This is a genomic window from Streptomyces sp. NPDC046308, assembly GCF_055588065.1.
The window spans coordinates 789,147-843,977 of the sequence record NZ_JBVJFB010000002.1 but is presented as its reverse complement, the minus strand read 5'-3'; the positions used below and the strand labels follow the sequence as shown (position 1 = coordinate 843,977).

Below are 54,831 nucleotides of genomic sequence, written 5' to 3'. Positions count from 1 at the left end.
CCATCAGGACGGCCTCCGGGACCACCGGATTGACCTTCCCGGGCATGATCGAGGAGCCGGGCTGGAGATCGGGCAGATTGATTTCGGCCAAACCGGTGCGCGGCCCGGAGGCCATCCAGCGCAGGTCGTTGGAGATCTTGGTGAGCGAGACGGCGACCGTACGGAGCATCCCGGAGGTCTCCACCAGCGCGTCCCGCGCCCCCTGCGCCTCGAAGTGGTCACGGGCCTCGGTCAGCGGCAGCCCGGTGGCGGCGGCCACCTCGGCGATCACGGCGGCGGAGAACCCGGGCGGGGTGTTGATGCCGGTACCCACCGCGGTACCGCCCAGCGGCAGCTCGGCGAGGCGGGGGAGGCAGGCGCGCAGCCGCTCGACGCCGTAGCGGACCTGCGCCGCGTACCCGCCGAACTCCTGGCCCAGGGTGACCGGGGTGGCGTCCATCAGGTGGGTCCGTCCGGCCTTGACCACCTGCGCGAACTCGGCCGCCTTGCGCTCCAGTGCGGCGGCCAGGTGCTCCAGGGCGGGGATCAGCTCGCCGGTGACGGCGGCGGTGGCGGCGATGTGGATGGACGAGGGGAAGACGTCGTTGGAGCTCTGCGAGGCGTTGACGTGGTCGTTGGGGTGCACCTCCCGGCCGAGACGCTCGGTGGCGAGGGTGGCGATCACCTCGTTGGCGTTCATGTTGGACGAGGTTCCGGAGCCGGTCTGGAAGACGTCCACGGGGAAGTGGTCGTCCCAGCGGCCGTCCGCGACCTCGGCGGCGGCGGACCGGATCGCGTCGGCGACGTCCTGGTCCACCACGCCCAGCTTCGCGTTCACCGCGGCGGCGGCGGCCTTGACGCGGGCGAGCGCCTCGATGTGGGCGCGTTCCAGCCGCTGCCCGGACACGGGGAAGTTCTCCACCGCGCGCTGCGTCTGCGCGCGCCACTTGGCGTGCCGGGGCACCCGTACGTCGCCCATGGAGTCGTGCTCGATCCGGAACGCATCGGCCTGCTGATCTTCGGTCATTTTCCTGGCCTCCTCAAAAACTTGAGCAATTGTCTTGTTCGAAGTGTTCCCAACTCCCCTACCCACCAGTAAATACCGGGGGTAACACTGACATCCGGGGAGGCGTTCATGGCACGTGCACGTACGAAACCCATGCTCAGATCTACCTTCGCCGCCGTCGCGGCGATCGCGGCCGCCCTGGGGGGCGTCACCGCCGTCACCCCCATGGCCCAGGCGGCGCCCGCCGCCGGGGCCGTCACCCCCCTCTCGCCCGAGCTGGAGGCCATCCGCGCCGCGGAGGCCACCAGGATCTACGGCGACGCCGCCATCCGCCCGCTGAACGAGCGCAAGACCGGCCTGATCTCACTGGGCGACAGCGAGATATCCGGCGAGGGCGTGGGCAACTACGACCCCGCGACCAACACCCCGGACAACCAGTGCCACCGCTCGCCCGACGCGGCGATCCACCGCACCGGCATCCCGGCCGACCTCACCTTCAACGTCGCCTGCTCCGGCGGCTACACCGGCAACATCCGGATCGGCGGCAGCAAGCAGTACGCCGACGAGCTGGTGCAGAGCGACAGCCTGGCCGTCAAGGCCCGCAACACGAGGATCAAGATGGTCCTGCTGGTCGCCGGCGCCAACGACGACCTGCAGTTCGGCCCCGTCATGACCGACTGCGTCACCCGCTGGGTGCTCAGCCAGGGCACCTGCGAGCCCAAGTACGGACCCGGCTGGCAGGGGCGCGTCGACGGCCTGAAGCCGAAGGTCGAGGCGACGGTCGCCGACCTCAAGACGGTCATGCGCGACGCCGGTTACGCCGACTCCGACTACAAGCTCGTCGTGATGGGCTACCCCAGCCCCATCGGCCCCGACTTCCACGACAACCCGAACTTCCCCGGCAAGCTGCCCGGCGGCTGCGCCGGCTACGACTCCGACGCCACCTGGGGCCGCAACTACGCGGTGCCCACCTTCGAGAAGGGCATGCGCGCCGCCGCCCTCGCCTCCGGCGCCACCTACCTGGACAACTCGCGGCTCTTCCACGGGCACGAGGTGTGCATGGAGGACACCTGGGCCCGAGGCCTCTACCTCGACCTCGGGGACCACTTCCCGTGGGACGAGAACACCGCCCGCCAGTCCTTCCACCCCAACTACCGGGGTCACGGTGCCTTCGCCTCCTGTCTGACCCAGCTCTACAACTCGGGCCTGCGCGAGGCCTCCTGCGCCGACCCCGCGAGCACCGGGACGCCCGTCCTGCAGGCCGGGGCCTGGGACGACAAGTTCAAGCCCCTGAAGAACGAGGCGACCGGCAACTGCCTCGACTCCTTCGGCGGCTCCAGCGCCAACGAGACGAAGATCGTGGGCTGGGACTGCCACGGCGGCCGCAACCAGGGCTGGTGGTACGACGCCGCCCGCAAGTCCGTCCACATCGAACTGACCCAGGACCGCTGCCTCGACGCCCCCGGCGCCCACTACGGCTCCGGCACCGGCCTGATCATCTGGAACTGCCACGGCGGCGCCAACCAGCAGTTCGTCCGCGACGGCGCCACCCTGCGCCCCGCCGCCGCCCCGGGCATGTGCCTCACCGTGGCCGCCGCCCACGAGCCGCTGCGCCTGCAGACCTGCAACGGATCCACGAACCAGCGCTTCGTGTAACGCCCCGGACCAACGGAACCGGACGACCGCCCCGCACCCTCCGACCCCCCACGCCCGGCCGGCGCACCCCGGCCGGGTGTTCTCATGCGGCCGGTACGAGCGCAGCCGGGCCGCAGGTCAGCGGGCCGCCTCCAGCTGTGCGCGCACCTCGCGCGGCCGGTTGGTGATCAGCGTGTCCACGCCGAGCCGCAGGCACAGCTCCACGTCCTCCGGCTCGTCCACGGTCCACACCCGCACCGACAGCCCCTTGGCCTTCAGCCGGCCCACCAGCCCCGGGTCCCGGCGTACGAGGTCGATGCCCGGGCCCGCGTGCGTCGCGTACGGGGGCCGCACCGGGCGCAGCCGCCGCTCGATCAGGTAGACCGAGGGCAGGCCGGGCGCGAGTCGGTGCAGCCGGGTCAGCGCGTTGCGGGAGAAGCTCATCACCTCGACCAGCCCGGCGGACCCGTCGGCCAGCCCGAACTCCCGCAGCATCCGCACCAGCTCGGCCTCCAGCCGGCCGCCCGCGCGGGTCGGGTGCTTGGTCTCGACGGCCAACCCGACGGGCCGCGGCGCGGCCAGCGCCTCCCGAAGCAGGTCCTCGAAGAGCAGCACCCGGGCCCCGCGGTGCTCCGCGCCCTTCCACCCGCCGAAGTCGAGGCCGCACAGCTCCTCGTACGTCATCGCGGAGACGACCCCGCGCCCGTCGGAGGTCCGCTCGACCCGCCGGTCGTGCACGCACACCAGCCGCTGGTCGGCGGTGAGCCGCACATCGCACTCCAGCGCGTCGGCCCCGTCGGCGATGGCCTGCCGGTACGCGGCGAGGGTGTGCTCGGGGTGCTGGTGAGAGGCCCCGCGATGGGCGACCACACGAACGGCGCGGTCGGTGCGGAGGGAGGACGTCGCGGTCGTCGCAGTCATACGGAAATCCTTGCAGGCCAGGGTGAACGCGCAGGCGCGGAGCAGTGTCCCCGACGTTAACCCGGACGCGCCGCCCCGTCGCCGAGGCGGACATGCCCGAGGGCCTCTCCCCCCGAACGGGGGAGAGGCCCTCGGACCGTGGCGCTACAGACCCGGGCCGCGGACCGGGATGTGGGTGAACGTCGGCTCCGGGGCCGGGTTCTGGAAGAAGTCGTTGCCCTTGTCGTCGACCACGATGAAGGCCGGGAAGTCCTCCACCTCGATCTTCCAGACCGCCTCCATGCCGAGCTCCTCGTACTCCAGGACCTCGACCTTCTTGATGCAGTCCTGGGCCAGGCGTGCCGCCGGGCCGCCGATCGAGCCCAGGTAGAAGCCGCCGTGCGTGCCGCACGCGTCCGTCACCTGCTGGGAGCGGTTGCCCTTGGCCAGCATGACCTTGGAGCCGCCCGCCGCCTGGAACTGCTCGACGTAGCTGTCCATGCGGCCGGCCGTGGTCGGGCCGAAGGAGCCGGAGGCGTAGCCCTCGGGGGTCTTTGCGGGGCCGGCGTAGTAGACCGGGTGGTCCTTCAGGTACTGCGGCATGGGCGCGCCCGAGTCCAGCAGCTCCTTGATCTTGGCGTGCGCGATGTCGCGCGCCACGACCAGCGGGCCGGTCAGGGACAGGCGGGTCTTCACCGGGTGCTTGGTCAGCGTCGCCAGGATGTCGTCCATCGGCTGGTTCAGGTCGATGGAGACCACGTCCGCGGACTCGGCCAGGTGCGCGTCGGTCGTGTCCGGCAGGAAGCGCGCCGGGTCCGTCTCCAGCTGCTCCAGGAAGACGCCCTCGGCGGTGATCTTCGCGGTCGCCTGGCGGTCGGCCGAGCAGGACACGGCGATCGCGACGGGCAGCGAGGCGCCGTGGCGCGGGAGGCGGACCACGCGGACGTCGTGGCAGAAGTACTTGCCGCCGAACTGCGCGCCGATGCCGATCTTCTGGGTGAGCTCGAAGACCTTCTCCTCCAGGCCGAGGTCGCGGAAGCCGTGGCCCGTGGCGGAGCCCTCGGTCGGCAGCTCGTCCAGGTAGTGCGCGGAGGCGTACTTCGCGGTCTTCAGGGCGTGCTCGGCGGAGGTGCCGCCGACCACGATCGCCAGGTGGTAGGGCGGGCAGGCCGCCGTACCGAGCGAGCGGATCTTCTCCTCCAGGAACTTCATCATGGAGGCCTCGTTGAGGACCGCCTTGGTCTCCTGGTAGAGGAAGGACTTGTTGGCCGAGCCGCCGCCCTTGGCCATGAAGAGGAACTTGTACGCGCCGCCGTCGGTGGCGTACAGCTCGATCTGCGCGGGCAGGTTCGAGCCGGTGTTCTTCTCCTCCCACATGGTGAGCGGGGCCATCTGCGAGTAGCGCAGGTTCAGGCGGGTGTACGCGTCGTAGATGCCGCGCGACAGCGCCGCCTCGTCGCCGCCCTCGGTCAGCACGTTCTGGCCGCGCTTGCCCATGACGATCGCCGTGCCCGTGTCCTGGCACATCGGCAGGACGCCGGCCGCCGCGATGTTCGCGTTCTTGAGGAGGTCGAGCGCGACGAACTTGTCGTTCGAGGAGGCCTCGGGGTCGTCGATGATCCGGCGCAGCTGCGCGAGGTGCGCGGGGCGCAGGAAGTGCTGGATGTCGTGGATGGCCTCTTCGGCGAGCTTGCGCAGCGCCTCGGGCTCGACCTTGAGGAACGTACGGCCGTCCGCCTCGAAGGTGGACACGCCCTCGGCGGTCACCAGCCGGTAGGGGGTGGTGTCCTCGCCCAAGGGCAGCAGGTCGGTGTACGCGAACTCCGGCATCGTGTGGCCAATCCTCACTCGGCAGACAGCGCTGGCGACCAATTGGCAGCGCAGTCCACCAGCGTAGGACCTTCCGCCGAGGACGTGTCTGTGAGGTAAGGCTCACTCGGTAGTATCGCGATCTATCGTGTCTCGCTATGCTGGGTCCGTGGACCTGGAAAAGCACCCCGCCGCCCCCGCAGCCGCAGCCTCGCCCGCCGACCTGCGCGCCTCCGACGCCGACCGGGACCGGATCGCGCAGATCCTCGGCGATGCCGTCGCCGAAGGCCGGCTGACCTCCGACGAGCACGCCGAGCGCCTGGACTCGCTGTACGCCCTCAAGACGGTCGGCGAGCTGGAAGCCCTCGTACGGGATCTGCCCGCCCCCGGCGGCGCCCATGCGCCCTTCACGCAGCCGGGCCCCACGCCGTCGGCCGGCGGCCCCGCCGAGACGATCGTCGCCGTGTGCAGCAGCTCCGCCCGCAAGGGCCGCTGGCGGCCGGGCGCGCACACCCGCGCGGTGTCGGTGATGGGCGACATCACCATCGACCTCACCGAGGCCGTCTTCGAGCAGCAGGTCACCGAGGTCAACGTGACCTCCGTCCTCGGCAACGTCGAGGTCCTGGTCCCGGAGAACGTCACCCTGCGCGGCTACGGCAGCGGGGTCCTCGGCAACTTCGAGGTGCGCGGCGAGGGCCGCGGGGAGAGCGACCCGCAGGCGCCGGTGGTGATCGTCCGGGGCTTCGCCCTGCTCGGCAACATCGAGGCGCGGCCCAAGCCCGGCGCCCGCCTGGTCGATCTGGCCCGCAAACTGCGCGAGCGCCGGGACGGCTGAAAGCCGCTCACGGCCGAGGGGCGCGTTTCGGACGAACCCCCGGCGCCCGGTGGCACCCGGTGCATAGGGGCGCGTGCAGCGGGTAGGGACAGGTGCATCGTCTCTCGCTCGCGTACCCGTCGTCAGGAGTAGACCGTGCCGCATCCGCCGCATCAGTCCCTGAAGGTTGCCGCCGTGCCGAAGCCGCGGGTGCCGGCGAGGGCTGAGGACGGCCCATGGCACGCGGAGGCGGTGTGCCGCCGGGACGAGGCGGGACTGTTCTTCGCGCCCTCCAAGGAGCCCACGGCCGCCCGGCTCTCCCGCGAGGAGGCCGCCAAGCGCGTCTGCGCCCGCTGCCCGGTCATGGTCGCCTGCCGGGAGCACGCACTCCTCCAGCCCGAGCCGTACGGGGTCTGGGGCGGCCTGACCGCCGCCGAGCGCCGGGTGGTCCTGGCCCGTATGCGCCGCAGGTCGGCCGAGCTGCGCCAGGCCCCGGCAGCCGGACCCGTCGCGGCCGCGGGCTAGGCCGTCGGGGCGCGCGCGACCTCCGTACGAGCCGCTCGGACACAGCGAGAGGGGCGGTCACCGCCGCACACGGTGACCGCCCCTCTCGCTGTGGACGCGCGCTGGTGCCTACTGCGCGCGGTCGAAGTCGATCGCGCTGTACGCGCGCAGCTTCGACAGGCGGTGCGTGGAGTCGATCTGCCGGATCGTGCCCGACTTCGAGCGCATGACCAGCGAGGACGTCGTCGCGGTCTCCGAGCGGTAGTGGACGCCGCGCAGCAGCTCGCCGTCGGTGATGCCGGTGGCGACGAAGAAGACGTTGTCGCCGGACACCAGGTCGTTGGTGTGCAGGACCCGGTCCAGGTCGTGGCCCGCGTCGAGGGCCTTCTGGCGCTCGGCCTCGTCCTTCGGCCACAGCTTGCCCTGGATGGTGCCGCCGAGGCACTTGATGGCGCAGGCCGAGATGATGCCCTCGGGGGTGCCGCCGATGCCGAGGAGCAGGTCCACGCCGGTGCCCTCGCGCACCGCCATGACCGAGCCCGCGACGTCGCCGTCCGAGATGAACTTGATCCGGGCGCCGGTCTCGCGGATCTCCTTGACGATGCCCTCGTGGCGGGGGCGGTCCAGGATGATGACGGTGACGTCCTCGACGGCCATGTTCTTGGCCTTGGCGACACGGCGGATGTTCACCGAGACCGGCGCGTTGATGTCGACGAAGTCGGCGGCCTCGGGGCCGGCGACCAGCTTCTCCATGTAGAAGACCGCGGAGGGGTCGAACATGGTGCCGCGGTCGGCGGCGGCGAGCACCGCGATGGCGTTCGGCATGCCCTTGGCGTTCAGGGTGGTGCCGTCGATCGGGTCCACGGCGATGTCGACCTCGGCACCGGTGCCGTCGCCGACGCGCTCGCCGTTGAAGAGCATCGGGGCTTCGTCCTTCTCGCCCTCGCCGATGACGACGACGCCGTTCATCGAGACGGTGGAGATCAGGGTCCGCATCGCGTTGACCGCGGCGCCGTCGGCGCCGAGCTTGTCGCCGCGCCCGACCCACCGGCCCGCGGCCATGGCGGCGGCCTCGGTGACCCGGACGAGTTCCAGGGCGAGGTTGCGGTCGGGGGCCTCCGGAGAGACCTCGAGCTGGGGCGGCAGGTTGTGCTCGGTCATCGGAGCGCACCTTTCTGTACGGCGACGGCCGGGAAGTGAGGGTGCTGGAACTCTATCGGTACGTCGACATATTGAGCAGGGCGGGTCACGTATGAGCGGAATATCGGTCAGGTCTTTGGCCTGAGCGGACATCTTGCGGATCCCCGGTGGATCTCAAGCGTCCGTCGTCCGGCGCGCCCGCGCGACCCCGGCGGTGATCGCCCCCTCGCGATGCGGGACGATGGTGCCGTGGCAGGTATGAAAGGCAAGCAGACGGTCTGGGACATGGTCCGGTCGCTGAGCGTGATCGGCGTCGTCGTCGCCGGGATCTACCTCTTCGTCCCCCATGACGACGAGGCCGATCCGACGCACGCGGTCGACTACCGGGTGGAGACGATCACGGCCCGGCGCGCGGCCCCGTATCCGGTGGCGGCCCCCGTGGGGCTCCCGGAGCAGTGGCGGGCGACGTCGGTGACGTACGAGCGCAAGAACGCCAACGCCTGGCACCTGGGCTTCCTCGACCCGCAGCAGCAGTACGTGGCGGTGGAGCAGTCCACGGACACCTCGCCCAAGTACCTCGCCCGGGTCACCCAGCAGGCGACGGCCACCGGCCAGACGCAGCAGGTCGGCGACACGGCCTGGGAGCGCTGGGACGGGGAGAAGTACGACGCGCTCGTCCGCCGGGAGCAGGGCCACGTCACGGTGGTGACGGGAACGGCCTCCTTCGAACAGCTGGGCGCGATGGCGGCGACCCTGGAGTTCAAGCAGGGCGCATAGCGGGTCGGCCGCGCGGCCCGGGCGAGGCCGGACCCGGGGCGGGGGCCGGTTCTGCCCCGACAGGGGCGGTCGGGGGTTGACCCCTCCGGCGATCGGGCGTAAACCGGAACGGCTCAGGCGTGGCGCGCGGGGTGGGGGTCCGCGGGCGTGGCACGGTGCGGGCAGGCCGGGGTGATTGTCACCTGGTCCGATCATCGTCCCGTCCGGCGAGCAGCGAAGGTCTTCCATGCGACTACGCAAAGCCCTTGCCCTCACCGCCGTACTCGTGGCCACCTCCGCCCCCACCGCGTCCGCGGACATCGGGACCGGCGGCGGGGCCCGACCCGCACCCGCGCTGCCCTCCCGCGCACAGGCCACCTGCGGCGACGGGAAGAGCACCGCCTTCCCCATCGGTGCGCGCATCCGCGGCGGCCCGGCCGTGTACCGCACCGGCGGCGACCCGCAGACCTGGTACCTGGACCTGACCAACACCACCGACTCCGAGTGCACGGCCATCCACCCCGTCGTCGTGTTCACCGACAAGGCCCGCGCCCTGCGCCCCGCCCACCTGCGGATGGAGTTCGACGCGCCCGGCGGCACGTTTCCCACGACGCTGGAGCACAGCGACCGCGACGAGATCATCGCGGTCTTCGACGGCGGCGACGCCTTCCCCGGTTTCACCGTCGGTCCCGGCGGCTCCCTGACCGTCCGGGTCGGCCTCGCCTTCGCCCCCGACGCCCCCACCGGCGAGGTCCTCGCCGACGCCGCCCTCGTCCAGCGCAAGGGCGACGACGGTGACTGGATCGGTGAGGCCGGCGGCTACCGCTTCTCCGTCGAGAGCCCGGAGGATTCCGGTGAAGCGGGCTCCCTCGCCCACACGGGCCCGCGCGAGTGGGCGTACGGGGCGGGCGCCGTGGCCGCGCTCGCCACTGGCGCCGGCTTCCTCCTTGGCGCCCGCCGCCTCCGTCCCTCCGACCGCCCCTGATCCGCCCAGGGCGGGTCCGGTGGGGTCGGGTGTGTGTCGGGGTGATCCCCGCAGGGCGTCGAACGCACTGCCGCCGAGCTCTCTGACCCCTCGTCACGTTCGGCGCCCGAGGAGACGCCCCAGCGCGCGCCCGGCCCCACGGAACCGACCCCCCATCCGGGCAGGCTCGCCGCACCAAACCCAGCCCCGCCGGCGTTCGAGGCGCGGGGTCCGGGGCGGAGCCCGATCGCCGGCCCCGGCTGCCGCAGGCTCTGGCCCCGGCCCCAACAGGCGTCCACCTCGGCGAGATCGACGCGGCCGGCCACTCCTACGGCACCGCCGGCCGGCAGTACCTCGACACCATCGCCCGCGTCGACGCCCTGGTCGGCCAACTGCTCACCGCCGTCCGGAACCGCCCCACGTACGCCCAGGAGAACTGGAAGGTCCTGGTCACCACCGACCACGGCCACACCAACTCCGGTGGCCACGGCGGCTCGACCATCCAGGAGCGCGGCACCTTCGTCATCGCCACGGGCATCCCGGCGGGCGTGCAGGGCTTTACGCGCACCCCGCCCGCCGGCTGGTCCGTGGACAACTCCACGATGGGCACCGGCGGTGTCACCGAGTGGGCCGGCTGGGCCTTCGCCACCGACGAGTTCTGGAGCCGGTCGCAGCGCGACCAGTGGCGCGAGCTCAACGTCCGCTCCCGGGACGTCTTCCAGGTCCCCGCCGGTGCCACCGACGTCCGGATCCGCTTCCGCTACAGCGGGAACGACAACCGGTACTGGACCGTCGACAACGTCCGCCTGAGCTGATCCAGGCTCCCCGCGGTCCGGGCTGTGGACGCCCACGGCGTCCACGGCCCGGCCCCGATAGGGTGGTACAGACCAGAGGCCAAAGGTCATGGGCCACCGAGAGCGGAGAACAGTCCAGTGGCAGAGCGCAAGCCGATCGAATCCTGGCTCACCGACATGGACGGGGTCCTCATCCACGAGGGCACCCCGATCCCCGGCGCCGATGCCTTCATCAAGCGGCTGCGCGAGTCCGGCAAGCCCTTCCTGGTCCTGACCAACAACTCGATCTACACCCCGCGAGACCTCCAGGCCCGCCTGTCCCGCATGGGTCTGGCCGTGCCCGTCGAGAACATCTGGACCTCCGCGCTGGCCACCGCGAAGTTCCTCGACGACCAGCGTCCGGGCGGCACCGCGTACGTCATCGGCGAGGCCGGTCTGACCACCGCCCTGCACGACATCGGCTACATCCTGACCGACCACGAGCCCGACTACGTGGTCCTCGGCGAGACCCGGACGTACAGCTTCGAGGCCATGACCAAGGCCGTCCGCCTGATCAACGCGGGCGCCCGCTTCATCTGCACCAACCCGGACGAGACCGGCCCCTCCACCGAGGGCCCGCTCCCGGCCACCGGCGCGGTCGCCGCGCTGATCACCAAGGCGACGGGCAAGCAGCCGTACTTCGCCGGCAAGCCCAACCCGCTGATGATGCGCACCGGCCTGAACGCCATCGGCGCGCACTCCGAGACCAGCGCGATGATCGGCGACCGGATGGACACCGACGTGCTGGCCGGGCTGGAGGCGGGCATGCAGACCTTCCTCGTCCTCACCGGCCTGACCACGGCCCAGGACACCGAGAAGTTCCCGTACCGCCCGACCAAGACGGTCGACTCGATCGCGGACCTGGTCGACCTCGTCTGAGGCGCGGGGCCGTCCGGCGCGTGGGGGCGCGTGCGCCGCGCAGGGCGCGTACGGCCGACAGGGCGTACCCCGTTCGAGGCGTACGGCTGACACGTACGGCGCCGTTCCGGATGCGGAGCGGCGCGTCGCGCGTGAATCTCCTTGACGAGGAGGTTCACCATGCGCAGTGTCCCGATCGCTGTCCGTGCCGCCGCCGTGTCCGTCGCCCTGGCGGCGTTCTCCGCGGTGTCCGCGCCCGTCGCCCTGGCGGGCGAGGAGGACCGCGGCGACCGCGGCAGCATCACGGTCGACCCGGATCCGGCCCACCCCGGCGCGCAGGTCAAGCTGCGCGTCCACGGATGCGACGGCACCAGAGGGGCGGCCAAGTCCGCCGTCTTCGTCGCGGACGTCGACCTCTACGGCCGTGAGGGCGGCCGCAGCCCGCTCTACGGCGAGGCGACGATCAGCGCGCACGCCTCACCTGGCTGGCACTCCATCCGGGTGACGTGCGACGGCCACGACAAGGTCACCGGCTCCGTCCAGATCTCGCAGTACCGCCACCCCACCCACCACGCCTCGCCGGTCTGGCCGGTCCACGCGGGCGGCGGCGGCATGGCCGCCGAACTCGCGGAGGCGGGCAAGCCGGCCGCCGCGGCGGCCAAGAAGGACCACGGCGACGACGGCCCGGGCCTGCCGCACACGGTGATCGGCGCCATCCTGGCCGCCGTCGCCACCCTGGCCGTCGCGGGCCGGGCGCTGGCCCTGCGCCGCCGCCGCAGCGGCGAGTGAGGCGGCCGGCGGATGAGGCGGGCGCACCGGCGGGGGCCGGACGGTGGACGAGCGGGGGCCGGATGAGTGAGGCCAGGACGTCCGGGGGCGGCCGGCTGCTGACCTTCGCCGCCTGGTCCGTGCTGGTGCTCGGCCTGTGGCTGTGGGGCCGCCAGCTCACCGTGGCGCCCGCCCCGCCCGCCGGCCAGGCCGGCGGGGCGGTGGGTCCGGGGCTGCCGGCCGCGCACGCCCCGCTCGCCGCGGCCCTGCCCCAGCGCGTCGACGTGCCTTCCATAGGCATCCAGGCCCCGGTGGTCTCCCGGGGCCTGGACAAGGACGGCGCGCTCGAACCTCCCCCGTACGAGAGCCCGGGGACGGTGGGCTGGTGGGGGCGGGGCACCCAGCCGGGGACGGCCGGGGCGGCGCTGATGGTGGGGCACGTGGACACCCGCTCCAAGCCGGCGGTGTTCTACGGCCTGAGCACGGTCCAGCCGGGTGACAAGGTGCGGGTGGTGCGGGCGGACGGATCGGTCGCCGAGTTCACGATCGAGGACGTACGGGTCTACGAGCGCGCGGACTTCGACGCGCACAAGGCGTACGGCCCGCGGGTCCGGGGCCGGGCGGAGCTGAGGCTGGTGACCTGCGGCGGCACCTACGACAAGGTGGCCGGGCAGTACACGGCGAACGTGGTGGTCTCCGCCTACCTGACGGGCGTGGGAGCCCGCGCGGGCACGGCGGTCTGACACGGTCCGACGGCGTTGGCCCGAACGGCGGCCGGACCGGGAAACGAAGAAGCCCCTCGCAGCTTTCGCTGCGAGGGGCTTCCTCCGTCTGTGCGCCGCCAGGGACTCGAACCCCGGACCCGCTGATTAAGAGTCAGCTGCTCTAACCAACTGAGCTAGCGGCGCTTGCTGACAGGGAAAACTCTACCCCACCTCCGCAGGTGCTCGTGACCAGCCACGCCCGCCTTGTCCGATTAACCCATGTTTGAGGGGTTTATCGTGCACGATATGTCTGCGCCGTACGCATCTGATGCCTTATCAGATGCGAGCCCGGCCGACCAGTGGACGAGCAGGGGACGAGCAGGGGAGTGGACGGATCCGCATGACGACGCAGCCTCCGACGCATGTGCAGATGCCGATGCCCGCTTTCGAGGAGTACGAGCCCGCGGGCGACTGTGTGTGCCGGGGATGCGCCCAGCGCCGCCGCTCCCTCGCCCGCGCGCGGGCCATACCGCTGCGTGACGGGGGCCACCCGGCGGTCCGCGGGGCCCGCCGGGTGCTGGTCCTGGCCACGGCCGCGGGAGTGGTCCTCGGCGGTGGAAGCGCGGCCGCGGTGGCCGTGACCACCCCGGCCACCGGCCCGGTGGCCCTGGACGACCCCGGCTCCCCGCAGGGCGGACGCACCCCGCTGCACGGCCCGAAGGGCGGCCCGATCGGCCGACCCGGCGCCCCCGCCAAGCCCGGCGCGGTGAAGCGGATCGACCGCACGACGATCATCACCCGGGCGAAGCTGTGGCTGGACGCGCAGGTCCCGTACAGCATGTCCACGTACTTCACGGACGGCTACCGGCAGGACTGCTCGGGCTACGTCTCCATGGCCTGGAACCTCGGCTCGAACGAGTGGACCGGCAGCCTCGACAAATTCGCCACCAAGATCACCAAGGACGAGCTGCTGCCGGGGGACATGCTGCTCTTCCACAACCCTGCGGACCCCAACAACGGCTCGCACGTGGTCCTCTTCGGCGGCTGGGTCGACGAGACGCGCACGCACTACGTCGCCTACGAGCAGACGCGCCCCAACACGCGGAGGCTGGCCACGCCCTACGGCTACTGGAGCAACGCGGCCAAGTACGTCCCGTACCGGTTCAACGGGGTGACGGGCGGGCTCGTCCCGGCCGTCCCGGGCACCGTCCCCGAACCGCCGGCGGCGGGCCCGAAGCCGGGCGACGCCAAGACCTTCCCGGGCGCGGACAAGTTCGCCGCAGGCGCCACGAACGACTTCGTGGCGCAGCTGGGCCGGATGCTGATCGAACGCGGCGCGTACCGCTTCTACCCCAAGGGGGTGGCGGACCGGACGTGGAGCGACCACGACAAGCTCGCCACCCAGGCCTTCCAGCGCGCCCAGGGCTGGTCGGGCGCCGACGCCGACGGCATCCCCGGCACGCACACCTGGCGCCTGCTCGTCGAGAAGCAGGGCAACGACATCGCCCCGCTGGTGGGCGCGGCGCCGGGGCCGGGCGGCGTACGGGCCTACCCGGGGGCCGCGCTGTTCCGCCCGGGCCAGTCGAACGCGGCCGTCGAGGCCCTCGGCCGGCAGCTGGTCAAGAAGGGCTTCGGCAAGTACTACACGTCCGGCCCGGGCCCCCGCTGGGGTGAGGCCGACCGCCGCAACGTCGAGGCCTTCCAGCGCGCACAGGGCTGGCGCGGCGCCTCGGCCAACGGCTACCCGGGCCCGGAAACCTGGCGCCGGCTGTTCGCATGACGGAGGTAACGATGTTCCCCACGCGCACCACCTCGACGACGGGCACCCTCCGCGTACCGCCGGCGGCGCCCCACGCCGTCCCGGCGCGGCCGGCGCCGCCGCAGCCCGCCGCCGCCCAGGCCGCGCCGGGCTCCGGCCCGGCGTGGCCGACCGTCGGGCCGGAGCCGGCCCGTACGGCGTCGGCCGCGGGCCACGCGCACCCGGCGTGGGCGGCCGCCGAACCGGAGCCCGCCCGCGCGAGCGGCGCGCACCCGGAGTCAGCCGCCGCCGTCCATGCCCCGCCGGGGTCCCGCCCGGCGTGGCCGACCGCCGGGCCGGAGCCGGCCCGTACGTCGTCGGCCGCTGCCCCCCAAGCAGGGCCCGGCCGGGGCACGCCGGCCGGGCCCGGGTCCCACCCGGCAGCGGAAGGGCCGCGCTCCCGTCCGGAGCCGCCGGCCGCGGCCGTATCCACACCGCGTGCGGAACGCGCGCTGCCGGTGTCGGCCACCGCCGCGCACGGCGGGCCGGCGCCCGTATCGCGGACGGCACCGGAAGAGCCGCGCTCCCACCCGGGGTGGGCGACGGAGCTGCGGCCCGCGCCCGCTGCCGCCGCCCAGGTCCGCGCGGGACGGGCGGCCGAGCCGGAGCCCGTTCCCGGCCCGGACCCCCGTACGGCGTCGGCCGCCGTCGCCCCGGCCGGGCCCGGGTCCCGCCCGGAGTGGGCGGCCCCGGAGCCGGAGCCCGTACTCGCCCCCGCGGGCGTGTCCACGCCCCGCTCGGAACGCGCGCTGCCGGAGTCGGCGCCCGCGGCGCACGGAGAGCCGGCACCTGTCCCCCGGACGGAACCGGAAGGGCCGCGCCCGCACCCGGACTGGGCGGCCCCGGAGCCGGAGCCCGTACTCGCCCCTGCGGGCGTGTCCACGCCCCGCTCGGAACGCGCGCTGCCGGAGTCGGCCCTCGCGGCGCACGGCGAGCCGGCACCTGTCCCCCGGACGGCACCGGAAGGGCCGCGCCCGCACCCGGAGTGGGCGGCCGCAGAGCCGGAGCCCGTCCGTACGGCCGCGCCCGCACCGCCCGCACGCCCCGCGGCCGAGCGGGAGCCGGTGGCCGGTCCGGACTTCGCGCAGGTCGCCGTCGGCCACCGCGGGACCGGCCGCGCCGGGCAGTCCGTAGGGGTGGCGGAGCCCGAGGTCACGGGCTCGCACGGCTCGGCCGTGGCCGTCGCCGCGCCGCGCCCGGACTCCGGCATGGCAGCGCAGGCGGCGCGCGAGCACCCGGCGTGGGAGGCGGAGGCCTTGGCCGTGGCCTCCGGCTCGTCCGGGTCCTCCGGCCCGGCCGCGGCGGCGGCCGTGGGCGCGCCGCGCGAGGAGGCCGGGGCGGGCGCCCCGGCGGACCGCTCGGCGCAGGCCGGCGAACCGGCGCCGTCGCACGCTCCGGAGGTGCCGGCGGCCCGGACGCAGTCGGAGTCCGAGCCGACGGCCGCCGCCGGACCGGACATCCCGCACCCGCAGCACGCGGAGGCCGAGGCCGCCGGGGTGGCCACCCTGAGCCTGCGGACCATCCAGCCCGCCCCCGCCTCCGACCCCGAGCCCGTGGCCCCGTACTCCGGCGTGCCCGGCCCCGGTGCGGCCGAGATCGCCGCCCAGGCGGTGTCGCGCGGCCTGGAGAAGCCGCCGACGGAGGGCGACTCCGAGGACGTCCCCCGCTTCGGGCGGCAGCGCGGCACCTCCGTCACCGAGGTGCCGGTGCACCTCCCCTTCCGCGGCGACCCGAAGCCGATGCCCGCACCCGCACCCGCACCCGCCCCTGCCCCCGGCCGGTCCCGGACCACCCCCCGGCCCGCCGCCGGCCGCCGGGTCCCCCGCGGCGACGACCGGCTGCGGGAGCACCGCGGCCCGGTACTGCCCGGCTGGGTCGCCGTGGCCGTCGGCGGCGTCGCCCTCGTCGGCTGCACGGCCGTGCTCTGGCGGGCCGGGGCCGTCCCCGCCCCCTTCGTGGCCGCCTTCGGCGCGACCCCGCGCGCCTACCACGGCCTGCGCGCCACCCACTGGCCCCCGCTCGCCTTCCTCGGCATCGTCGCCCTCGTCGCGCTCGGCGGACTCGGCCGGGCCCGCACCGGCCACGCCTGGGTGCTCACCCTCTTCGGCCGCTACCGCGGCACGGTCCGCCGTACCGGCCTGACCTGGGTCAGCCCCCTCCTGCTGCGCCGCCGGGTCGACGTACGGCTGCGGCACTGGCGCAGCGACCCGATGCCCGCCGTGGACTCCGGCGGCCTCGCCCTCCAGGTCGTCGTCCAGGTCGTCTGGCAGGTCAAGGACACGGCCCGGGCCACGCTCGCCGTCGAGGACCACACGGAGTACCTCGCCGAGCAGGTCGAGTCGGCCATGGCCCGCGTACTGTCCCAGCTCCCCGCCGACGCCTTCCACGAGGACGCGCCGACCCTGCGCGACGCCGAGGCCGTCGGCGACGCGCTCACCCGGATGCTGGCGGCCGAGACCGAGGCCGTCGGGATCGAGGTGTTCTCGGCCCAGCCGACCCGGATCGAGTACGCCGCCGAGGTCGCCGAGGCCATGCGCCGCCGCCGGGTCGCGGCGATCGACGCCAAGCACCGGGACACCGTGCTGACCTCGGTCGTGGACGCGGTCGACGACACCGTGCACCGGCTGACCTCGCGCGGGCTGGTCGAGCTCGACGACTACGAACGCAAGGCCCTCGTGAAGGACCTCACGGTCGCCTTCTACACGGGACGCCCCGAGTAGGGCGGTAGTCCAGCAGTACGGGAGCGGGTGGGCCGGAATTCACCGGACCACCCGTTTTCCCGTTGGTATGGACATGGCCAACTCTCGTCAATAATCTGGAACTTGGTCTAGACCTAATCCCCACACGCGCGCGCTCTCACCGAACTCCCCCCACGTTCAAGGAGCATCATGCGTCACGTCCGCATGCCCAAACGGGCCGGCGTCGCCGCGCTCGGCCTCGGCATCGTCGCCGGCATCACCCTCATCGGCGCCCCCACCGCCAGCAGCCACGGTTACACCGACACCCCCATCAGCCGCCAGAAGCTCTGCGCCAACAAGACCGTCTCGGACTGCGGCGCGATCCAGTGGGAGCCGCAGAGCGTCGAGGGCTTCAAGGGCTTCCCGGCCGCCGGCCCCGCCGACGGCAAGATATGTTCCGGCGGGCTCTCGCAGTTCGCCGAGCTCGACAACCCGCGCGGTGGCGCCTGGCCCACCACCAAGGTGACCAGCGGGCAGAGCTACGCCTTCCGGTGGCAGTTCACCGCCAACCACTCCACCACCGACTTCAAGTACTACGTCACCAAGAACGGCTGGACCGGCACCAAGGCCCTCACCCGCGCCGACCTCGACCCCCAGCCCTTCCTCACCGTCGCCTACAACGGCGCCCGCCCCGCCATGACCACCGTCCACCAGGGGGCCATGCCCAGCGGCAAGTCGGGCCGGCACCTGATCCTGGCCGTCTGGACCGTCAACGACACCCCGATGGCCTTCTACGCCTGCTCCGACGTTCAATTCTGACGTAACGTCAGCTAACCTCCGGCGGCATGCGGACGACGACTGCACCCGAAACCGTCGCGGAGCTCATAGCGCGCCAATGGGGCGACCACCGGACCGGGCTGAAGCACGAGGGCGGCGCCCTCACCCACCACCGGACCGCCCAGGAGGCCGCCGCGCGCGCCGCGCTCCTCGTCGACCTCATGCCTCCGGGGGCGGAGCCGCACCTCGGGGTGCTGCTCGACAACACCCCCGAGTTCCCGTTCTGGCTCGGCGCGGCGGCCCTGGCCGGGGCCGCCGTCGCCGGGATCAACCCCACCCGGCGCGGCCCCGAGCTGGCCCGCGACATCCTGCACACCGACTGCCGGATCCTGATCACCGAGCGCGCCCACCTGCCCCTGCTGCGCGGCCTGGACCTGCCGGGCGTACGCGTCCTGGTCACCGGCACCGAGGAGTACGAGGCCCTGCTCGCGCCCTACGCCGCGGCCAAGCCCGGCGAGGCGGCCCTGCGCACCCCCGCCCCCGGCTCGCGCCTCCTCCTCTACTTCACCTCCGGCTCCACCGGCGCCCCCAAGGCCGCCATCTGCACCCAGGGCCGGCTCGCGGCCGCCGGATCGGCCCTGGCCCGCCAGTTCACGGTCACCCCGGACGACGTCCACTACGTCTGCATGCCGCTCTTCCACGGCAACGCCGTCATCGCCGACTGGCTCCCGGCGCTCGCCGGCGGGGCCGCGGTGGCGCTGCGCCGACGCTTTTCGGCCTCGGCGTTCCTGGACGACGTACGGGGGTACGGGGCGACCTACTTCACCTATGTCGGGCGGGCGATCCAGTACCTCCTGGCCACCGAACCCCGCCCCGACGACCGCGAGCACAGCCTCCGGCTCGGTTTCGGCACCGAGGCCGGGGCGGTGGACGCGGCCCGCTTCGCCGAGCGGTTCGGGGTCCGGCTGGTGGAGGGCTACGGAGCCACCGAGGGCGGCGCCTCCGTCCAGAGCACCCCCGACACCCCGCCGGGCGCCCTGGGTCGGGCGGGCGCGGGGGACGACCTGGCGGTGATCGACCCGGAGACGGGCGCGGAATGCCCGCCCGCGGTCCTCGCCCCGGACGGCCGCCTCCTCAACGGCTCGGCGGCGATCGGCGAACTGGTCAACCGCGGCCGCAGCCTCTTCGAGGGCTACTGGCGCAACCCGGCCGCGGAGGCCGACCGCACCCGGGACGGCTGGTACTGGACGGGAGACCTCTTCTTCCGCGACGCGGCGGGCTTCCTCTACTTCGCGGGCCGCACGGACGACCGGCTGCGGGTCGACAGCGAGAACCTCGCCGCGGCGGTGATCGAGAACATCCTGGCCCGCTGGGCCGACGCGGCGGCCGTCGCGGTCTACGCCGTCCCGGACGAGGTGGCGGGGGACCAGGTGATGGCCGCGCTCACCCTCCGGGAGGGCGCGGTCTTCTCCCCGGCCGCCTTCGAGGCCTTCCTTTCCGCGCAGCCGGACCTGGGCACGAAAATGTCCCCGCGCTACGTCCGCGTCCTCCCGGCCATGCCGGTCACGGCCACGAACAAGATCCACCGCGTTTCCCTCCGCCGGGCCGGCTTCCGCTGCGCCGACCCGGTCTGGCACCGCACCCCGGCCGGGGGCTACGCCCTGCTGACCGAGGCCGATGTGGCCGCCCTCCTCGCGGCGTACGAGTCGCACGGCCGAGCGGACCTCCTGCGCCGCTAGCCCGCCCCACCGCTGCTGGGGGCCGGCCCCCACGCCCCCGCGCCGAGGAGCGCCCTATTGGTTTTGAGCACCCCTGAGGACCAGGTAGTATTTTCTCTGTCAGGCGCCGCTAGCTCAGTTGGTTAGAGCAGCTGACTCTTAATCAGCGGGTCCGGGGTTCGAGTCCCTGGCGGCGCACCTGTACTTCGGGCGGTTCCCGGTTCACCGGGAACCGCCCGAAGTGTTTTCCGCCCCGTGTGCTGCCCCGCCGTCGTCAGAGCGTGAGCGACAGCAGCAGCGGCGCGGCCTTCCGGTTCAGGGTGTCCGCCGCGGCGCGCAGCCGGTGCGCGTGCTCGACCGGCATGGACAGGGCCAGGCAGCCCACCGAGGCCCCGGCCGTGATCGGGACCGCCGCGCAGACCGTGCCCACGGCGTACTCCTGCAGGTCCAGCATCGGCACGGTGGCCGGCTGGGCGTCCAGCTTGGAGAACAGGATCCGCTCGTTCACGATCGTCTTCGACGTGAGCCGGGCGATCTTGTGCCGGGACAGGTGGTCGCGCCGCCCGTTCAGGTCCAGCTGGGTGAGGAGGCACTTGCCGACGGCGCTGGCGTGCGCCGCGGAGCGGAAGTCGACCCACTCGTGCACCTTCGGGGTGCGCGGGCTGTCCGCGAACTGCGTGATCCTGACCTCACCGTCCACGTACCGGCTGATGTAGACGGCCGCGCCGACCGAGTCGCGCAGCCGGTCCAGGGTCTCCTGCAGCTTGTCCGTGAGCGCCTGCTGCCGGTCGATGCCCGAGCCGAGCAGGACGAGGGAGTCCCCTATGGCGTAGGCGCCGTCGGACACCTGCAGGACATACCCCTCCCGACGCAGCATGAGCAGCATCGGGGCGAGATGGACGGCGGGCAGGCCGGTCTCACGCGCGATCTGCACGTCGGTCACACCACCGGTGTGCCGTGCGATCGTTTCGAGTACGCGTAGTGCGTACTGCACCGAGTGGAACGGCGCGGTCGGCTCGGGCTTCAGCGCCACGGTTTCCCCCTAGCAGGTTGTTACCGCTTGCCCTACCACGATAGCCATCAAGAGGCCCATGTGGAGCGCCTGTTGAGGAGATTGATGGCTCGATCACGTCTGTCTGCCTGGATCTACTCCATTGGCATATGCCAAGGTCATGCGCCCTGTCCCGGTGCGCCGGGAATGCCCCGCCGCCGCTCACGGTTCGAATTCTTCGTACGGACGAAACGGCGAAACGGGAGCGACGATGAGTGACACCGGTGGCGCACATGGACAGCACGGCAGGAACGGCGGCATCCGGGGCGCCGCACAGGGCCGGGCGACCGTACCGCTCTCCGTCCTGGACCTCGTCACCGTAGGCGCCGGCAGCACCGCCCACGACTCCCTGCGCACCAGCGTGACCATCGCGCGGCTCGCCGAGTCCCGCGGCTACCACCGCCACTGGGTGGCCGAACACCACTCCATGCCCGGTGTCGCCAGCTCCTCGCCGGCCGTGATCCTGGCCCACCTCGCCGCGCACACCTCCCGCGTACGGCTCGGATCGGGCGGGGTCATGCTGCCCAACCACGCCCCGCTCGCCATCGCCGAACAGTTCGGCACCCTGGAGGCGCTCGCCCCCGGGCGGATCGACCTCGGCCTCGGCCGGGCCCCGGGCACCGACGGCCGCACGGCCGCCGCGCTGCGCGGGGCCGGGCGCCTCGACGAGTCCGCGGACGACTTCCCCCGGCAGCTCATGGAGCTCACCCGGTTCCTCGACGACGACTTCCCGGACGGGCACCCGTACGCCCGCGTGCACGCCGTACCGGGCCCGGTCCAGGGCCCGGCCGGGCGGCCGCCGCTGTGGCTCCTCGGCTCCTCCGGCTTCAGCGCCCGGCTCGCCGGCGAGCTCGGCCTCCCCTTCGCCTACGCCCACCACTTCTCGGCGGCCGGTACCCTGCCCGCGCTCGACCTCTACCGGCAGAGCTTCCGCCCCTCGGCCGTCCTGGACGCCCCGTACGCCGTCATCGGGGTTTCTGCGCTCGCCGCCGACACCGACGCGGACGCCCGCGCCCAGGTGCTCACGGGCGCGCTGTCGATGCTCCGGCTGCGCACCGGGCGGCCCGGGCTGGTCCCGACGCCGCAGGAGGCGGCGGCGTACCCCTTCTCCCCGGCGGAGCGGGAGTTCGTCGACGGCTGGCTCGCGAACATCGTCCACGGCACCCCCGACGAGGTCCGCACCGGACTGGACGACCTCGCCAAGCGGACGGGCGCGGACGAGCTGATGCTGACCGCCAACGCCCACAGCGGGGCGGCCCGCCTGCGTTCGTACGAGCTCGTCGCAGATGCGTACGGCATGCCCGCGCACGCCCCGGCGGCCGACTGACCGTATGCGAACGGGGTTTGGCTGGTTTGTTGACGAAACCTTGCGGGGGCATGTCTGAAGGCAGCCTTAAACCGCTCGTCACCCGGGGTGGCGAGCGGTTTCTGATGTGCGCTCAGGTCTCTGACTTGGGGAGATAGCGCGGAAGTGGTCTAGTCCTTCTTTGGTCCGAACCATTGACGCCGGGTCGGAGTGATCGCTATCACTTCTCTCACCTGAACTTCTTGCTCTCTCCTCCCACCCCCACGGAGCGGTTCATGCACATCCGTAAACCCCTCATCGCAGCCGCCGCCACGGCCGCGCTGGCAGCCGGAGCGCTTGCCTCCTTCGCGGGACTCGGCACGGCCCAGGCCGCCGGCGCCGGAACCACCGCCGCGGCGGGCGGTGTCCGCATCGCCTACTACGACCAGTGGAGCGTGTACGGGAACGCCTTCTACCCCAAGCACCTCGACACCCGTGGCATAGCGGGCAAGCTGGACGTCATCAACTACTCGTTCGGCAACATCCACCCCACCGACCTCACCTGTTTCGAGGCGAACAAGGCGGCGGGCGACGACAACAACCCCAACGCCGGTGACGGCGCGGGCGACTCGTACGCCGACTACCAGAAGTCCTTCAGCGCCGCGGACAGCGTCAGCGGGGTCGCCGACAAGTGGGACCAGCCGATCGTCGGCGTCTTCAACCAGTTCAAGCAGCTGAAGGCCAAGTACCCCCACCTGAAGATCAACATCTCGATCGGCGGCTGGACCTACTCGAAGTACTTCAGCGACGCCGCGAAGACCGACGCCTCCCGCAAGAAGCTCGTCTCCTCCTGCATCGACCAGTACATCAAGGGCAACCTGCCGGTCGAGGGCGGCTACGGCGGCCAGGGCGTCGCGGCCGGGATCTTCGACGGCATCGACATCGACTGGGAGTACCCGGGCTCCTCCGGCGGCCACCTCGGCAACCACTACGCCCCCGAGGACAAGCAGAACTTCACGCTCCTGCTCAAGGAGTTCCGCACCCAGCTCGACGCCTACGGCGCGGCCAACGGCGGCAAGAAGTACCTGCTGACCTCCGCCCTCCCGGCCGGCCAGGACAAGATCAAGTACATCGAGACCGACAAGATCGGCCAGTACTTGGACTACGCCAACATCATGACGTACGACATGCACGGCGCCTGGGACGGCGACGGCCCGACGTACCACCAGTCCCCGTTGTACTCCGGCGCCAACGACCCGACCGACCCGATCGCGCCGGGCACCCAGAAGTACAGCATCGACAACGCCATCGACTCCTGGATCGACGGCAACCCGGCCTACGGCATCACCGGCGGCTTCCCCGCCAACAAGCTGACCCTCGGCTACGAGTTCTACTACCGCGGCTGGAAGGGCGTCCCCGCCGGGACCACCAACGGCCTCGCCCAGTCCGCCACCGGCGCCTCGGCCGCCCGGCCCACCAGCCAGCAGGCCGGCATCGCCAACTACAAGGAGCTCGGCGGCCTCGTCGACAACGCGGCGACCAGCTTCTGGGACGACCAGGCCAAGGCCTCGTACTTCTACAAGGACGGCGAGTTCTTCACCGGCCTGAACCAGAAGTCCATCCAGGCCCGGGTCGACTACGGCAAGCAGCGCGGCCTGGCCGGAGCGATGATGTACTCCCTCCTCGGCCTGGACAACAACACCACGCTGCTGAACCAGATCTCGGACGCGCTCGGCTCCGCCACGGTCCCGCCGACCACCCCGCCGACCACGCCGCCGACCACGCCTCCGACCACTCCGCCCACGACTCCTCCGACGACCCCGCCGACCACGGGCTGCGGCTCGACCCCGGCGTACGTCGCGGGCACCGTCTACACCGCCGGCAACGAGGTCTCCCACAACGGCCGCAAGTACAAGGCCCAGTGGTGGACGCAGAACGAGACGCCGGGCACCACCGGTGAATGGGGTGTCTGGAAGGACCTCGGCGCCTGCTGATCTCCCCCCACCCCGCGCCGAGCGACGCCTCCGCCCCGCCCCCACTCTCCCGGGGGCGGGGCGGAGGTGTTTCACCCGGGTGGGATCCGCCCGTCGGCCTCGTGGCGGCGCACCTGCTCGATGAGGCGGTGCAGCAGGGTGCGTGCGCGGGTGATCTCGCCGGTGGGGATGTCGGCGGTCAGTGCGCGGTGCACATCGGCGGCACGGAGCGTGATCTTGTCCAGCACGTAGTGCCCCTGGGGCGTGAGGGCCAGGAGCGGCGAGCCGCGGTGGTCGGGATTGGGTCGGAAGGCGGCCAGTTCCTCGCGGACGAGATCGTTGGCCACGCGTTGCACCCCCTGGCGTGCGATGCCCAGGCGGCGGGCGGCCTGGGCCACGGTCAGGGGGTCCTCGGAGACCACGCTCAGCAGCTGCCACCTGGCCTGCGTCTGCCCCTCGGTCGCGGCGATCGCCTCGCCCGACTTGCGTAGCAGTCCCGCCGCCTCGAACACGTCCGCGACCAGCAGGGCCATCTCGTCCGGCATGCCGCCTCACCTCCTTGGATTGACAACATGATGTCAGTGCGTAAATCTGTTGTCAGTATACGAGGGAGAAACCATGAGCACCGCCATCACCACCCTGCAAGCCGCCCTGGAACGTGCGGCGGCCGTCCGCCCCGCGGTCGGCGGCTTCCCCCACCTCGCCGAGGTCCTGCGCCAGGCCGGGGTCACCCACTGCCGCATGGCCGTGCCGTCGAACGCCATGCTGTACCTCACCGACGCCGGACCGGTCGCCGTCCAGGGCGAGCCGCTGGTCACGGGCATGGTCGACGTCACGCCGTTCGACCGTGAGGCGCTCGTCGCCGCCCTGCGCGCGGATCAGGCGGGGGAGACCACGTTCCCCGAGTTCGTGCGGGGCTGCTGGAAGGCCGGCGTCGTCTGGTACGAGGTCGACCTGAGCGCGCGGACCTGCACGTACTACGGCGCCGAGGGTGACAGCTACGTCGAGGCCTACCCGGAGGTCGAGATCCGGATCTGACGATTCCGACTCCGGAGCGTGTGGGAGTGGCTACGCTCGGCCGCAGGCCGAATCCGGCTCCGACCCGCGTTTGTATGGGGGTGACCATCCCATGGTCCAGGCCCGCGATCTCGATCCCAGTGCCTCGCCGCTGGACTACTACGGCTACGAGCTGCGCCGCCTGAGAGAAGGGGCCGGGCTGAAGCAGTCGCAGCTGGGCGACATCATCTTCTGTACCGGCTCCCTGGTCGGTCAGGTCGAGACGACGAAACGGGTGCCGACGCGGGACTTCTCGGAGCGGGTGGACGCGGCGCTCGGCACGGACGGGCACTTCTCCCGGCTGGTGGGGCTGGTCCTGCGGAGTGTCCTGCCTACGTGGTTCCAGCCGTACGCGGAGATGGAGGCCCGGGCGACGTACATCTCCACGTTCCAGTCGCAGGTGGTCTACGGACTCCTCCAGACGGAGGCCTATGCGAAGGCCTTGCTGAGCGTGGAGTATTCGGGGCGGGTTGACGAGATCGTGGCGGCCCGTCTGGAGCGTCAGCGCATACTGGCCCGCGAAATCCCGCCGGTCCTGCTGGTGGTACTGGACGAAGCGCTGCTGCATCGCAGGGTCGGTGGCCGCGACGTCATGCGGGAACAGCTGGCCCACCTGCTGACCTTTTCTGCGCGGCCGTGGGTCCAGATCCAGGTGATGCCCTTCTCCGCCGGCGAACACACCGGCATGACGGGATCGTTCACCCTCCTCCGCTTCGACAACGACCCCGATCTCTTCTACACGGAGAGCTATGACTCGGGCCATATGACGGCCAATCCGCCCGTGATCCGGGAGCGTTCCCTCGGCTACGCTCGGCTGCAGGCCGACGCGCTCTCGCCGGAGGAATCGGCCCTTCTGATCGCGCGCGTAATGGAGGAACGCTATGGGGACCAGTGTGGACCTGAGGAGCGTGCAGTGGCGTAAGTCGACCTACAGCAGCACCAATGGCGGCGAGTGCGTCGAGTGCGCCCCCTTCGACGGAGCCGCCTGGCGCAAGGCCTCGTACAGCGGAACCACCGGAGGAGACGGCCGCGTCGCGGTGCGGGACTCCAAGAACCCCGGCGGGCCGGTCTTCACGGTCACGGCAGACGCGTTCGCGGCCTTCGTGAGGGGCCTCTAGAGCCAGCCCTGCTGGGCCGCTTTGAGGCCGGCCTCGAAGCGGCTCGTCGCGTGGAGGCGTTCCATGAGCGCGGACATCTGGCGTCGTACGGTGCGCAGGGACACCCCGAGGCGCTTGGCGGCGGCCTCGTCGGTCATGCCCGAGGCCAGGAGCTTCAGCAGTTCGAGTTCGGCCGTGGTGGGCCGGGTGTCGCTGGGGCGGGGGCGGTCGGCTCCGAGGGGCACGGCGGCCGCCCACGTCTGCTCGAACAGGGTGGTCAGCGAGGCCACGATGCCGGGCGCGCTGGTGCACAGGGCGCCCAGGCGGGAGTGGTCCGGGTCGATCGGGACGACCGCCACCGCGCGGTCGAATATGAGCAGGCGGGGCGGCAGGAGCGGGCTCGTCCGCACCTGGCCGCCCTGCTCGGTCAGCCACCGCGCGTAGGCCAGCGTCGTCGGGTCGTTGCGGGCGCTGTCCTGGTAGACCGAGCGCATCTCGATGCCGCGGTCCAGCGCGCGCCGGTCCAGCGGGCGGGAGGCCTCCAGGCTCGCTTCGGACAGTGCGCCGCCCGGCAGGATCGCCAGGCATTCCCGGGTCAGTCCGTGGGCGAGCTGTTCCAGACGGCCCTGGATGGCGTCCATCCCCACGAGCCGTTCCGCGCCGTCGACCTCGGTGTTCGGGCTGAGTTCGGCGAACTCGGAGACCACCTGCGCCGCGGCAGCCTTGCTGCGGGCCAGCTCCTGCTGCTGCCGGGCCAGCTCCTCCTCCTGGCGGCGCAGCAGGAGCTCCAGGCCCAGTTCGGGTCTCACCGCGCGCAGACCGCCGATGCAGTCGCGTGACGGTCTGAGGAGGTCGAGGTCGACGAGTCGGTCCAGGCCCTCGCGGACCTGGGTCTCCGTGAGACCGAGGCGGGCGCTGAGCTCGGCTATGCCACCCGAAGGGTCGGCCAGCATGCCCCGGTACACGGCTTCCACGTCGGCTCCGAGCCCCAGCGTTTGCAGCATCTCCCAGCCCCCCAGCAGCAGTTGGGCAGCACCCGCCGGGCGCCGCCTCCGCGATCGTAGGCGAAGTCTGGCACCAAGGTGCCAGGCCTGTTGGTGACAGCCGGAACCTCTTCTTGGCAGGGCCCGGGGGCAGCAACATAGTGATCACCGGGACGGCGGGGAGGGAACTCCCCGACTCAGGCCAGAGCCGCAAGGACGATCCGGGTCAGCGCGCAGCACACCGCACCGAACGCCTCGCTTCCGAGCCTGTGACCTGGGGGGAAACCATGTCCCGCACCGCCCGCACCGCCCGCTTCGCCGCTGTCGCCGCCGTCCTCACCGCCCTGTGCGCCGGCGCGGTCACCACCGCCTCGGTGACCGCTGCCGCCGCCGAGACCCACCGGGTCAGCGCCTCCGCCGACGGCAGCATCAACTGGGACACGGCGCCGGCGTCGGCCGAGGACAGCATCAACTGGGACTAGCCGGGATGCGCGTCGTCCGAGCCTCACTCTCAGGGCCTCGTGCCGATCCGGACCAGGAGGGCGTGCTCGCGCTCGTCTCCGATCTGATCTGGGCCCACACGCCCGCCGCCCACGGCCTGGAACACCTGCGGACCAAAGCCGCAGCCGACGGCGTGGACGTCTACCTCTTCCTGAGAGCCGCCTCCGAAGCCGCGGCCCTCACCCAGGCCCACGCGATCCTCGACGGCGCCCGCGCCCCGCTGCGGGCGCACGGCTACCGCCCTACCGAGCCGCGCCGCGAACGTTCTTCAGGAGCACGCAGTGACCACCACCCTCCGCCAGGCTGCCCGTAAGAGCGCGGTAGCCGTCCTCTCCACCGCCCTCGGCGCCGGACTGCTCACCGCCGCGGCCGTCGCCGCCGCCCCGGCCGCCGAGGCCGCGACCACGTGCAGCGGGACCGCCTCGATCTACGGCGTCCTTCCCGACGGCCGCCTCACCTTCAGCACGATCACCCCGGCCACCGGTGCGTTGAAGAAGGTGCGGGTCGGAGCGGACCTGGGGTTCGAGCCCAAGGCGATGGCCACCCTCAACTTCAACACGGTGCTGGTGACCTCGACGACGGGCGCGCTCTACCGCCTCGACGTCCTCACCAACAACGAGTCCCTGGTCCTGGAACGCCCGCCCGTCAAGATCTTCGACAGTGGCTGGACCCACGACAAGCTCACCTACGACGGACACGGCCACTTGTACGGCACCGCGGGCGGGGTCCTGCTCCAGTACCTGGTCTCCCAGCCCAAGCCGACCGGCTCGGCGCACATCGGCCAGCGCAAGGAGATCGGCAGCGGCTTCGTCCTGAAGACCCTCACGGCCGCCGGAGACGACCGTCTGCTCGCCACCACGTCGGCGGGCGCGCTCTACTCCTACAAGATCAACAGCGATGGCACCTGGGACCGGGACGACCTCAAGTCCTCCGGCTGGTCCGGGTTCGACCAGGTCGTATCACCTGGCGGCGGTCTCTACTACGGCCGGATCGAAACCACCGGTGCCATGTACTGGTACAAGGACGCCAACCCGGCCGACGGCAGCGGCGGCGACATCGCGTACCACAATGACGCCCCCGTCAACACCGGCGGCTGGACGCAGAAGCTGCTCTCCGCCCAGCCGGAGACGTTCGCCTGCACCACCCCCGCGGACCCGCTCGACGGCAGGGACATACCCGCCGTGAAGGCGGCCGGCCGCGACCTGATGAACAAGCACGACGGCGGCGCCTGGAACAGCACCGCCCAGTGGAACTGCCTGGAGCAGCTTTGGGACAGGGAGAGCGGCTGGCGCTACTGGGCCGACAACCCGAACTCCACGGCCTACGGCATCCCCCAGGCCCTGCCCGGTTCGAAGATGGACGCCTTCGGTGACGACTGGCGCACCAACCCGGTCACCCAGATCAAGTGGGGCCTGTCCTACATCGACGGCCAGTACGGCACGCCCTGCGGCGCCTGGACCCACTTCCTGAACAACAACTGGTACTGAGCGGCGCCCGAGTCCCGCCCGCTCCCCCCTTCTGCCTCCCCCTCACCTCCCCGGCCCGGCGCGCGTACGTCAGGGCTGCCCAGAATCCGGAGACACCCATGTCCTCGTCGTCCCTCAAGCGCCGTCTCGCCGCCACCCTGGCCGTCTCTGCCACCACCCTCGGCATGGTCACGCTCACCTCGGCGCCCGCCCAGGCCGCCGCCATCTGCGGCGGCAACGTGTCGGTCTACGGCACCCTCCCCGACGGACGCCTCACGTACACGGCGATAGCCCCCAACACCGGCGACCGCGTCAAGACCCTGATCGGCGCGGACCTCGGCTTCACGCCCAAGGCGATGGCCACCCTCAACTTCAACACCGTCCTGGTGACCTCGACGGCCGGTGAGCTGTACCGCGTCGACATCCAGACCAACGACAGCGCCCTGGCCCTGGCCGGTGTCACCAAGATCTGGGACAGCGGATGGACCTTCGACAAGCTGACCTACGACGGCGCCGGTCACCTCTACGGCACCGTCGGCGGCGAGCTCCACCGCTACAACGTCTCCCAGGCCAAGCCCAGCGGGCCCGCCCACATCGCCAAGCACGCCGTGATCGACACGGGCTTCGTCCTGAAGACGCTCGCCGCCGCCGGCGACGACGTCCTCATCGCCAGCACCGCCGACGGCCGCCTGCTCTCGTACCAGATCAACGGCGTCGGGGACTGGGAGAGTTCGGTGCTCAAGAGCTCCGGCTGGTCGGCCGTCGACAACCTCGTCTCGCCCGGCGGCGGCCTCTACTACGGCCGTACGAACGGCGGGATGTACTGGTACCACGACGCCGACCCCACCGACGGCAAGGGCGACGACATCGCCTACCACCCCGCCGACCCGGTCGACGCGAGCGGCTGGACCCAGAGCCTGCTCTCCGCCTTCGCAAACGACTGCACCTACCAGCCGCCGACGCCCCCCACCCCCACGCCCTCCACCAGGGGCGGGCAGATCGCCCGCAGCGAGATCATGAGCCGCGCCGCGAACTGGCTGAACCGTGACATCCCCTACAACCAGGGCGCGTACGCCTCCGACCCGGACGGCGACCACACCTACCGCACCGACTGCTCCGGCTTCGTCTCCATGGTCTGGCACGCCGGTACCAGCTACACGACCCAGAGCCTGCCGGGCGTCGCCGCCACCATCTCCAAGTCCGACCTCCAGCCCGGTGACGCGCTGAACACCCTCGACGGGCACGTGGTGCTCTTCGAGAAGTGGGTCGACAAGGCCGCCGGTAAGTTCTCGTACATCCACGAGGCCAACACCAACGACGACATGATGCGCGGCCAGGACTACCTCAACGGAGGCAGCGACGGTCGCATCGCCGGCCACGCCGCCTCCGGTTACGTCGCCCTGCGCTACGACAACGTCGTCAACGGATAGCCCCCACGCGAGCGAAGGCCGGACCGCCCCCCGTCGAGCGGTCCGGCCTTCGCTCGTGGGTCCGGCCGGCGGTCACGCGGCCTTGCGGATCACGGCCTTGCCGCGGGCCCGTCGGGCTGCGCGGCATTCGCCTCCGCGGCGGCCGCGGCGGCCTCGCAGGCCGCGGTCCGGCGCCCGATCATGCCGGCGATCACGTCCGGGGCCACCGCGCGCGAGAACAGCCAGCCCTGCCCGGTGTCGCAGCCGACGCGGCGCAGCCGGGCCGCCTGCCCGGCGGTCTCCACGCACTCCGCGGTCACCGTCAGGCCCAGCCGGTGGGCGAGCTGTACCAGGGCCTCGACGATGGTCTCGTCGGCCGGGTTCGGGTGCGCGCCCTCCTCGTAGCGGAAGCCCCGTACGAAGGAGCCGTCCAGCTTCAGCACCGAGACCGGCAGCCGGCTGAGGTAGGCGAGGTTCGAATACCCGGTGCCGAAGTCGTCGATCGCGATCCGCACGCCCATGTCGCTGAGCGCCTGGAGCGCCTGCAGCGGCCGGCCCGCCGAGCCCATGACGGCCGACTCGGTCAGCTCCAGCTGGAGCAGCTGCGGCGCCAGGCCCGTCTCGGCCAGGATCTCCGCGACGTCGCCGACCAGGTCGGAGTCCCACACCTGGCGCACGGCCACGTTGACCGACACGAAGACCGGTGCGTCGCTGGGCTGCTCGATCTGCCAGCGCCGGGCCTGCCGGCAGGCGGTGCGCAGGACCCACTGGCCCAACTGGACGATGGATCCGTCCTCTTCCGCAATTCCGATGAACCGATTCGGCGTGAGCGTCCCGAACTGCGGATGGTTCCAGCGCACCAGGGCCTCGACCCCGCGCACCACTCCGCTCTCCAGGTCGACCAGCGGCTGGTACTCCAGCTCGAACTCCCCGCGCTCCACCGCCGGCCGCAGCGTCGAGGAGAGCGCCTGCCGGGTCATGCGGTGCGCGTTGCGCTCCGGGTCGAAGAGGGTCCAGCGGGCCTTGCCGTCCGCCTTGGCCCAGTACAGGGTCGTGTCGGCGGCCTGCATCAGGCCGGTCGCCGAGGTGCCGGCCGTGCTCCGCTCCACCACCCCGATCGACGCGGAGACCGACAGCCGCTGCCCGGCCAGGTCGAACGGCTCCTGGACGGCGGCCAGTACGCTCCGCGCCAGCTCCGTGAGCTGTTCGGTGCCGGTGGAGTCCTCGACCAGCAGGGCGAACTCGTCGCCGCCGAGCCGGGCGACCAGGTGCCCGCCGGTGCGTCCGTACCCCGACTGGTCGGCGCACTGGGTCAGCCGGGCCGCGACGGCGGTCAGCAGCCGGTCGCCGACACGGTGGCCGAGGGTGTCGTTGACGGCCTTGAACCCGTCGAGGTCCAGGTAGCACAGCCCGATCCGGCCGGTGCCCCCGTGGTCGTACGAGGAGGCCTCCAGGGCGGCGGAGAGCCGCTCGAAGAACAGCGCCCGGTTGGGCAGCCGGGTGACCGGGTCGTGCATCTGCAGGTGCCGGAGCCGGGCCTGGAGGTCGCGGCGGTCGCTGATGTCGGAGACGGACAGCAGGACGTCCCCGGTCCCGGGTACGGGCCCCAGGGTCACCTCGGTCCACAGCGAGTGCCCGTCGGGGTGCTTGAGGCGGCGGGTGCAGCGCAGCCGGGCCTGCCGGCCGCGGAGCACCTCCTGGTACGCGGCCCAGGTGCGGGCCTCCGCGGCCAGGTCCACCAGGTCGGCGGCGCACTGGTGGACGAGCGCCTGCGGCTCGCTGCCCAGCAGCCCGGCGAAGGCCTCGTTGGCGGCGACCACGTAGCCGTCGCGGTCCACGACCGCCATGGCGAGGTGGGCGGCGTTGAAGGCGGCCCGGTAGTCGCGCCGCTCCGATTCGCCGGCGCGCGACGGCGCCGCCGACGCTGCGGGCACTGCCAAGTGACGCTCCGTAATGGCCGATCGGATGCTGTCGGCCGCCGAACCGGTTCCCTCTGAGGTTCCGCTCACCGTTGGCTCCCGCAGTGTTCGTGAGTGTCCGTGCAGGAAAGTGTGCCGATCATAGAGGCTGCCGGGAGGCCCTATCCAGCGGCGTCGCCGCGCGAGCCCCGGGAGTTCGGCGTGATGACGGATTGCCGGACCAAGATCGCTTGATCGTTTCTGCGCGGCTGTGAGCATGCGAAGGCCCTGGCTGATCTCGGGTGATCGGTCGTGACGTTCTGTAGGCAGGTGCGTGAAGTCCGGGGGTCACCGACTTGCCTCATCGCTCACTCGTGTGGGGCAGCGGAACAGGGCATTAGTAAGACAATCGCCCCAAGGTGGCTAAACAGGCACGAATCCACCACCGGAGGTCGATGTGGCGCGACAGCAGACACCCGGGGGAGTGGACCGTTCCCGCATCCGAAGTACCGCCGCCGCGCTCACCTCCCTCACCGCGCTCGCCGCCATGTCGCTCGTCGCGGGGCCCGCGGTGGCCGATTCCGGCGCCGGACCCTGCGCGCTGACCCGGACGGGCGCGCACCACTCGCTGGGCCTGGACAGCTGGAACGGCGCCTACCCCAAGCCCGAGCGCACCCTCGATGCGGTCATGGTCTTCCTCTCCTTCCCCGACCACCGCACCACCCTCACGACGACGGAGCTCGCCCGCGACCACTTCCCTGCCACCAGCGAGTTCTTCGAGCAGGCCTCGTACGGCCGGTTCCGGCTCGCCCCCCACCCGCAGAAGCAGTGGATCCGGATGCCCAAGCCGTCCACCGCGTACGGGATAAGGCGGGACTGGGCCCCCGAGGACCGGGCCGCCTACCTGCGGGACGCGGTCAGGGCGGCCGACGCCGAGGTGGACTTCGCCAAGTACGACATCGTCTACTTCGTCGCCGACCCGGACGCGCCCGGAGTGGACTCCGATGCCACCAAGGTCGTCAACTTCGACCGCCCGATCGTGGCGGACGGCACCGAACTGCGGCGGATCGTCACCGTCTTCGAACGCCACCCGCCGGACCGCAACGTACTGGCCCACGAGACCGGCCACGTCTTCGACCTGCCCGACCTCTACCACCGGCCCACGGACGGCAAGGGCGACTGGGACACGTACGTCGGCGATTGGGACGTCATGGGCAGCCAGTTCGGGATGGCCCCGGACCTCTTCGCCTGGCACAAGTGGAAGCTGGGCTGGCTGGACGCCTCCCAGGTGGACTGCGTGCAGTCGGGCTCCTCCATGCACACGCTCCAGCCGCTGGCGCAGGTCCCGCCGGACGGCGGCACCGGCGGGACCCGGCTCGCGGTGATCCGTACGGGCCCCGGCAGCGCCATCGCCGTCGAGGCGCGGGGCTCCGCCGGCAACGACGGGGACACCTGCACGGAAGGGGTCCTGGTCTACCGGGTGCGCAACGAGGCGGCGTCCGGCGGCGGCCCCATCGAGGTGATGGACGCGCACCCGGACACGGAGGCGTGCTGGGACCGTTCGGTGTACCCGCCGCTGGCGGACGCCCCGCTGGAGGTGGGCGAGACGTACACCGTGCCGGGGGAGCGGATCACCATCGAGGTGGCGGACCGGACCCGGTCGGGCGCGTACACGGTGAAGATCACGACGTGACCGGGGGATAGCGGCGGTATCGCCGCGGCACGACGAAGAAGGCCCCCACTCGCGTGGGGGCCTTCTTCTCGTCTGTGCGCCGCCAGGGACTCGAACCCCGGACCCGCTGATTAAGAGTCAGCTGCTCTAACCAACTGAGCTAGCGGCGCTTGCTGACGAGGAAGACATTAGCAGGAGGATCCGCGGAACGAAAAATCGATATCCCCAGGTCCGGTCGGTGCGGGGCTGCGGGCCGCCCGTACGAAGGCCCAGAGCAGGGCCTGCGGCCCGGGAAGCCACGGCGTCCGCGCGTCGGGGGCGACCAGCCAGCGGGAGGGGCCGGGGGCGGGGGCCAGCGGCGGTACGGTCACGGCGTCGCCGGGGCCGTGGCACAGCGGCACCGGGGCGGTGCGGGAAGCTCCCCACTCCTCCCACGCCAGCAGGGCCGGGAGCCGGTGGGCGGTGCCGGGAGCGGCGAAGAGGAGCATCCGGCCGCGGTGCACGGCGACCGGACCGGAGCCGGGCCCCTCGGCCCAGAGCAGGTCCAGGACGCGGCGGCCGAGAACGAGCGGGACGTTGACGACGTCGAAGGCGTTCCCGCAGGGCAGCGTCGCGGGCAGGCCGGCCCGTGCCTCCCAGAGCGCGAGGGTGCTCCGGGGGTGGGCGGAGGCGGAGGCGAGCCAGGCGGCGCCCTGCGGGGTGACGTGGGTGGCGTGCGCGGACCGTGTGGTGAGGGCGGGGCAACCGGGAGCCGTCGTCAGCGTCGTCATGGGCCCAGGTCTACCGGCCGTAGCGACCCGGTTTCCAGGAGTTACCGGAAACCGGGACGCGCGAGGGGTCACTGCGGTATGTTGCGCCCCGCATATGCCAGCTGCCTCGTACGGCAGGCTCCGCGCGGCGGGTCGGCCCGGCCCCGCTACGGCGCACCGGCTCCGCGCTGGAGGGTCTCGCCGAACTCGATCATCTTGAGGGCGTAGTCCTCGGTCCACTCCGCCTGCTCGGCGATCACGGCGGGCGAGAGCCGGTCGAAGCGCCGGGGATCGGCCAGCTGGGCCGCCGCGAGCGCCTGGAACTCCACCGCCCGGTCCTGCGCCGCCCGGAAGGCGAGGGCCAGCTCGGTCGCCCGGGTCAGCAGCTCCCGGGGGTCCTCGATGGACTCCAGGTCGAAGAAGTGCTCCGGATCCCCCGCGGCCTCCGAGGGCTCGAAGAGCAGCGGCGCCGGCCGCAGCCGTCGCTCGGTCCGCTCGGGCTCTGCCATCCGTGTCCTCCTGCTGCGCGTGCGAAAAGCTTCCGGGCCACCGTCCATTGTCCAACGCCGCGCAAGACCCCGTGCGATGGGCTGGAACACGTGTACGGCCGACGGGGCGCACGAGAAGACCCGCCGCCACAGGGGCGGGGGAGTCGCACGGGCGAGCGACCGGGGCCGGTGGCGAGGGCGCGGGGGCGGGCCCGTGGCGGGGGCCGTACGCGCACGCCGCGTACGGCCACCCACGCGCCGGGGACCCGCTCAGACGGTGACGGACTCCGCGGCGCGCCGCGCGGCCAGCTCGGCCACGTCGTCCAGTACGCCGGCCAGCTCGCCGACGAGCGCCTCGGGGGCCTCGAAGCCCTCGGGCCCGATCAGCTTGGGGATGCCCGGGATCGCGACGGAACGCTCGGCGGGCAGCATCCCGAGGCGGGTGAGCACCGGCAGCAGCATCTCGGCGGCCGGGACGCCGCCGGTGGGGCCGGCGCTGTAGCTGACGAGGCCGACCGGCTTGCCCTTCCACTCGTTGTAGAGGAAGTCGATGGCGTTCTTGAAGGGGGCGGTGAAGCCGCCGTTGTACATCGGCAGGACGAAGAGGAAGGCGTCGGCCGAGTCGACCAGGGCGCTCCAGTCGCGGGTGTGCTGGTGGGCGTAGTTGCCGGTCGAGGCGTATTCGGGCTCGTCGAGGAAGGGCAGCGCGATCTCGGCGAGGTCGACGGGGGTGACCTCGAAGCCGCCGCGGTCGCGGGCCTGCTCGGTGACCCAGTGGGCGAGCGGGCGGCCGGAGGAGGTCGGACGGGTGGCGGCGGAGACGACGTGCAGGCGGGTCATGAAGGAGCTCCCGGTCGGTGCGGTTGTTGATGTGTCACCAATAAAACCCGCAAGGTGAGTGACGTGTCAACCAGATAAGTGATGTGTCACCGACCTGGCTAAAGTGGAAGGCATGACCCCCGCATCCGAGCCGCCCCGCTGGCTCACGGAGCCCGAGCAGGACGCCTGGTACGCGTGGCGGCGGATGTTCCCGCTGGTCGACGCGGAGATCGCGCGGGACCTCAGTCAGGACAGCGGACTCTCCGAGGCCGACTACGACGTCCTGTCGGTGCTCGGCTCCACGGACGGCCACCGGATGCGGATCACCGCACTGGCCGAACTGATGCAGTGGTCCCGCAGCCGGCTGTCCCACCAGCTCACCCGCATGGAGAAGCGCGGCATCGTCCGCCGCGAGGAGGTGGCCACGGACGGCCGGGGCGCGGAGGTCGTCCTCACCGGGACGGGCGTGGCCACCATCACGGCGGCGGCCCCCCTCCACGTGGAGTCCGTCCGCCGCCACCTGATCGACGTCCTGACCCCGGACCAACTGCGCACCCTGGCGGAGGTCGGCGAAGTGCTCCGGCAACGGCTGGGCGCCCGCCGCAAAGCGTGAGCCGACCGCGGCCCGCCGCCCGCCGACCGCCGCCCGCCGACCGCCGGCCGCCGACCGCCGCCCGCCCGCGGCCAGGCCTCCGGCGGACCTACGGCCGCCAGGGGACGCGGTGTTCCGCCAGGTGGGCCAGGACCGAGTGGTTGGCCTCCCAGCCGTCCGGGAACTTCACCGTCACGCCCAGCTGGACCGGTTCCGTCGAGGGGTGGTCGTCCAGGAGTTCCGCTATGCCCGCCCGGGCCACCACCACGCACGCGTGCCGGTGCCGGGAGGCCAGGACGCACAAGCGGCCCGTCTCCAGGTGGAAGGCCGTCGCGTCCGGGCGCCCCGACAGCGGGTGCAGGACCACCGTGAGGTCGTACTCGCGGCCCTGGAGGCGGTTCGCGGTGTCCACCGTGACCCCCGTGACCCCGACCGCGGCCAGCGCCGCGCGGACCGCGGCCGCCTGGTCGCGGTGGGCGGTGCCGACCGCGATCCGGTCCGCCGTCAGCGGGGAAGGGCCCTCGGAGTGCTCGTCGGAGGTCACCGCCCCGCGGTCCAGGGCGCGGCGGACCACCAGCGCCACCGCCGCGACCGCCTCCGGGTCGGTGCGCGGGGTGTGCCGCGCGGGCAGCTCCAGCAGGCCCCAGCCCGCCTCGGCGGCCTCGTCCAGCACCCGGTCCGGGCCCGACCCGTCCGAGGGGACCCCGTACGACAGCCGCCGCTCGCCCGGTCCCGTACCGCTGCGGAACTGCGTGTACGGGTAGAACGCGCGGGAGACCAGCGGCGCCGCCGTCGCCGGGAGCCGCCAGGACACCGGCAGCCGGTGCTGCGGCAGCTGGGGGTTGTGCGCCAGCAGGGTGCTGACGGCGCTCGCCGAAGGGTCGTACGACAGGCCCGCCCACTGCTCCGCGCCGACCACGCTGAAGGGGTCCAGCTGCCCGGGGTCGCCCACGAACAGCGCCCGCTCGAACAGCCCGGCCACGGCCAGCAGCGCGTCCGAGCGCATCTGGTACGCCTCGTCGACGATGGCGTGCTGCCAGGGCTCGACGTCCTTGACGAAGGCCCACTTCGCCGCCGTGGAGATGGTGATCGGCAGCTCCGCCAGGTCCTTCGGCTTGGCCGACAGGGTGACCGAGGGCAGCTCGCGCAGCGCCGGATCGTAGGCGTCGCCCTCGCTGCTGTGCAGCCGGCCCACCTTCAGCTCCGGGTCCTTGTCGGCGAGCCGCAGCACCAGGTCGTCGACCTGCGCGTTCGTCTGCGCCACCACCATCAGCCGGCGCCCGGCCCCAGCCAGCTCCCGGGCCGCCCGGACCACCAGCGTGGACTTGCCGGCCCCCGGCGGGGAGTCGACGACCACGCCCCGCTCGGCCCCGTGCAGGGTGTCGCGCAGGATCGCGGCGGTCGCCTCGGCCGCCGCGGCCCCCGGGTCGAAGGATGCGGTCGCGGTCACAGCAGGTCCTCGTCGGTCACGGCGTCGGGCAGGGGGACGGCGCTCAGGTGCCCCGGCGGACCGCCGTGGGTCCACGGGGTCTGCTCCGGCTCCGGGAGCTTCGGGCCGCCGCGCGCGTCGTGCTCGAAGAGCGTCCAGCAGACCCGGTCGCCCTTCTCCGGGACGGACCCCGGCTCCGGGTCCCGGCCGCGGCCCATCTTGTCGAGGAGCCGCAGCACCAGCCGCCCGTCCTCCTCGAATCGTACGAACTGCGCGCTCTGCGGGCGACCGTCCAGCGAACGGAACACCTTCCCGCCGCCCCCGTCCGCGAGCTGCGGCCGGTCCTCCGTGGCCACCGTCACCAGCGGGCGCGGACTCGGCCGCTTCGACTCCGTCCACTCCATCACCACCTCGGTGACCTCGCCGGCGAACGCCTCGCCCGCGAGGCGCCGGCCCGCCATGACCAGCGGGTCGTCCAGCGCCTCCTGCGCGTCGAGCCGCACCTGCTCGGTCTCCCGCGTGGCCAGCTTCTGGGCGGCCGTCACCGCGTCGTCGCGGCGCGGCTGCGGCGGCTCGCCCGCCCGTACGCGGTCGCGGTGACCGGTGTACGACCAGCGGTCGCGCGTCCAGCGCTCCTCCGCGCGCTCGCCCGGCGGCAGGGAGCGCAGCAGGTCGATCGCCTCCCACGTCGCCCACCAGGTGTTCGACATCTGGTCCACGACCAGCCGGCGCACGGTCTCCTCGGCCTTCCGGACCTGCTCGGCCCTCCGCCGCGTCTCTTCGTCGTTCCGCGCGCCGCGGCCGTCGTCCCCGGGCCCGGCCGCCAGGGCCGAGCGCGCCGCGTCGTACCGGGCGATGGCCGGGGCCAGCAGCTTGTTGTCGAAGGCCGGATCGGTGGCCGGGCCGGCCGGCGGGCACAGCAGCCGGCCCTCCGCGTCACGGCCCAGCTCCGCCCGCAGCGCCGCCTCGGCACCCGAGAGGCCCTCCGGCGGGTCGATCCAGGCCAACAGCGCGCCCAGGTGCTGGTCCTCCAGGTTGCTCTGGCCGGTCGCCCAGTGCCGCGACAGCAGGTCCGTCGCCGACAGCAGCATCGAGGAGCCCGGCACCCGCGAACGCTCGGCGAGATGGGTGAACCAGCGGCCCAGCATCGGCACCTGCGAGGGCGCCGGATACGGGTTCTCCGGCTCCTCCTCGGCGGTCCGCCGGAAGCGCATCGACCGCCCCAGCAGCCGTACGTACTCGATGCCCGCCCGGCTCGGCACGATCAGCTGCGGCGCGTCCACGCACAGCTCGGCCTCCACCTTGACCCGCTTGCCCGTCTCCGGGTCGGTCTCGCTGCGCTCGGCCGGCTCCACCGCGTCCGCGTACGCGTCGATGTGGGCCAGCACGGGGGCCGCCAGGTCCGCGAGGAACGCCCAGCGCAGGTCCCGGTCGCGCGGCTGGGGTATCACGAACACCCGCGGCGCGTGCCGGTCCGTGCCGACCATGGCGCCCAGCGGAGCCCCGGCCTCACCGGCCGTGGTCAGCGGCACGAAGACCATCGGGGTCTCGCTCAGGTGGCGGTGCCGTACGGTCGCGAGCGGCTGGGCGCGGCCCGCCCGTACGGCCTGCAGCCGGGCCAGCGTGGTCAGCAGGCTCATGCGCGGACCCCCGCCGCCGACTCCAGCGCCTCGGCGCGCAGCCGGGCCGCCCGGTGCAGGGCGGCGGCGGTCGGATCCTCGGCGCAGCCGGCCCCGGAGGCCGCCGCGAGGGCCTGCTCGACGGTGGTCAGCGCGCCCAGCTCGCCCCGTACGGAACGGCCCAGCGCGGTCACCGCGCCTCCGGTACGCGCGCGGTCCCGGCAGTGGAAGGCCAGCTCGCAGGCGGCCAGACACTCGGGGGCGTAGGCGGCGTCGACGGCCGCCACCGCCTCGACGAGCTCCTCCGTGGTCCGGGTCGCCGGGTCGAAGCTGAGCCCCTCGGGCAGGGTCGCGGCCAGCTCCTCGACCCGGGTCAGCCGCTCCAGCTGGCGCCGGGTCACGGAGCGCTCGCGGCGGATGTCGACGGGCGAGGCGGTGGGCAGGTTCGAGAAGTCCTTCGGGCAGACCAGCAGCACGGTGTGCCCGACCTCGGCGCCGGCCAGCTTCCCGGCGGTGTTCTCCAGCGCCAGCACGTACACGGCGGCCTGGCGGGCGGCGGCGCCCACCTTCGCGGGGTCGGCGGCCCCGTCGATCATCGGGAACGACTTGATCTCCACGACGCTCCAGCGGCCGTCGGGATGCACGACCACGGCGTCCGGCTCCAGGTAGGCCGGGGAGCCGGCCACCTCCAGGGCCAGCATCGGGTGGTCCAGCAGGGTCCACGCCCCGGCCGCGGTGGCCTCGCGCAGGGCGAGGGCGGTCCGGGCGGAGCGACCCTCGGGTCCGGCGGCGGTGAGGTCGGGAACGTGGGCGCCCGCGCCGGGGGGCTCGGCGGCCGGGTCGAGGTGCGCGTGGACCAGCCGCAGCAGCTCGGCTCCGCCGTCGCCCTTGACCTTGGCCTCGAAGGAGTTCCCGCGGACTATGGCGAACTGCGACTGCCCGAACGCGGCGGGCGAGCCGAGGGCCGTGGCGAGGGCGTTCTTGTCCACGCCCGCGCCGTCGAGCAGGGCCCGTCTGCCGCAGCCGGGATTGGCGGCGAGGGCCGCCAGCGCCCGGGCGTCGAGCGGACGGGGTGGCACGGCCGGGCCGCGCAGGCCGGCGAGCCGCTGCCGCAGCGTGGTCGGCTGCGCGGGGCTGCGGGGCGGGTAGGAGCTCACGGGCGGAAGTGTCCCATCCGCCACTGACAATCGTGGGCTTGGCGGGGAAACCGGTGGCGGGGGCGGGGGGAGTCCGCCCCGTGCACGTGCTGTTGGATGATGGGCGGACGGCTGAATGCCCGGAAAAACGCATGAACGCGCACAGACTCGTACGAAACGGGAGAACCCCATGGCCCCCCGCATCCTGCTGGCCCGCCACGGCCAGACGGCGTGGTCCCAGCTCGGCAAGCACACGGGACGCACGGACGTGCCCCTGCTGGAGGAGGGCAAGCGGGGGGCGAAGCTGCTCGGCGAGCGGCTGGCCCGCGACCCGTGGAAGAACCTCGCCGGGGTCGAGGTTCGCACCAGCCCGCTGGTCCGCGCGAGCGAGAGCTGCGACCTGGCGGGCTTCGGGGTCCGGGCGGAGCCGTGGGACGCGCTGCTGGAGTGGGACTACGGGGACTACGAGGGCATGACCCCGGCCGAGATCCAGGCGATCCGGCCGGGCTGGCTGATCTGGCGCGACGGGGTCCCGGGCGGCGAGTCCGTCGCCGACGTCGCGGCGCGCGCGGACGAGGTGGTCGCCTGGGCGCGCTCGGCGGAGCGCGACGTCCTGGTCTTCGCCCACGGGCACATCCTGCGCACCCTCGCCGCCCGGTGGCTCGGCTTCGAAGCCTCCTTCGGCGCCCGCATCCGCCTGGAGCCCACCTCCCTCTCGGTCCTCGGCTGGGCCTACGGCGCCCCCGCGCTGGAACGCTGGAACGACACGGGCCACCTGGACACTTAGGCCGGCTCGAGCGCCGGTCGGCTGCGTCGCTCGGGGTGGTGCTGGGGGCTGTCGCGGCGCGGCCTAGCGGGTGTGGGGGTCGGTTGGGGTGGGGGCGGGCGCGCGCCGGGGCGTCTCCTCGGGCGCCGAACGTGACGAGGGGTCGGAGGGCGGAGCCTTGTTGTGTTCGGCACCCTGCGGGGATCACCCCGACACACCCCCACCCCCACCCCAACCGCCCCGGCCGACCAACCTTCCGGTGCTGGCGCACCATTCGGCCTCCCCGCGCAAATTCAGCCTCGCCGCACCAAATCCAGCCCCTCCGGCGTTTGAGGAGCGGGGTCCGGGGCGGAGCCCCGATCTTTGCGCCGCACCGGCCAGTCGCGCCGCCGGCGACCGCCGAATTCAGTCCACCGCAACGGAGTTGGGCGGCGCGTCGCGGGGAGGATGGCCATATGACGATTACCTCCGTGGTGCTGCGCCGGCGCGTGGACGATCTCGGTCCGGCCGTGGACTTCTACGTCCGACTCACCGGCCAGCCCGCCACCCGGTTCGGGTTCGCCGGCCTGGACCTGGCGAGCGTCGGCCCGTTCCTGCTGTTCAGCGGGCCCGATCCGATCGCCGAGCGGTTCGCGGGAGTGGCCGCCACCCTCTCCGTGGCGGACCTGGACGCGGCCGTCGCGCACTGCGCCGCGGCCGGGGGCGAGGTGATCGCGGCGCCCGCCCCCACGCCCAACGGCCGTCGTGCGGTGGTGCGTCACCCCGACGGCGGGGTCTACGAGTACGTCGGCGGCTGACCGGCCGGGGTCAGACCGCCGCGTGCCTCGTCAGGAAGGCCCCCACCCGAGGAGAGCGCTGGTGCGGAACGAGCGCGCCCGCCGTCTCCGACAGCATCGACCGGACCCGGGTGGACTGCACCTCGGCCAGCAGGTCCAGCACCCGCCCGCCCGCCCAGGCGGCCTCGTCGGGGGCGCCCGCGCGGGCCAGGTCCCAGGCCAGCTCGGCGGTGTAGAGGGCGACGTTCCGGGCGAAGTGCGGGTCCTGGAGGTCGGCCGCGCGGCGGGCGTGCCGGGCCGCGCGGGCGTGTTCCCCGAGCGCCGCCCAGCAGCGGGCCTCCAGGAACTCCAGCTCGGCCTCGCCGAAGAAGGTCATCCACTCGGGGTCGGCGTCGGCCTCGCCCCGGGAGAACTCCGTGTGGGCCCGGGTCAGTGCCTCCTCACAGGCCTTGCGGTCGGCCAGCCCCGCCCAGCCGCCGGCCTCGCGCAGGGCGAGCAGTGACAGCAGCCGCGGGGAACCGAGGGTGCGCGCGGCCCGGCGGCCCGCCTGGGCCGCCCGTACGGCCTCGCGGGAGCGGCCGCAGTCCCGGGCCAGGAAGGCCATGTTGCTGAAGGCGTGCGCTTCCAGGCCCGCGTCCCGGGCGACCCGGGCCGTCGCCAGGGCCTCCGCGTAGTGCGAGCGCGCGTCGTCGAAGCGGCCGGAGTCGTGGGCCAGCCAGCCGACCGAGACGGCCAGTTCGCCGGCGCCCGTGTGCAGCCGGTCCTCGGTGGACTGCCGGGTGGCCCCCGCGTCGAGCAGGGCGTAGGCGGTGCGCAGGGGCTCGGCGGCCCTGCGGTACAGGGCGTCGGCCCCGTGCCGGTCGTCCAGCAGGCGGATCTGGCGTACGGCGTCCTCGACGGCGGCGGCCTCGGACTCGCCGGCGCGGGAAGGGAGCCGGCGGGTGTCGCCGAGCAGGGTGAGGCTGAGCGTCGCGGCCGCCACGGTCGCGGAGCCGCCCGCCATGAACGCGCGACGCAGCACGTCGCTCTCCTTGGCACTGGAAGGGGAACGGTGGAGGGGGACGGGGGAGGGTTCGCGCCGGCCCGAGCGGCCACGGACGCTCTCGCGGGGGGAGAAGCCCAGGTCGGCCAGGGCGCGGCCGGGGAACATGTGCAGGAAGACGCGTTCGTAGGCGTAGTTGGGGCAGCGGATCTCGCCGGACTCGACGCGGCCGATGTAGCGCGCGTCGCAGGAAACCGTTTCTCCGATCTCCTTCGCCGCCCGGCGCACCAGGGCCGCGAACTCGGCCGGGGAGTGCTGCCCGCGCAGCCGCCGGAAGGTGGAGTTGGGTGAGTGGGGGGACGCCGCCATGGACGTGACCTCTCTGGCGAGGAACGCAGCACCGGTGCTACTGGGGTCCGGCGCGCATGAACGTACCGCCAGCGAGGGGGTGGTCAAGCGATGTTTGGCTACAAAAGGGATATCTCACCCGCGATCCGCCATGAACTGCCATCCTTTGCAGCGTCTTGCCGCCGCACCCGTTGACGTTCCCGTGCGTTGAACCCATGCGGATACGGATCGAGGAGGGGTTCCCTTGGTGGAGGCCGGCATGGAGAGCACTGGAACGAACACCGCGCCCGAGCCCGGTACGGCCTCGGACCTGGATCTGGATCTGGTGACGGTGCCCGCGCGGCAGGGGCTGGAGGCGGTGGACATCATCCGCCGCGCGGCCAGCCGGGCCGGCGGGGTCGGACCCGTCCTGCACGACGGATCCGGCGACACCCTCGGCTTCCTCGTTCCGCCCGGCACCGCCGACGCGTGGGACCTGCCCGGCAGTGCCTGTACGCAGACCAACGGGCGCGGGATGCGCTTCGGCGACGCCGCCTCGCCCGCCGCGGGCGCCACCGGCTGGCTGCTCCCGCCGGAGGCCGTCGGGCCGGTCACCGACCCCGAGGTGCTGCGCGCGGCGCTCGGTGAGGCGGCCCGGCTGATCGAGGCCGCGGACAACTGCCGCTGACCCCTCCGCGACGGCCGCCCGGCACAATGGGGTGGTGGCGGGCAAGGACAGGAACAAGGGCAGGCAGCGCGGTCGCGGCACCGCGGAGGCGGTCACCGGGCAGGTGGACGGCGGCCGGGCGGAGCTGGAGCCGGACCGCGAGCGCGCCGGCGCCTGGACCCTGCTGATCGACGGTGCCCCGCAGTCGCATGTGGCCCTGGACGATCCCACGTACCTGGACTTCGCCTACCAGCGGCGGATCGGCCACCTCATCGACCTCGTCGCACCCGCCCGCCGGCCGCTGAACGTGGTGCACCTGGGCGGCGGCGCCTTCACCCTCGCCCGCTACACCGCCGCCTCCCGCCCCCGCTCGACCCAGCAGGTCGTGGAGATCGACGCCGCGCTGGTGGCCTTCGTACGGGAACACCTGCCGCTGGACCCGCAGGCGCGGGTCCGGGTCCGGGCGGTGGACGCCCGGGCGGGCCTGGCGAAGGTTCCCGACGGCTGGGCGGATCTGGTGATCGCGGACGTGTTCAGCGGGGCCCGCACCCCGGCGCACCTGACGAGCACCGAGTTCCTGGACGACGTACGCCGCGCACTCGCGCCCACCGGGTGGTACGTGGCCAATCTCGCGGACGGTCCGCCGCTGACCCACCTGCGGAGCCAGATCGCGACGGCCGCGTCCCGGTTCACGGAGCTGGCGCTGGCGGCGGACCCGGTGGTGTGGCGGGGGAAACGATTCGGCAATGCGGTCTTGGTGGCCGCCGACCGTGAGCTGCCCGTCGCGGAGTTCACCCGCCGGGTCGCGAGCGACCCGCACCCGGGCCGGGTCGAGCACGGCCGGGCCCTGGCCGACTTCGCGGGCGGCGCGGTCCCGGTCGCCGACGACTCCGCGGTGGCCTCGCCGCAGCCGCCGCCCTCGGTCTTCCGGTAGCCGAGCGGGTCTCGCGGCGCGGGGCTCCCGGGCGGAGGCGGGCCGGTGACGGATGAGGATTGCGCGGTTACAGATAAAGATCCCCGGAGTACTCCCGGCGGACGGCCGCCCTGCGTAGCCTGTGAACCCCTAGGAGGGCTTGCCCTCCTACGACGCGTTCAGGAGACGGCAAGGCCATGTCTGATTTCCCCGCAACCCCCGGTGCCCCCACCCCCGGCACCCCGAGTACCCCCAGCACCGCCGGCTCCGACTACACCCAGCGGCTGGCGCGACTGGAGCAGTCCGGAATCAAGCGGCTGCTGCCCACGCAGGCGCCGTACCGCTGGAACCTGCAGCGACTGCAGCTGGGCCGGGTCCTCGACATCGGCTGCGGGCTGGGGCGGAACCTGCTCAACTGCGGCCCGGACAGCGTGGGCGTCGACCACAACCCGCACTCGGTACAGACCTGCCGCGAGCGCGGACTGAACGCCTACACCCCCGACGGGCTGGCCGCCGCGCCGGACTGCGGTCCCGGGTCCTTCGACAGCCTGCTGGTCGCGCACGTGCTGGAGCACGTGGAGGAGGACACCGCGGCGACGCTGCTGGAGCAGTACCTTCCGCTGGTCAAGCCGGGCGGGTCGGTCGTCATGATCACCCCGCAGGAGGTCGGTTTCCGGTCCGACGCCACCCACATCCGCTGGGTCGGCTTCGAGGAGCTGCGCGGCCATGCGGCCAAGGCGGGGATAGCGGTCCGGCGGACCTACTCCTTCCCCTTCCCCCGGCCGATGGGCAAGGTCTTCCCGTACAACGAGTTCGTGCTGGTGGGCACGGTCCCGGCCTGAGGCCGGCCGGGCTGCGGTCCCGGCGTGAGGCCGGCCGGGCTGCGGCCCCGGCCTGTTTCGGCTTTTGGCCTCCCGTCCGGGACGGTCCGGCTCAGGGGTCGACGATCTCCACCAGCGGCGGGTGGTCGTGCCAGGTGCAGAACACCGAGACCTCGCGGCCGTCCCGGGTGAAGGTGACCCGGATCCAGAAGTCCTGCTTCCACACCTGCATCCGCCAGCCGGCCGCCGGCGTGGCCGAGACCAGCTCGGCCGAGGACGCGCCCAGCGAGAAGACGACCCGGCCGCCGGAGACCGGATAGGCCTTCACGTCGCCCGGATCCCGCCCGTCCCCCTGCCCGTAGGGGGACGCGGTCGCCGCGGGCTTCTGGGACGGCCTGCCGGAGGAGGAGGGTCCGGCGGACGACGGCGCGGCCGGCGCCTGCGAGGCGGAGGGCGACGGCGACGCGGAAGCGGACTGCGCCGGGGTGTCCGGCGGCTGCGCGCGCTGCGTCGAGGAGGACAGCGGCTGGGCGGCGAGCGGCACCGCGAGCGGCGGATCGTAGGCCGTTCCCGACATGACGCTGTGCACGCCCCACCACGACAGCGTCACCGCCGCCCCGGTCGCCAGCGTCCAAGCCATGGCATGAAGAAGTCCTCGTCGCATCAGGGCACATACTGCACCACCCGTCACAAGAGCAGCCCGACACCCCGCTGGGTCCCTCGAATGGACTACGGTGCGGGCCATGGCAAGTGTGCTCGTGGTCGAGGACGACCAGTTCGTACGTTCCGCCCTCATCCGGCACCTGACCGAGGCCTCGCACACCGTGCGGAGCGTCGGCACGGCCCTGGAGGCCCTGCGCGAGGTCGCGCACCACCGCTTCGACGTGGTCATCCTCGACCTGGGACTGCCCGACCTGGACGGGTCGGAGGCGCTCAAGATGCTGCGCGGCATCACCGACGTGCCCGTGATCATCGCCACCGCGCGCGACGACGAGGCGGAGATCGTCCGGCTGCTCAACGACGGCGCCGACGACTACCTGACCAAACCGTTTTCCGTGGAGCACCTCTCCGCCCGCATGGCCGCCGTCCTGCGGCGCTCCCGGGCCGCAGCCGGGACCGAACCCCCCTCGCGCGTCCTGCGCGTCGGCGGGCTCGCCATCGACCCGCTGCGCCGCCAGGCCGAGCTCGACGGGACCGTACTGGACCTCACCCGGCGGGAGTTCGACCTGCTGGCCTTCCTCGCCGGGCGGCCCGGGGTGGTCGTGGCCCGGCGCGAACTGCTCGCCGAGGTCTGGCAGCAGTCGTACGGGGACGACCAGACCATCGACGTCCACCTGTCCTGGCTGCGCCGCAAACTCGGCGAGACCGCCGCCCGCCCGCGGTACCTGCACACGCTGCGGGGTGTCGGCGTCAAGCTGGAGCCGCCGCAGTGATGCCCCGATGAGATGGGCCCTGGTCAAGGTGTGCCTCGCGGTCACGGCCATGGTGGTCGTGGCCTTCGCCGTGCCGCTCGGGCTCGTCGTCCAGGAGATGGCCAGCGACCGGGCCTTCTCCAACGCCGAACGGCAGGCCGCCACCATCGGGCCGACCCTGTCCATCACCACCGACCCGGTGCAGCTGCAGAAGGCCGTGGAGTCCACGCAGATGGGCGCCGCCCGGCGGATGGCCGTCCACGTCCCGGCCATCGGCGACAGCGCGCCCGTGGAGATCGGCCGGGGCCGGGCGGGCGAGCACGCCGTCGCCGAGACCCGGCGGATCGGGCGCGCCACGACCGCCTCGGTACGCGGCGGGGGTTCGGCGCTGCTCCAGCCGACCGCGCTCGGCTCCGGGGACATCGCGGTGGTGGAGATCTTCGTACCGGAGAGCGAGGTCAGCAACGGCGTCGCGACGGCCTGGGTGGTGCTCGCGGGCGTCGGGCTGGCGCTGATCGTGGGCTCGGTGGCGGTCGCCGACCGGCTCGGCGCCCGGCTGGTGCGCCCGGCCGAGCGGCTCGCGGACGCCGCGCACCGGCTGGGCGAGGGCCGGCTCGGGGCGCGGGTCCCGGAGGTGGGGCCGAAGGAACTCCGGTCGGCGGCCGTCGCGTTCAACGCGATGGCGGACCAGGTGGTGGAACTCCTCGCCAACGAGCGGGAACTGGCCGCCGACCTCTCGCACCGGCTGCGGACACCGCTGACCGTGCTGCGGCTCAACACGGCCTCACTCGGCGACGGCGCGGCCGCCGAGCAGACCCGGGCCGCGGTGGAACAGCTGGAGCGCGAGGTCGACACGATCATCCGAACGGCGCGGGAACAGCGCCCGGCCACCGGCCTGGTCGGGGCGGGCGCCGGCTGCGACGCCTCCGAGGTGATCCGCGACCGGATGGACTTCTGGTCGGCGCTCGCGGAGGACGAGGGCCGCGAGGTGCGGCTCGCGGGGGTGGAGCGTACGGTACGGATCCCCGTGGCCCGGCCCGAGCTCGCCGCCGCCCTCGACGCCATGCTCGGCAACGTCTTCCGGCACACCCCCGAGGGCACGCCCTTCTCGGTGGACGTCCACGACGCGGGTGACGCGGTCATCGTGCTCGTCTCGGACGCGGGCCCCGGCATCGCCGACCCGGAGGCGGCCCTGCGCCGCGGCAACGACGGCGGCCGCGACGGATCCACCGGCCTGGGCCTCGACATCGTGCGCCGCGTCGCGGAGGCGACGGGCGGCGACGTACGGCTGGGACGCTCCGTCCTCGGCGGGACCGAGGTCCGGGTGTGGATCGGCCTGGACGGCCGCACCCTCGGCGGTCCCGGCGGCGGGCGGCCGGGCCGCGGCCGGCGCGGCAACCGACGTAACCGGGGGCGCGCCTAGGCGGCGGCCGGTGCCCGCCTCGGTACGGTCCGCGGCACGGACACCCCTCGACGAGGGCTTCCAGCGGTTCCCGCCGGACGACCCGAACCGGTATCGCTTCTTCTGCGACGTGGTGATCCTGGACCAGCCGGGACTCCCCGGCCGAGCGGAAGGAATCAGACATGCGCTACGCAGTCCTCGGAACCGGGATCGTCGGCCGCACGCTGGCGGCCCGGCTCGCCTCCCTGGGCCACGAGGTGGTCATCGGCACCCGGGACCCGGGTGCGACCGCCGGGCGCGCCGAGTACGCCGACTGGCAGGCGGGGCAGCCCGGGGTGCGGCTCGCCGGCTTCGCGGAGGCCGCACGGGACGGCGACACCCTGGTCAACGCCACCGGCGGGCAGGTCAGCATCGCCGCGCTGACGGAGGCCGACGCCGCCCACCTGGACGGCAAGGTCCTCATCGACGTCGCGAACCCGCTGGACTTCTCGCGGGGGTTTCCGCCGAGGCTGGAGCCGGTGGACACCGACAGCCTGGGCGAGCTGATCCAGCGCACCTTCCCGGGGCTGCGGGTGGTCAAGACGCTGAACACGATGAACTGCCTGGTCATGGTCGACCCGGGCCGGGTCGCCGGCGAGCACCACGTCTTCCTCTCGGGCGAGGACGCGGACGCGAAGAAGGCCGTACGGGAACTGCTCCACTCCTTCGGCTGGCCGGAGCGGAGCATCCTGGACCTGGGCGGGATCGAGACGGCGCGGGGCGCCGAGATGCTGCTGCCGGTCTGGCTCAGGCTGATGGGCACCCTCGGGCACGCGGACTTCAACTTCCACATCCAGGGCGCGTCCTCTCCCTCCTCTCCCTCCTCCTCTTCCTCCTCCTCCGGCTGACGGCGGGGAATGCGTCGGAAGGCCCCGCACGGACGGGGGCGCATATGTTGCCGCGCCCCCGGGCCGCGCCGAGGGTGGGCGTGACGGAAGGAGCCACGCATGAGGGTCATGCTCAGGGCGCACTTTGACACGGCCGCCACCAACGAGGGCGTCAAGACCGGCTCGCTGCCCCAGGCGGTCAAGAAGCTGATGGACGCGGTGAAGCCGGAGGCGGCCTACTTCGGTCTGCACGAGGGCGTCCGCTCCTGCTGGATGGTCTTCGACCTGGACGACAGCTCGCGGATGCCGGCGCTGATGGAGGACATGTTCCTGCAGTTCCACGCCGAGCTGGAGGTGGCCCCCGTCATGAACGCCGAGGAGCTGGCGAAGGGTCTGGCGGCGATGCACTCCTCGCCCTGACGGTCCCGACCGGTCCTGGGCGGCGCAGCCAACGGGTGCCCGGCCTCGGCGCAACGCCCGGCCCGGGCGCAGCCGGTTTCACCTCTGCCGACCCGCCGGAGGCAACCGGCGCAGCCGGCCCGAGCCCGACCCGGCCCGGGCGGCGCAGCCAACGGGTGCCCGGCCTCGGCGCAACGCCCGGCCCGGGGGCAGCCGGTTTCACCGCTGCCGGCCTGCCGGAGGCAACCGGCGCAGTCAACCGGTGTCCGGCCTCGGCGCAACGCCCGGCCTGGGGGCAGCCGGTTTGACTTCGGCCGACCCGCCGGAGGCAACCGGCGCAGCCAACGGGTGCCCGGCCTCGGCGTCGCAACGCCCGGCCCGGGCGCGGCCGGCCTCACTTCTGTCGACCCGCCGGAGGCAACCGGCGCAGCTAACGGGTGTCCGGCCTTGGGGCAACGCCCGGCCCGGGGGCAGCCGGTTTCACTTCGGCCGACCCGCCGGAGGCAACCGGCGCAGCCGGCCTTACCTCTGCCGACCCGCCGGAGGCAATCGCCAGTACCGCCGAGGCGGCCGCCGCGGCGCACGCGACGGCCGCCGAGGCGGCCGCCGCGGCGCACGCGACGGCGAAGGCCGCCCGATGGCCGTACGCGCTCGCCAGCGGCCCCGCCAACGCCGCGGCCAGCGCCTGGCCGAGGATCAGCCCACTGCCGACCACGGTCATGGCCTCGCTCATCCGCTCCGCCGGACCGGCCCGTTCCACCAGCCCGAACAGCGCGATCAGGTGGGGCGCGACGGCCAGTCCGATACCCGCGACGGCGAAGGACGCGCCCCACAGGCCGGACACCACCAGCAGCGGCAGCGTGAGCGCCGCCTGCACCGCGATCGTCCACCGCAGCCGCACGGTCAGGTCCGCCGATCCGGGCCGGCCGACCGTGACGAAGCCGGCGACGGAGCTGGTCACGGCCATGGCGGCCCACACCAGCCCGGCCGCGCCCGCCTCGCCGACCGACTCGGCGAGGGCGTTGACCCCGGTGTTCGCCCCGCTCCAGGCGGCCCCCTGGAGCACCGCCAGCGCGAACAGCAGGGCCAGCCCGGGCGACCACAGCCGTACGCCGGCCCGCGCGCCCGGCGTGGCGACGGCCGGGCCCGGAGCCGTCGGATGCACCGCGAACAGCGTGCCGGACACCAGGATCAGCGCGGCCGCGAGGAGGAGCGCCGCGGCGGGGTGCACGGTGACGGCCAGGATGCCGGCCAGCGCGGGACCGACCATGAATCCGACCTCGTCCAGGGTGGTGTCGAAGGACAGGGCGGACCCGAGCAGCTTCTTGTCCGCGCCGGCCAGCCGCGCCCAACGGGCCCTGGCCAACGGTCCGATCTGCGGCACGGTGAGTCCGGCGGCGACGGCGAACGCCATGCGGGCGGCCAGCGGCAGCCCGCCGAGGACGGCGGCGACGAGGGCGAGGAGGGCGGCGGAGTTCGCGGCGCAGGCGACGAGCAGCACGGGGCGGTGGCCGCGCCGGTCGGCGAGCCGGCCGATGACGGGGCCGCCGAGGGCCTGGCCGAGCCAGAGCGCCGCGGCGACGGCGCCGGCGTCGCCGATGCCGTCGCGGGCGTTGATGAGCAGGAGCGTGCCGACGGGGCAGAGCGCGGCGGGGAGCCGGGCGAGGAACGCGTGGAGGGGGAGGGCGGCGCCGCCGAGTGCGAACACCCGGCGGAAGCCGCCGGCCGGGGCCGCGGGCTCAGGTGCGGACGTGGGGGCGGACTCCGGCGTGGGTGCGGGCTCGGGTGCGGGCGTGGGCGCGGGGACGGGCTGGGACACGGACAACCTCCGACCGCACGCCGACCCTCCCGTTTCTCCGGCGCGCGCTGTTGCCCGTTGAGCGGGACCGTAGTGGCGCAACGGCCCCCTCGGAAGACCGTCAGCCGGTTTCCCCCGAGTTGAGCCGCTGGGCCTGGGCCCGGCCGACCTCGGCGGCGCGGTGCAGGTAGTCGGCGATGACGGCGAGTTCGGTGTCGGAGTAGCTCTCCAGGACGGCGCCGAAGGCGCGGCCGGGGGTGTCCCACGCCGCGCCGATCCGCTCGCGGGCCGCGGGCGAGAGGGACACGAGGGAGCGGCGGCGGTCGTTCGGGTCGGCGTGCCGCTCGACGACGCCCGCCTTGACCATGCGGTCGACGAGGCGGGTGGCGGAACCGGAGGTCAGGCCGGTGAGGCGGGCGATGTCGCCGGTGCTGACGGGTCCGGGCTCCATGTCGAGGAGGGCGACGCACTGCATGTCGGTGGGGTGGAGGCCGACGTGGTCCGCCATGGCCTGGTTGAAGAGGGAGTAGTCGGCGTAGTGCCGCTGGCTCTCGGTGACGATGCGCGCCAGCAGTTCGGCGCGGCTCCACTCCGCACCACTCGTACGAGTGGGATCGGTTGACATCGGATCCTCCGTGCTTCAAATTTAACTGTGTGACGCAGAGAATGTGTCGCACAGAATCTGCGTCACATGCGGATTCTATGCCCAACTCCAGATGAGGAACCAGTCAGCCATGTCGATTCTCGTCACCGGCGGCCGCGGCGCCGTCGCCCGCGGCCTCAGCGCCCTCCTCGACGCCCACGGCGTCCCCTACCGTCTCGGCTCCCGCCAGCGGGACATCCCCGATGCGGTCCACTGTGACCTCACCGATCCGTCGACCTTCCCCGGCGCTCTCGCCGGTGTCCGCTCCGTCTTCCTCTATGCGGAGGCCTCCGGTGTCGACGCCTTCGTCAAGGAGGCCGTGGGCGCGGGGGTCGAGCACGTCGTGCTCCTGTCCTCCTCCTCGGTGCTCGGCCCCGACGCCGCCGGCAGCCCCCTGTCCGCGTCCCACCTCGCCGTCGAACAGGCCCTGTCGGCCTCCCCGCTGCGCACCACCGTGCTGCGCCCGGGTTCCTTCGCGAGCAATGCCCAGGGCTGGGCCTGGTCGGTGAAGTCGGGCCGGCCGGTCCACCTGCCTTACCCGGGCGCCTACTGCGACCCCGTCCACGAGGCCGACCTGGCCGAGGCGGCCTTCGCCGTCCTCACCGACCCCGCCCTCGCCGGCCGCGCCTACACCCTGACCGGCCCGCAGTCGCTGACCTTCGCGACCCAGCTCGCGATACTCGGCGAGGTGCTCGGGCGGCCCATACCCTTCGAGGCCGTATCCGCCGAGCAGTGGAAGTCCGAGGTCGACGGTTACATACCCGGCCCCTACGCCGATGCCCTGCTGGACTTCTGGGCCTCCTCGGACGGCCTCCCCGCCGAGATCACCGACAGCGTCGAGCGCCTCACCGGCCACCCGGCGCGTACCTTCGAAACCTGGGCGGAAGACCACGCCGACGCCTTCGCGGCCTGAGCGGCGCAGCGCGTGGTCTCAGGTGAGGGAGTCGTTCCGGCTCCGGGCGCCGGGCCTCGACCCGGCGGGCGTCGCCGAGGTCGCCGCCGTGGTCGCCGCCGTGGTCCTGCGCGGACCGGGCGGCCGGCTCCGCCCCGGTCCACCGCTGACCGGCGCCGCGCCCGGCTCTCAGAAGGCCCCCTCGCGAGCCAGGCGGGAGTACCAGTGGGCGCTGGAACGCGGGGTGCGGACCTGGGTCTCGTAGTCCACGTGCACGATGCCGAAGCGCTTGCTGTAGCCGTAGGACCATTCGAAGTTGTCCAGCAGCGACCACAGGAAATAGCCCTCGACGGGGGCGCCGTCCGCCAAGGCGCGGTGGACGGTGGCGAGATGGGCCTCCAGGTACGCGATGCGGAGCGGGTCGTGCACGTCCGGGGCGTACGCCGCGCCGTTCTCGGTGACCAGCAGCGGCAGGCCGGGCGCCTCGCGGGTGAAGCGCATCAGCAGGTCGTAGAGGCCGCTCGGGTCGATCGACCAGCCCATGTCGGTCCGCTCGCCCGGCGGTTGGTGGAAGGCCACCGTGTCCGCCGCGGGCCAGGGGGAGTGGGCCGTGCCGCCGTGGCCGTCGGCGCGCGGGCCGTCCCCGCCGGGGGAGGCCGAGACCACCGCCGGGGTGTAGTAGTTCACGCCGAGGAAGTCCAGCGGCTGGTGGATCAGCGCCTCGTCGCCGGGGCGCACGAAGGACCAGTCGGTCACCGGGGCGGTGTCCGCCAGCAGGTCCTGCGGATAGGCGCCGTGCAGCAGCGGCCCGGTGAAGATCCGGTTGGCCAGGGCGTCGATACGGCGCGCGGCGTCCGCGTCGGCCGCCGACGGCGTCAGCGGCCGCACCGCACTGGGGTTGAGCGCGATGCCGACCCGGGACCGGGCGGGCAGCGCGGCGGCGGCCAAGCCGTGGGCCAGGCTCAGGTGATGGGCGGCGCGCAGGGAGTCGGCGGGAGAGGTGCGGCCCGGGGCGTGCACCCCGGAGGCGTAGCCGAGGAAGGCACTGCACCAGGGCTCGTTGAGCGTGGTCCAGAGCTCCACCCGGTCGCCCAGCACCTCCGCGACCTGCGCCGCGTACGAGGCGAAGGCGTAGGCCGTCTCCCGTTCGGGCCAGCCCCCGGCGGCCTCCAGCTCCTGCGGGAGGTCCCAGTGGTAGAGGGTCACGCAGGGGGTGATCCCGTGGGAGAGCAACTCGTCGACGAGCGCGTCGTAGAAGCCGATCCCGCCGGCCAGCACGCGCGGCCAGGACACCGAGAACCGG

General features: G+C 73.1%; 51 protein-coding genes, 3 tRNA genes and 2 pseudogenes (2 of these 56 running past the window's edge). 35 read left to right on the top strand and 21 right to left on the bottom strand.

Going from position 1 to position 54,831, the window contains the following annotated elements:
• Positions 1-1,006 carry the 5' portion of a class II fumarate hydratase gene (locus ACZ6JT_RS11200; RefSeq protein ID WP_469209165.1) on the bottom strand. 398 nt of this gene lie to the left of the window's left edge, so only the first 1,006 of its 1,404 coding nucleotides appear in the window; the start codon lies at positions 1,004-1,006; its stop codon lies off the left edge, out of view.
• A 132-nt stretch (positions 1,007-1,138) separates the two neighbouring features.
• On the opposite strand from ACZ6JT_RS11200, the gene ACZ6JT_RS11195 reads away from it, so the two are divergent.
• The gene (locus tag ACZ6JT_RS11195) at positions 1,139-2,641 is read left to right on the top strand and encodes a ricin-type beta-trefoil lectin domain protein (RefSeq protein WP_469209164.1); all 1,503 of its coding nucleotides are present in this window, start codon (positions 1,139-1,141) and stop codon (positions 2,639-2,641) included.
• A gap of 117 nt (positions 2,642-2,758) precedes the next feature.
• Here the strand turns inward: ACZ6JT_RS11195 and ACZ6JT_RS11190 are convergent, their stop codons facing one another.
• Positions 2,759-3,541 (bottom strand): glycerophosphodiester phosphodiesterase, encoded by a 783-nt coding sequence (locus ACZ6JT_RS11190; RefSeq protein ID WP_469209163.1) that lies wholly within the window; start codon positions 3,539-3,541, stop codon positions 2,759-2,761.
• Positions 3,542-3,685: 144 nt separating this feature from the next.
• Complete coding sequence (locus ACZ6JT_RS11185; RefSeq protein WP_385814363.1) at positions 3,686-5,350, bottom strand: fumarate hydratase; 1,665 nt, start codon at positions 5,348-5,350, stop codon at positions 3,686-3,688.
• Between the two features lie 148 nt (positions 5,351-5,498).
• Between ACZ6JT_RS11185 and ACZ6JT_RS11180 the strand changes: the two genes are divergently transcribed.
• Both ACZ6JT_RS11180 and ACZ6JT_RS11175 read left to right on the top strand, forming a co-directional pair.
• Positions 5,499-6,164 (top strand): DUF1707 SHOCT-like domain-containing protein, encoded by a 666-nt coding sequence (locus ACZ6JT_RS11180; protein WP_469209162.1) that lies wholly within the window; start codon positions 5,499-5,501, stop codon positions 6,162-6,164.
• Between the two features lie 135 nt (positions 6,165-6,299).
• Positions 6,300-6,668: a WhiB family transcriptional regulator gene (locus tag ACZ6JT_RS11175; RefSeq protein WP_030713891.1), complete on the top strand. Its 369-nt coding sequence runs from the start codon at positions 6,300-6,302 to the stop codon at positions 6,666-6,668.
• Positions 6,669-6,776: 108 nt separating this feature from the next.
• Here the strand turns inward: ACZ6JT_RS11175 and glpX are convergent, their stop codons facing one another.
• A complete protein-coding gene (gene glpX, locus ACZ6JT_RS11170; RefSeq protein ID WP_030713888.1) occupies positions 6,777-7,808 on the bottom strand; it encodes a class II fructose-bisphosphatase in 1,032 nt (343 codons plus the stop codon).
• 237 nt (positions 7,809-8,045) lie between these two features.
• Between glpX and ACZ6JT_RS11165 the strand changes: the two genes are divergently transcribed.
• The 6 genes and pseudogenes from ACZ6JT_RS11165 (at position 8,046) to ACZ6JT_RS11140 (ending at position 12,709) form a co-directional block, all read left to right on the top strand.
• A complete protein-coding gene (locus ACZ6JT_RS11165; RefSeq protein WP_469209632.1) occupies positions 8,046-8,564 on the top strand; it encodes a DUF4245 domain-containing protein in 519 nt (172 codons plus the stop codon).
• A gap of 226 nt (positions 8,565-8,790) precedes the next feature.
• The gene (locus ACZ6JT_RS11160; protein WP_469209161.1) at positions 8,791-9,528 is read left to right on the top strand and encodes a hypothetical protein; all 738 of its coding nucleotides are present in this window, start codon (positions 8,791-8,793) and stop codon (positions 9,526-9,528) included.
• 272 nt (positions 9,529-9,800) lie between these two features.
• A pseudogene (locus tag ACZ6JT_RS11155) lies at positions 9,801-10,322 on the top strand (alkaline phosphatase family protein); the annotation flags it as partial.
• 117 nt (positions 10,323-10,439) lie between these two features.
• Positions 10,440-11,219: an HAD-IIA family hydrolase gene (locus ACZ6JT_RS11150; protein ID WP_469209160.1), complete on the top strand. Its 780-nt coding sequence runs from the start codon at positions 10,440-10,442 to the stop codon at positions 11,217-11,219.
• A 159-nt stretch (positions 11,220-11,378) separates the two neighbouring features.
• Entirely contained in the window at positions 11,379-11,987 is a 609-nt protein-coding gene (locus ACZ6JT_RS11145) for a hypothetical protein (protein ID WP_469209159.1), read from the top strand.
• A gap of 62 nt (positions 11,988-12,049) precedes the next feature.
• On the top strand, positions 12,050-12,709 hold the full coding sequence (locus ACZ6JT_RS11140; protein ID WP_469209158.1) for a class F sortase: 660 nt from the start codon (positions 12,050-12,052) through the stop codon (positions 12,707-12,709).
• A 91-nt stretch (positions 12,710-12,800) separates the two neighbouring features.
• Here ACZ6JT_RS11140 and ACZ6JT_RS11135 read toward each other — a convergent pair.
• A tRNA-Lys gene (locus tag ACZ6JT_RS11135) sits at positions 12,801-12,874 on the bottom strand.
• A gap of 226 nt (positions 12,875-13,100) precedes the next feature.
• On the opposite strand from ACZ6JT_RS11135, the gene ACZ6JT_RS11130 reads away from it, so the two are divergent.
• The 5 genes from ACZ6JT_RS11130 to ACZ6JT_RS11110 all read left to right on the top strand — a co-directional run bounded on the left by ACZ6JT_RS11130 (position 13,101) and on the right by ACZ6JT_RS11110 (position 19,839).
• Positions 13,101-14,450 carry a peptidoglycan-binding protein gene (locus ACZ6JT_RS11130; RefSeq protein ID WP_469209631.1) on the top strand — a complete coding sequence of 450 codons (1,350 nt, stop codon included), beginning with the start codon at positions 13,101-13,103 and terminating at the stop codon, positions 14,448-14,450.
• The gene (locus ACZ6JT_RS11125; RefSeq protein ID WP_469209157.1) at positions 14,447-17,188 is read left to right on the top strand and encodes an SPFH domain-containing protein; all 2,742 of its coding nucleotides are present in this window, start codon (positions 14,447-14,449) and stop codon (positions 17,186-17,188) included. Before ACZ6JT_RS11130 ends, ACZ6JT_RS11125 begins: the two co-directional genes overlap by 4 nt.
• 183 nt (positions 17,189-17,371) lie before the next feature.
• Positions 17,372-17,965, top strand: coding sequence for a lytic polysaccharide monooxygenase auxiliary activity family 9 protein (locus tag ACZ6JT_RS11120; protein WP_469209630.1), 594 nt, complete (start codon positions 17,372-17,374; stop codon positions 17,963-17,965).
• Positions 17,966-17,991: 26 nt separating this feature from the next.
• Entirely contained in the window at positions 17,992-19,662 is a 1,671-nt protein-coding gene (locus ACZ6JT_RS11115) for an AMP-binding protein (protein WP_469209156.1), read from the top strand.
• Positions 19,663-19,765: 103 nt separating this feature from the next.
• Positions 19,766-19,839, top strand: a tRNA-Lys gene (locus ACZ6JT_RS11110).
• Positions 19,840-19,915: 76 nt separating this feature from the next.
• Here ACZ6JT_RS11110 and ACZ6JT_RS11105 read toward each other — a convergent pair.
• Positions 19,916-20,674, bottom strand: a complete 759-nt coding sequence (locus ACZ6JT_RS11105) for an IclR family transcriptional regulator (RefSeq protein WP_030718073.1) — start codon at positions 20,672-20,674, stop codon at positions 19,916-19,918.
• Positions 20,675-20,903: 229 nt separating this feature from the next.
• Here ACZ6JT_RS11105 and ACZ6JT_RS11100 point away from each other — a divergent pair, with 229 nt between their 5' ends.
• A complete protein-coding gene (locus tag ACZ6JT_RS11100) occupies positions 20,904-22,019 on the top strand; it encodes an LLM class flavin-dependent oxidoreductase (RefSeq protein ID WP_469209155.1) in 1,116 nt (371 codons plus the stop codon).
• 254 nt (positions 22,020-22,273) lie between these two features.
• Positions 22,274-23,971, top strand: a complete 1,698-nt coding sequence (locus ACZ6JT_RS11095) for a glycosyl hydrolase family 18 protein (protein WP_469209154.1) — start codon at positions 22,274-22,276, stop codon at positions 23,969-23,971.
• A gap of 71 nt (positions 23,972-24,042) precedes the next feature.
• Here ACZ6JT_RS11095 and ACZ6JT_RS11090 read toward each other — a convergent pair whose 3' ends face one another.
• Positions 24,043-24,495 (bottom strand): MarR family winged helix-turn-helix transcriptional regulator, encoded by a 453-nt coding sequence (locus ACZ6JT_RS11090; RefSeq protein ID WP_469209153.1) that lies wholly within the window; start codon positions 24,493-24,495, stop codon positions 24,043-24,045.
• 73 nt (positions 24,496-24,568) lie between these two features.
• On the opposite strand from ACZ6JT_RS11090, the gene ACZ6JT_RS11085 reads away from it, so the two are divergent.
• From ACZ6JT_RS11085 to ACZ6JT_RS11075, 3 genes are all read left to right on the top strand, one after another.
• A complete protein-coding gene (locus ACZ6JT_RS11085; RefSeq protein ID WP_469209152.1) occupies positions 24,569-24,988 on the top strand; it encodes a DUF1398 domain-containing protein in 420 nt (139 codons plus the stop codon).
• Between the two features lie 91 nt (positions 24,989-25,079).
• On the top strand, positions 25,080-25,928 hold the full coding sequence (locus ACZ6JT_RS11080) for a helix-turn-helix domain-containing protein (RefSeq protein WP_469209151.1): 849 nt from the start codon (positions 25,080-25,082) through the stop codon (positions 25,926-25,928).
• On the top strand, positions 25,888-26,124 hold the full coding sequence (locus ACZ6JT_RS11075) for a DUF397 domain-containing protein (protein WP_469209150.1): 237 nt from the start codon (positions 25,888-25,890) through the stop codon (positions 26,122-26,124). The genes ACZ6JT_RS11080 and ACZ6JT_RS11075 overlap by 41 nt, the downstream gene beginning before the upstream one ends.
• Here ACZ6JT_RS11075 and ACZ6JT_RS11070 read toward each other — a convergent pair.
• Positions 26,121-27,107 carry a helix-turn-helix domain-containing protein gene (locus tag ACZ6JT_RS11070; protein WP_469209149.1) on the bottom strand — a complete coding sequence of 329 codons (987 nt, stop codon included), beginning with the start codon at positions 27,105-27,107 and terminating at the stop codon, positions 26,121-26,123. The two genes, ACZ6JT_RS11075 and ACZ6JT_RS11070, sit on opposite strands and share 4 nt — an antisense overlap.
• A gap of 266 nt (positions 27,108-27,373) precedes the next feature.
• Here ACZ6JT_RS11070 and ACZ6JT_RS11065 point away from each other — a divergent pair, with 266 nt between their 5' ends.
• The 4 genes from ACZ6JT_RS11065 to ACZ6JT_RS11050 all read left to right on the top strand — a co-directional run bounded on the left by ACZ6JT_RS11065 (position 27,374) and on the right by ACZ6JT_RS11050 (position 30,483).
• A complete protein-coding gene (locus ACZ6JT_RS11065) occupies positions 27,374-27,568 on the top strand; it encodes a hypothetical protein (protein WP_469209148.1) in 195 nt (64 codons plus the stop codon).
• A 62-nt stretch (positions 27,569-27,630) separates the two neighbouring features.
• Positions 27,631-27,900 carry a hypothetical protein gene (locus ACZ6JT_RS11060; protein ID WP_469209147.1) on the top strand — a complete coding sequence of 90 codons (270 nt, stop codon included), beginning with the start codon at positions 27,631-27,633 and terminating at the stop codon, positions 27,898-27,900.
• Positions 27,869-29,074: an aggregation-promoting factor C-terminal-like domain-containing protein gene (locus tag ACZ6JT_RS11055; RefSeq protein ID WP_469209146.1), complete on the top strand. Its 1,206-nt coding sequence runs from the start codon at positions 27,869-27,871 to the stop codon at positions 29,072-29,074. The genes ACZ6JT_RS11060 and ACZ6JT_RS11055 overlap by 32 nt, the downstream gene beginning before the upstream one ends.
• 98 nt (positions 29,075-29,172) lie before the next feature.
• Entirely contained in the window at positions 29,173-30,483 is a 1,311-nt protein-coding gene (locus ACZ6JT_RS11050) for a tachylectin-related carbohydrate-binding protein (RefSeq protein WP_469209145.1), read from the top strand.
• 89 nt (positions 30,484-30,572) lie between these two features.
• Here ACZ6JT_RS11050 and ACZ6JT_RS11045 read toward each other — a convergent pair whose 3' ends face one another.
• Positions 30,573-32,471 carry a putative bifunctional diguanylate cyclase/phosphodiesterase gene (locus ACZ6JT_RS11045; protein WP_469209144.1) on the bottom strand — a complete coding sequence of 633 codons (1,899 nt, stop codon included), beginning with the start codon at positions 32,469-32,471 and terminating at the stop codon, positions 30,573-30,575.
• A 346-nt stretch (positions 32,472-32,817) separates the two neighbouring features.
• Here ACZ6JT_RS11045 and ACZ6JT_RS11040 point away from each other — a divergent pair, with 346 nt between their 5' ends.
• The gene (locus ACZ6JT_RS11040) at positions 32,818-34,053 is read left to right on the top strand and encodes a M6 family metalloprotease domain-containing protein (RefSeq protein WP_469209143.1); all 1,236 of its coding nucleotides are present in this window, start codon (positions 32,818-32,820) and stop codon (positions 34,051-34,053) included.
• Positions 34,054-34,128: 75 nt separating this feature from the next.
• Here the strand turns inward: ACZ6JT_RS11040 and ACZ6JT_RS11035 are convergent.
• The 4 genes and pseudogenes from ACZ6JT_RS11035 to ACZ6JT_RS11020 form a co-directional block, all read right to left on the bottom strand.
• Positions 34,129-34,202: transfer RNA gene (locus tag ACZ6JT_RS11035), tRNA-Lys, on the bottom strand.
• Positions 34,193-34,802 (bottom strand): annotated as a pseudogene (locus ACZ6JT_RS11030) (bifunctional DNA primase/polymerase). The gene ACZ6JT_RS11035 and the pseudogene ACZ6JT_RS11030 overlap by 10 nt, the downstream one beginning before the upstream one ends.
• Before the next feature lie 146 nt (positions 34,803-34,948).
• A complete protein-coding gene (locus tag ACZ6JT_RS11025) occupies positions 34,949-35,290 on the bottom strand; it encodes a hypothetical protein (RefSeq protein WP_469209142.1) in 342 nt (113 codons plus the stop codon).
• A 249-nt stretch (positions 35,291-35,539) separates the two neighbouring features.
• On the bottom strand, positions 35,540-36,109 hold the full coding sequence (locus ACZ6JT_RS11020) for an NADPH-dependent FMN reductase (RefSeq protein WP_469209141.1): 570 nt from the start codon (positions 36,107-36,109) through the stop codon (positions 35,540-35,542).
• A 112-nt stretch (positions 36,110-36,221) separates the two neighbouring features.
• Here ACZ6JT_RS11020 and ACZ6JT_RS11015 point away from each other — a divergent pair, with 112 nt between their 5' ends.
• On the top strand, positions 36,222-36,701 hold the full coding sequence (locus ACZ6JT_RS11015) for a MarR family winged helix-turn-helix transcriptional regulator (RefSeq protein WP_469209140.1): 480 nt from the start codon (positions 36,222-36,224) through the stop codon (positions 36,699-36,701).
• 88 nt (positions 36,702-36,789) lie between these two features.
• On the opposite strand, the gene ACZ6JT_RS11010 is transcribed toward ACZ6JT_RS11015, so the two are convergent.
• The 3 genes from ACZ6JT_RS11010 to ACZ6JT_RS11000 are packed head-to-tail and all read right to left on the bottom strand — an operon-like array spanning position 36,790 to position 41,056.
• Entirely contained in the window at positions 36,790-38,130 is a 1,341-nt protein-coding gene (locus ACZ6JT_RS11010; protein WP_469209139.1) for an AAA domain-containing protein, read from the bottom strand.
• Positions 38,127-39,749 (bottom strand): hypothetical protein, encoded by a 1,623-nt coding sequence (locus ACZ6JT_RS11005; RefSeq protein ID WP_469209138.1) that lies wholly within the window; start codon positions 39,747-39,749, stop codon positions 38,127-38,129. The genes ACZ6JT_RS11010 and ACZ6JT_RS11005 overlap by 4 nt, the downstream gene beginning before the upstream one ends.
• Entirely contained in the window at positions 39,746-41,056 is a 1,311-nt protein-coding gene (locus tag ACZ6JT_RS11000) for a hypothetical protein (protein ID WP_469209137.1), read from the bottom strand. Before ACZ6JT_RS11000 ends, ACZ6JT_RS11005 begins: the two co-directional genes overlap by 4 nt.
• Here ACZ6JT_RS11000 and ACZ6JT_RS10995 point away from each other — a divergent pair.
• Together ACZ6JT_RS10995 and ACZ6JT_RS10990 are read left to right on the top strand one after the other, a co-directional pair.
• Complete coding sequence (locus ACZ6JT_RS10995; RefSeq protein WP_385809963.1) at positions 41,055-41,651, top strand: histidine phosphatase family protein; 597 nt, start codon at positions 41,055-41,057, stop codon at positions 41,649-41,651. The two genes, ACZ6JT_RS11000 and ACZ6JT_RS10995, sit on opposite strands and share 2 nt — an antisense overlap.
• A gap of 434 nt (positions 41,652-42,085) precedes the next feature.
• Entirely contained in the window at positions 42,086-42,427 is a 342-nt protein-coding gene (locus tag ACZ6JT_RS10990; RefSeq protein WP_469209136.1) for a VOC family protein, read from the top strand.
• Between the two features lie 10 nt (positions 42,428-42,437).
• Here ACZ6JT_RS10990 and ACZ6JT_RS10985 read toward each other — a convergent pair whose 3' ends face one another.
• A complete protein-coding gene (locus ACZ6JT_RS10985; protein ID WP_469209135.1) occupies positions 42,438-43,757 on the bottom strand; it encodes a tetratricopeptide repeat protein in 1,320 nt (439 codons plus the stop codon).
• 238 nt (positions 43,758-43,995) lie between these two features.
• Between ACZ6JT_RS10985 and ACZ6JT_RS10980 the strand changes: the two genes are divergently transcribed.
• The 3 genes from ACZ6JT_RS10980 (at position 43,996) to ACZ6JT_RS10970 (ending at position 46,137) form a co-directional block, all read left to right on the top strand.
• Positions 43,996-44,403, top strand: a complete 408-nt coding sequence (locus ACZ6JT_RS10980; RefSeq protein WP_469209134.1) for a hypothetical protein — start codon at positions 43,996-43,998, stop codon at positions 44,401-44,403.
• A 34-nt stretch (positions 44,404-44,437) separates the two neighbouring features.
• Positions 44,438-45,316 (top strand): spermidine synthase, encoded by an 879-nt coding sequence (locus ACZ6JT_RS10975; RefSeq protein ID WP_469209133.1) that lies wholly within the window; start codon positions 44,438-44,440, stop codon positions 45,314-45,316.
• 176 nt (positions 45,317-45,492) lie between these two features.
• A complete protein-coding gene (locus ACZ6JT_RS10970; protein ID WP_469209132.1) occupies positions 45,493-46,137 on the top strand; it encodes a class I SAM-dependent methyltransferase in 645 nt (214 codons plus the stop codon).
• A 91-nt stretch (positions 46,138-46,228) separates the two neighbouring features.
• Here ACZ6JT_RS10970 and ACZ6JT_RS10965 read toward each other — a convergent pair whose 3' ends face one another.
• On the bottom strand, positions 46,229-46,780 hold the full coding sequence (locus ACZ6JT_RS10965; RefSeq protein WP_469209131.1) for a hypothetical protein: 552 nt from the start codon (positions 46,778-46,780) through the stop codon (positions 46,229-46,231).
• A gap of 79 nt (positions 46,781-46,859) precedes the next feature.
• On the opposite strand from ACZ6JT_RS10965, the gene ACZ6JT_RS10960 reads away from it, so the two are divergent.
• The 4 genes from ACZ6JT_RS10960 to ACZ6JT_RS10945 all read left to right on the top strand — a co-directional run bounded on the left by ACZ6JT_RS10960 (position 46,860) and on the right by ACZ6JT_RS10945 (position 50,216).
• Positions 46,860-47,549, top strand: a complete 690-nt coding sequence (locus ACZ6JT_RS10960; protein ID WP_469209130.1) for a response regulator transcription factor — start codon at positions 46,860-46,862, stop codon at positions 47,547-47,549.
• Positions 47,550-47,556: 7 nt separating this feature from the next.
• Entirely contained in the window at positions 47,557-48,951 is a 1,395-nt protein-coding gene (locus ACZ6JT_RS10955; protein ID WP_469209129.1) for a sensor histidine kinase, read from the top strand.
• Between the two features lie 161 nt (positions 48,952-49,112).
• Positions 49,113-49,817: an NADPH-dependent F420 reductase gene (locus ACZ6JT_RS10950; protein ID WP_469209128.1), complete on the top strand. Its 705-nt coding sequence runs from the start codon at positions 49,113-49,115 to the stop codon at positions 49,815-49,817.
• Between the two features lie 99 nt (positions 49,818-49,916).
• Entirely contained in the window at positions 49,917-50,216 is a 300-nt protein-coding gene (locus ACZ6JT_RS10945; RefSeq protein WP_469209127.1) for a DUF3303 family protein, read from the top strand.
• A gap of 409 nt (positions 50,217-50,625) precedes the next feature.
• Here the strand turns inward: ACZ6JT_RS10945 and ACZ6JT_RS10940 are convergent, their stop codons facing one another.
• Both ACZ6JT_RS10940 and ACZ6JT_RS10935 read right to left on the bottom strand, forming a co-directional pair.
• Positions 50,626-52,014 carry an MFS transporter gene (locus ACZ6JT_RS10940; RefSeq protein WP_469209126.1) on the bottom strand — a complete coding sequence of 463 codons (1,389 nt, stop codon included), beginning with the start codon at positions 52,012-52,014 and terminating at the stop codon, positions 50,626-50,628.
• A 100-nt stretch (positions 52,015-52,114) separates the two neighbouring features.
• On the bottom strand, positions 52,115-52,618 hold the full coding sequence (locus ACZ6JT_RS10935) for a MarR family winged helix-turn-helix transcriptional regulator (protein WP_469209125.1): 504 nt from the start codon (positions 52,616-52,618) through the stop codon (positions 52,115-52,117).
• Between the two features lie 109 nt (positions 52,619-52,727).
• On the opposite strand from ACZ6JT_RS10935, the gene ACZ6JT_RS10930 reads away from it, so the two are divergent.
• A complete protein-coding gene (locus tag ACZ6JT_RS10930; protein WP_469209124.1) occupies positions 52,728-53,549 on the top strand; it encodes an NAD(P)H-binding protein in 822 nt (273 codons plus the stop codon).
• A 168-nt stretch (positions 53,550-53,717) separates the two neighbouring features.
• Here ACZ6JT_RS10930 and ACZ6JT_RS10925 read toward each other — a convergent pair whose 3' ends face one another.
• A protein-coding gene (locus tag ACZ6JT_RS10925; RefSeq protein ID WP_469209123.1) for a GH1 family beta-glucosidase crosses the window boundary here: on the bottom strand, positions 53,718-54,831 show its 3' portion. Its footprint extends 221 nt past the window's final position; the window shows 1,114 of its 1,335 coding nt (coding positions 222-1,335); its start codon lies beyond the right edge, outside the window; the stop codon is at positions 53,718-53,720.

Excerpts from the sequence above, each read along its gene's own strand:
- ACZ6JT_RS10960 (WP_469209130.1), top strand. The coding sequence starts at position 46,860 with ATGGCAAGTGTGCTCGTGGTCGAGGACGACCAGTTCGTACGTTCCGCC.
- ACZ6JT_RS10955 (WP_469209129.1), top strand. The coding sequence starts at position 47,557 with ATGAGATGGGCCCTGGTCAAGGTGTGCCTCGCGGTCACGGCCATGGTG.
- ACZ6JT_RS11185 (WP_385814363.1), bottom strand. The coding sequence starts at position 5,350 with ATGCCGGAGTTCGCGTACACCGACCTGCTGCCCTTGGGCGAGGACACC.
- ACZ6JT_RS11085 (WP_469209152.1), top strand. The coding sequence starts at position 24,569 with ATGAGCACCGCCATCACCACCCTGCAAGCCGCCCTGGAACGTGCGGCG.
- ACZ6JT_RS10945 (WP_469209127.1), top strand. The coding sequence starts at position 49,917 with ATGAGGGTCATGCTCAGGGCGCACTTTGACACGGCCGCCACCAACGAG.
- ACZ6JT_RS10965 (WP_469209131.1), bottom strand. The coding sequence starts at position 46,780 with ATGCGACGAGGACTTCTTCATGCCATGGCTTGGACGCTGGCGACCGGG.
- ACZ6JT_RS11130 (WP_469209631.1), top strand. The coding sequence starts at position 13,101 with ATGCCGATGCCCGCTTTCGAGGAGTACGAGCCCGCGGGCGACTGTGTG.
- ACZ6JT_RS11160 (WP_469209161.1), top strand. The coding sequence starts at position 8,791 with ATGCGACTACGCAAAGCCCTTGCCCTCACCGCCGTACTCGTGGCCACC.
- ACZ6JT_RS11125 (WP_469209157.1), top strand. The coding sequence starts at position 14,447 with ATGACGGAGGTAACGATGTTCCCCACGCGCACCACCTCGACGACGGGC.
- ACZ6JT_RS10935 (WP_469209125.1), bottom strand. The coding sequence starts at position 52,618 with ATGTCAACCGATCCCACTCGTACGAGTGGTGCGGAGTGGAGCCGCGCC.
- ACZ6JT_RS11090 (WP_469209153.1), bottom strand. The coding sequence starts at position 24,495 with ATGCCGGACGAGATGGCCCTGCTGGTCGCGGACGTGTTCGAGGCGGCG.
- ACZ6JT_RS11065 (WP_469209148.1), top strand. The coding sequence starts at position 27,374 with ATGTCCCGCACCGCCCGCACCGCCCGCTTCGCCGCTGTCGCCGCCGTC.
- ACZ6JT_RS11075 (WP_469209150.1), top strand. The coding sequence starts at position 25,888 with ATGGGGACCAGTGTGGACCTGAGGAGCGTGCAGTGGCGTAAGTCGACC.
- ACZ6JT_RS10950 (WP_469209128.1), top strand. The coding sequence starts at position 49,113 with ATGCGCTACGCAGTCCTCGGAACCGGGATCGTCGGCCGCACGCTGGCG.
- ACZ6JT_RS11195 (WP_469209164.1), top strand. The coding sequence starts at position 1,139 with ATGCTCAGATCTACCTTCGCCGCCGTCGCGGCGATCGCGGCCGCCCTG.
- ACZ6JT_RS11140 (WP_469209158.1), top strand. The coding sequence starts at position 12,050 with ATGAGTGAGGCCAGGACGTCCGGGGGCGGCCGGCTGCTGACCTTCGCC.
- ACZ6JT_RS11120 (WP_469209630.1), top strand. The coding sequence starts at position 17,372 with ATGCCCAAACGGGCCGGCGTCGCCGCGCTCGGCCTCGGCATCGTCGCC.
- ACZ6JT_RS11080 (WP_469209151.1), top strand. The coding sequence starts at position 25,080 with ATGGTCCAGGCCCGCGATCTCGATCCCAGTGCCTCGCCGCTGGACTAC.
- ACZ6JT_RS10930 (WP_469209124.1), top strand. The coding sequence starts at position 52,728 with ATGTCGATTCTCGTCACCGGCGGCCGCGGCGCCGTCGCCCGCGGCCTC.
- ACZ6JT_RS11050 (WP_469209145.1), top strand. The coding sequence starts at position 29,173 with ATGTCCTCGTCGTCCCTCAAGCGCCGTCTCGCCGCCACCCTGGCCGTC.
- ACZ6JT_RS11095 (WP_469209154.1), top strand. The coding sequence starts at position 22,274 with ATGCACATCCGTAAACCCCTCATCGCAGCCGCCGCCACGGCCGCGCTG.
- ACZ6JT_RS11020 (WP_469209141.1), bottom strand. The coding sequence starts at position 36,109 with ATGACCCGCCTGCACGTCGTCTCCGCCGCCACCCGTCCGACCTCCTCC.
- ACZ6JT_RS11070 (WP_469209149.1), bottom strand. The coding sequence starts at position 27,107 with ATGCTGCAAACGCTGGGGCTCGGAGCCGACGTGGAAGCCGTGTACCGG.
- ACZ6JT_RS10990 (WP_469209136.1), top strand. The coding sequence starts at position 42,086 with ATGACGATTACCTCCGTGGTGCTGCGCCGGCGCGTGGACGATCTCGGT.
- ACZ6JT_RS11100 (WP_469209155.1), top strand. The coding sequence starts at position 20,904 with ATGAGTGACACCGGTGGCGCACATGGACAGCACGGCAGGAACGGCGGC.
- ACZ6JT_RS10985 (WP_469209135.1), bottom strand. The coding sequence starts at position 43,757 with ATGGCGGCGTCCCCCCACTCACCCAACTCCACCTTCCGGCGGCTGCGC.
- glpX (WP_030713888.1), bottom strand. The coding sequence starts at position 7,808 with ATGACCGAGCACAACCTGCCGCCCCAGCTCGAGGTCTCTCCGGAGGCC.
- ACZ6JT_RS10995 (WP_385809963.1), top strand. The coding sequence starts at position 41,055 with ATGGCCCCCCGCATCCTGCTGGCCCGCCACGGCCAGACGGCGTGGTCC.
- ACZ6JT_RS11015 (WP_469209140.1), top strand. The coding sequence starts at position 36,222 with ATGACCCCCGCATCCGAGCCGCCCCGCTGGCTCACGGAGCCCGAGCAG.
- ACZ6JT_RS10970 (WP_469209132.1), top strand. The coding sequence starts at position 45,493 with ATGTCTGATTTCCCCGCAACCCCCGGTGCCCCCACCCCCGGCACCCCG.
- ACZ6JT_RS11005 (WP_469209138.1), bottom strand. The coding sequence starts at position 39,749 with ATGAGCCTGCTGACCACGCTGGCCCGGCTGCAGGCCGTACGGGCGGGC.
- ACZ6JT_RS11000 (WP_469209137.1), bottom strand. The coding sequence starts at position 41,056 with ATGGGGTTCTCCCGTTTCGTACGAGTCTGTGCGCGTTCATGCGTTTTT.
- ACZ6JT_RS11165 (WP_469209632.1), top strand. The coding sequence starts at position 8,046 with ATGAAAGGCAAGCAGACGGTCTGGGACATGGTCCGGTCGCTGAGCGTG.
- ACZ6JT_RS11190 (WP_469209163.1), bottom strand. The coding sequence starts at position 3,541 with ATGACTGCGACGACCGCGACGTCCTCCCTCCGCACCGACCGCGCCGTT.
- ACZ6JT_RS11025 (WP_469209142.1), bottom strand. The coding sequence starts at position 35,290 with ATGGCAGAGCCCGAGCGGACCGAGCGACGGCTGCGGCCGGCGCCGCTG.
- ACZ6JT_RS11145 (WP_469209159.1), top strand. The coding sequence starts at position 11,379 with ATGCGCAGTGTCCCGATCGCTGTCCGTGCCGCCGCCGTGTCCGTCGCC.
- ACZ6JT_RS11115 (WP_469209156.1), top strand. The coding sequence starts at position 17,992 with ATGCGGACGACGACTGCACCCGAAACCGTCGCGGAGCTCATAGCGCGC.
- ACZ6JT_RS10980 (WP_469209134.1), top strand. The coding sequence starts at position 43,996 with ATGGAGAGCACTGGAACGAACACCGCGCCCGAGCCCGGTACGGCCTCG.